44 protein-coding genes, 3 tRNA genes and 2 rRNA genes (1 of these 49 running past the window's edge) are annotated in these 57,671 nt (G+C 49.0%); 8 read left to right on the top strand and 41 right to left on the bottom strand.

The genetic code is table 11. The annotated features are described in order from the left end of the window. The 6 genes from dxs to B5F83_RS03065 all read right to left on the bottom strand — a co-directional run. Positions 1-73: the 5' end (the start) of a 1-deoxy-D-xylulose-5-phosphate synthase gene (dxs, locus tag B5F83_RS03090; RefSeq protein ID WP_087276713.1), read on the bottom strand. 1,808 nt of this gene lie to the left of the window's left edge; only the first 73 of its 1,881 coding nucleotides appear in the window; its start codon is at positions 71-73; the stop codon falls past the left edge of the window. A 3-nt stretch (positions 74-76) separates the two neighbouring features. Continuing rightward, positions 77-1,336 (bottom strand): adenylosuccinate synthase, encoded by a 1,260-nt coding sequence (locus tag B5F83_RS03085; RefSeq protein WP_087276716.1) that lies wholly within the window; start codon positions 1,334-1,336, stop codon positions 77-79. A gap of 122 nt (positions 1,337-1,458) precedes the next feature. After that, the gene (locus tag B5F83_RS03080) at positions 1,459-3,120 is read right to left on the bottom strand and encodes a BACON domain-containing carbohydrate-binding protein (RefSeq protein ID WP_087276720.1); all 1,662 of its coding nucleotides are present in this window, start codon (positions 3,118-3,120) and stop codon (positions 1,459-1,461) included. A gap of 188 nt (positions 3,121-3,308) precedes the next feature. Next, a complete protein-coding gene (locus tag B5F83_RS03075) occupies positions 3,309-4,391 on the bottom strand; it encodes a hypothetical protein (protein WP_143822444.1) in 1,083 nt (360 codons plus the stop codon). Positions 4,392-4,435: 44 nt separating this feature from the next. Next, the gene (locus B5F83_RS03070) at positions 4,436-5,962 is read right to left on the bottom strand and encodes a RagB/SusD family nutrient uptake outer membrane protein (RefSeq protein ID WP_087276726.1); all 1,527 of its coding nucleotides are present in this window, start codon (positions 5,960-5,962) and stop codon (positions 4,436-4,438) included. A 19-nt stretch (positions 5,963-5,981) separates the two neighbouring features. Beyond that, the gene (locus tag B5F83_RS03065; protein WP_087276729.1) at positions 5,982-8,969 is read right to left on the bottom strand and encodes a TonB-dependent receptor; all 2,988 of its coding nucleotides are present in this window, start codon (positions 8,967-8,969) and stop codon (positions 5,982-5,984) included. Positions 8,970-9,200: 231 nt separating this feature from the next. Here B5F83_RS03065 and murI point away from each other — a divergent pair, with 231 nt between their 5' ends. Then, complete coding sequence (gene murI / locus B5F83_RS03060; protein ID WP_087276733.1) at positions 9,201-9,983, top strand: glutamate racemase; 783 nt, start codon at positions 9,201-9,203, stop codon at positions 9,981-9,983. Positions 9,984-10,054: 71 nt separating this feature from the next. On the opposite strand, the gene gdhA is transcribed toward murI, so the two are convergent. The 7 genes from gdhA to B5F83_RS03025 form a co-directional block, all read right to left on the bottom strand. Continuing rightward, complete coding sequence (gene gdhA / locus B5F83_RS03055; protein ID WP_087276736.1) at positions 10,055-11,398, bottom strand: NADP-specific glutamate dehydrogenase; 1,344 nt, start codon at positions 11,396-11,398, stop codon at positions 10,055-10,057. A 52-nt stretch (positions 11,399-11,450) separates the two neighbouring features. Then, the gene (locus B5F83_RS03050; protein ID WP_087276739.1) at positions 11,451-12,470 is read right to left on the bottom strand and encodes a 2-oxoacid:ferredoxin oxidoreductase subunit beta; all 1,020 of its coding nucleotides are present in this window, start codon (positions 12,468-12,470) and stop codon (positions 11,451-11,453) included. A 24-nt stretch (positions 12,471-12,494) separates the two neighbouring features. Continuing rightward, complete coding sequence (locus B5F83_RS03045; protein WP_087276742.1) at positions 12,495-14,327, bottom strand: 2-oxoacid:acceptor oxidoreductase subunit alpha; 1,833 nt, start codon at positions 14,325-14,327, stop codon at positions 12,495-12,497. A 261-nt stretch (positions 14,328-14,588) separates the two neighbouring features. Beyond that, positions 14,589-15,134 (bottom strand): OmpH family outer membrane protein, encoded by a 546-nt coding sequence (locus B5F83_RS03040; RefSeq protein WP_087276745.1) that lies wholly within the window; start codon positions 15,132-15,134, stop codon positions 14,589-14,591. 72 nt (positions 15,135-15,206) lie between these two features. Beyond that, complete coding sequence (gene bamA / locus B5F83_RS03035; protein ID WP_158094133.1) at positions 15,207-17,732, bottom strand: outer membrane protein assembly factor BamA; 2,526 nt, start codon at positions 17,730-17,732, stop codon at positions 15,207-15,209. 37 nt (positions 17,733-17,769) lie between these two features. Continuing rightward, the gene (uppS, locus tag B5F83_RS03030) at positions 17,770-18,498 is read right to left on the bottom strand and encodes a polyprenyl diphosphate synthase (protein WP_239383812.1); all 729 of its coding nucleotides are present in this window, start codon (positions 18,496-18,498) and stop codon (positions 17,770-17,772) included. A 13-nt stretch (positions 18,499-18,511) separates the two neighbouring features. Then, positions 18,512-19,327, bottom strand: a complete 816-nt coding sequence (locus tag B5F83_RS03025; protein WP_087276756.1) for an NAD(+)/NADH kinase — start codon at positions 19,325-19,327, stop codon at positions 18,512-18,514. A gap of 90 nt (positions 19,328-19,417) precedes the next feature. Here B5F83_RS03025 and B5F83_RS03020 point away from each other — a divergent pair, with 90 nt between their 5' ends. The 4 genes from B5F83_RS03020 to B5F83_RS03005 all read left to right on the top strand — a co-directional run bounded on the left by B5F83_RS03020 (position 19,418) and on the right by B5F83_RS03005 (position 23,669). Continuing rightward, the gene (locus B5F83_RS03020) at positions 19,418-20,134 is read left to right on the top strand and encodes a pyridoxine 5'-phosphate synthase (RefSeq protein WP_087325234.1); all 717 of its coding nucleotides are present in this window, start codon (positions 19,418-19,420) and stop codon (positions 20,132-20,134) included. 79 nt (positions 20,135-20,213) lie between these two features. After that, a complete protein-coding gene (locus tag B5F83_RS03015) occupies positions 20,214-20,822 on the top strand; it encodes an OmpH family outer membrane protein (RefSeq protein WP_087280009.1) in 609 nt (202 codons plus the stop codon). Position 20,823: 1 nt separating this feature from the next. Further along, positions 20,824-21,945, top strand: coding sequence for a glycosyltransferase (locus B5F83_RS03010; protein WP_087280012.1), 1,122 nt, complete (start codon positions 20,824-20,826; stop codon positions 21,943-21,945). An 8-nt stretch (positions 21,946-21,953) separates the two neighbouring features. Further along, complete coding sequence (locus tag B5F83_RS03005; RefSeq protein WP_087280015.1) at positions 21,954-23,669, top strand: LysM peptidoglycan-binding domain-containing protein; 1,716 nt, start codon at positions 21,954-21,956, stop codon at positions 23,667-23,669. On the opposite strand, the gene recN is transcribed toward B5F83_RS03005, so the two are convergent. The 4 genes from recN to trxB are packed head-to-tail and all read right to left on the bottom strand — an operon-like array spanning position 23,666 to position 27,467. Further along, entirely contained in the window at positions 23,666-25,336 is a 1,671-nt protein-coding gene (gene recN, locus B5F83_RS03000) for a DNA repair protein RecN (RefSeq protein WP_087280018.1), read from the bottom strand. The genes B5F83_RS03005 and recN overlap by 4 nt on opposite strands. Continuing rightward, entirely contained in the window at positions 25,321-25,665 is a 345-nt protein-coding gene (locus B5F83_RS02995; protein WP_087280021.1) for a DNA-directed RNA polymerase subunit omega, read from the bottom strand. Before B5F83_RS02995 ends, recN begins: the two co-directional genes overlap by 16 nt. Before the next feature lie 27 nt (positions 25,666-25,692). Further along, a complete protein-coding gene (bamD, locus tag B5F83_RS02990; protein ID WP_087280023.1) occupies positions 25,693-26,529 on the bottom strand; it encodes an outer membrane protein assembly factor BamD in 837 nt (278 codons plus the stop codon). Positions 26,530-26,537: 8 nt separating this feature from the next. Next, positions 26,538-27,467: a thioredoxin-disulfide reductase gene (trxB, locus tag B5F83_RS02985; protein ID WP_087280026.1), complete on the bottom strand. Its 930-nt coding sequence runs from the start codon at positions 27,465-27,467 to the stop codon at positions 26,538-26,540. 103 nt (positions 27,468-27,570) lie between these two features. Between trxB and B5F83_RS02980 the strand changes: the two genes are divergently transcribed. Next, a complete protein-coding gene (locus tag B5F83_RS02980; protein WP_087325232.1) occupies positions 27,571-28,353 on the top strand; it encodes an SDR family NAD(P)-dependent oxidoreductase in 783 nt (260 codons plus the stop codon). Here B5F83_RS02980 and B5F83_RS02975 read toward each other — a convergent pair. The 9 genes from B5F83_RS02975 to B5F83_RS02935 are packed head-to-tail and all read right to left on the bottom strand — an operon-like array spanning position 28,343 to position 42,394. Continuing rightward, the gene (locus tag B5F83_RS02975) at positions 28,343-29,977 is read right to left on the bottom strand and encodes a S41 family peptidase (RefSeq protein WP_087280032.1); all 1,635 of its coding nucleotides are present in this window, start codon (positions 29,975-29,977) and stop codon (positions 28,343-28,345) included. The genes B5F83_RS02980 and B5F83_RS02975 overlap by 11 nt on opposite strands. 2 nt (positions 29,978-29,979) lie before the next feature. Next, entirely contained in the window at positions 29,980-30,420 is a 441-nt protein-coding gene (locus B5F83_RS02970; protein ID WP_087280035.1) for a dCMP deaminase family protein, read from the bottom strand. Positions 30,421-30,423: 3 nt separating this feature from the next. Then, positions 30,424-32,085 carry an AMP-binding protein gene (locus B5F83_RS02965; protein ID WP_087280038.1) on the bottom strand — a complete coding sequence of 554 codons (1,662 nt, stop codon included), beginning with the start codon at positions 32,083-32,085 and terminating at the stop codon, positions 30,424-30,426. Positions 32,086-32,095: 10 nt separating this feature from the next. Beyond that, a complete protein-coding gene (locus tag B5F83_RS02960) occupies positions 32,096-33,937 on the bottom strand; it encodes an ABC transporter ATP-binding protein (protein ID WP_087280041.1) in 1,842 nt (613 codons plus the stop codon). A gap of 6 nt (positions 33,938-33,943) precedes the next feature. Beyond that, on the bottom strand, positions 33,944-36,169 hold the full coding sequence (locus B5F83_RS02955) for a hypothetical protein (RefSeq protein WP_143822569.1): 2,226 nt from the start codon (positions 36,167-36,169) through the stop codon (positions 33,944-33,946). 36 nt (positions 36,170-36,205) lie between these two features. Continuing rightward, positions 36,206-37,501 carry a DUF1343 domain-containing protein gene (locus B5F83_RS02950; protein ID WP_087280094.1) on the bottom strand — a complete coding sequence of 432 codons (1,296 nt, stop codon included), beginning with the start codon at positions 37,499-37,501 and terminating at the stop codon, positions 36,206-36,208. Beyond that, positions 37,485-38,795, bottom strand: coding sequence for an MFS transporter (locus B5F83_RS02945; RefSeq protein ID WP_087280046.1), 1,311 nt, complete (start codon positions 38,793-38,795; stop codon positions 37,485-37,487). The genes B5F83_RS02950 and B5F83_RS02945 overlap by 17 nt, the downstream gene beginning before the upstream one ends. A gap of 12 nt (positions 38,796-38,807) precedes the next feature. Next, complete coding sequence (locus B5F83_RS02940; protein ID WP_087280049.1) at positions 38,808-40,997, bottom strand: DUF4922 domain-containing protein; 2,190 nt, start codon at positions 40,995-40,997, stop codon at positions 38,808-38,810. Then, positions 40,994-42,394, bottom strand: a complete 1,401-nt coding sequence (locus tag B5F83_RS02935) for a glycosyltransferase family 2 protein (RefSeq protein WP_087280052.1) — start codon at positions 42,392-42,394, stop codon at positions 40,994-40,996. Before B5F83_RS02935 ends, B5F83_RS02940 begins: the two co-directional genes overlap by 4 nt. A gap of 58 nt (positions 42,395-42,452) precedes the next feature. Here B5F83_RS02935 and B5F83_RS02930 point away from each other — a divergent pair. Beyond that, positions 42,453-42,525, top strand: a tRNA-Thr gene (locus B5F83_RS02930). Positions 42,526-42,586: 61 nt separating this feature from the next. Here B5F83_RS02930 and B5F83_RS02925 read toward each other — a convergent pair. The 10 genes from B5F83_RS02925 to B5F83_RS02880 all read right to left on the bottom strand — a co-directional run bounded on the left by B5F83_RS02925 (position 42,587) and on the right by B5F83_RS02880 (position 50,733). Beyond that, complete coding sequence (locus tag B5F83_RS02925) at positions 42,587-45,841, bottom strand: glycoside hydrolase family 2 TIM barrel-domain containing protein (protein ID WP_087280098.1); 3,255 nt, start codon at positions 45,839-45,841, stop codon at positions 42,587-42,589. Positions 45,842-45,989: 148 nt separating this feature from the next. Beyond that, a complete protein-coding gene (locus tag B5F83_RS02920) occupies positions 45,990-46,262 on the bottom strand; it encodes a type II toxin-antitoxin system YafQ family toxin (protein ID WP_087280054.1) in 273 nt (90 codons plus the stop codon). A gap of 6 nt (positions 46,263-46,268) precedes the next feature. Beyond that, positions 46,269-46,520, bottom strand: coding sequence for a toxin-antitoxin system HicB family antitoxin (locus B5F83_RS02915; protein WP_087280057.1), 252 nt, complete (start codon positions 46,518-46,520; stop codon positions 46,269-46,271). A gap of 289 nt (positions 46,521-46,809) precedes the next feature. Then, on the bottom strand, positions 46,810-47,577 hold the full coding sequence (locus B5F83_RS02910) for a hypothetical protein (RefSeq protein WP_087280060.1): 768 nt from the start codon (positions 47,575-47,577) through the stop codon (positions 46,810-46,812). Positions 47,578-47,579: 2 nt separating this feature from the next. Further along, positions 47,580-48,164 carry a hypothetical protein gene (locus B5F83_RS02905; protein ID WP_087280064.1) on the bottom strand — a complete coding sequence of 195 codons (585 nt, stop codon included), beginning with the start codon at positions 48,162-48,164 and terminating at the stop codon, positions 47,580-47,582. Further along, a complete protein-coding gene (locus B5F83_RS02900) occupies positions 48,152-48,613 on the bottom strand; it encodes a hypothetical protein (RefSeq protein ID WP_143822570.1) in 462 nt (153 codons plus the stop codon). Before B5F83_RS02900 ends, B5F83_RS02905 begins: the two co-directional genes overlap by 13 nt. Before the next feature lie 11 nt (positions 48,614-48,624). Further along, positions 48,625-49,239 (bottom strand): hypothetical protein, encoded by a 615-nt coding sequence (locus B5F83_RS02895; RefSeq protein ID WP_087280071.1) that lies wholly within the window; start codon positions 49,237-49,239, stop codon positions 48,625-48,627. Between the two features lie 374 nt (positions 49,240-49,613). Further along, positions 49,614-49,687, bottom strand: a tRNA-Ala gene (locus B5F83_RS02890). A gap of 164 nt (positions 49,688-49,851) precedes the next feature. Beyond that, positions 49,852-50,580, bottom strand: a complete 729-nt coding sequence (locus B5F83_RS02885) for a DUF4465 domain-containing protein (protein ID WP_087280073.1) — start codon at positions 50,578-50,580, stop codon at positions 49,852-49,854. 77 nt (positions 50,581-50,657) lie between these two features. Then, positions 50,658-50,733: transfer RNA gene (locus B5F83_RS02880), tRNA-His, on the bottom strand. A gap of 213 nt (positions 50,734-50,946) precedes the next feature. Here B5F83_RS02880 and B5F83_RS02875 point away from each other — a divergent pair. Further along, positions 50,947-52,728 (top strand): biotin/lipoyl-containing protein, encoded by a 1,782-nt coding sequence (locus B5F83_RS02875; RefSeq protein ID WP_087280076.1) that lies wholly within the window; start codon positions 50,947-50,949, stop codon positions 52,726-52,728. 117 nt (positions 52,729-52,845) lie between these two features. Here the strand turns inward: B5F83_RS02875 and B5F83_RS02870 are convergent, their stop codons facing one another. From B5F83_RS02870 to B5F83_RS02845, 5 genes are all read right to left on the bottom strand, one after another. Next, positions 52,846-53,880, bottom strand: a complete 1,035-nt coding sequence (locus B5F83_RS02870; protein WP_143822443.1) for a hypothetical protein — start codon at positions 53,878-53,880, stop codon at positions 52,846-52,848. A gap of 345 nt (positions 53,881-54,225) precedes the next feature. Beyond that, positions 54,226-54,771 carry a sigma-70 family RNA polymerase sigma factor gene (locus tag B5F83_RS02860; protein WP_087280085.1) on the bottom strand — a complete coding sequence of 182 codons (546 nt, stop codon included), beginning with the start codon at positions 54,769-54,771 and terminating at the stop codon, positions 54,226-54,228. A gap of 168 nt (positions 54,772-54,939) precedes the next feature. After that, positions 54,940-56,502 (bottom strand): Ig-like domain-containing protein, encoded by a 1,563-nt coding sequence (locus tag B5F83_RS02855; RefSeq protein WP_087280088.1) that lies wholly within the window; start codon positions 56,500-56,502, stop codon positions 54,940-54,942. A gap of 317 nt (positions 56,503-56,819) precedes the next feature. After that, positions 56,820-56,932: ribosomal RNA gene (gene rrf / locus B5F83_RS02850) — 5S ribosomal RNA — on the bottom strand. Between the two features lie 68 nt (positions 56,933-57,000). Next, positions 57,001-57,671: ribosomal RNA gene (locus B5F83_RS02845) — 23S ribosomal RNA — on the bottom strand; the annotation flags it as partial.

The following is a 57,671-nucleotide window of genomic DNA, read 5'->3' as shown; positions in this document are numbered from 1 at the left end:
ACAGGACAGGAAGCTCCTCGACCTTCAATTTTCTGAGATCCTCCGGAGAATTTATTTTTTCAAGCAAAGACATTTACTACCGGATGATTGTCTGGCTTCTGTCAGGCCCTACTGAAAGAATCTTCACAGGGACATTCGTCCGGGACTCTATGAACTCGACATATTTTCTGAACGAGACCGGAAGTTCTTCATAGGAACGGGCTTCCGTAAGGTCTCCCCAACCGTCGAACTCCTCATATACGGGTTCCACTTCTGCGTATGTATCATAAGGTACATGCGAAACTGTCTTCCCGTCGACCTTGTACGCCACAGCGACCTTCACTTTGTCGAAACCAGCAAGTACGTCCGATTTCATCATGGCCAAAGCCGTAACACCGTCTATCATGACGGCATACTTCAAGGCGACCAAATCCAGCCAGCCTGTACGGCGCGGACGTTTCGTCACCGCCCCGAATTCAAAACCCTTCTTCCTTATCTCTTCCCCGGTGGCATCGAACAGTTCCGTAGGGAAAGGTCCGCTGCCGACCCTGGTACAATATGCCTTGAAGATTCCGTATACTTCGCCTATACTATGAGGCGGCAATCCGAGGCCTATGCAGGCACCTGCACAAACGGTAGACGAAGAGGTCACGAACGGATACGAGCCGAAATCTATGTCGAGCATCGTCCCCTGGGCCCCCTCGCAAAGCATTGCCTTTCCGGAAGCAAGCACTTCATTTGCAAAATATTCGCTGTCTATGAACTTGAAGCCCCTCATATACTCCACGGCAGAAAGCCACTCTTTCAAATCCGCATCGGGGTCATATTCATAGTCATACTGGCGCAGGACGGAGAAATGCCGCTGCCTCAGCACTGAAAGCCTGTCCATGAAATCCGCAGCCTCAGTGTCCCCGACACGCATGCCGTTCCTACCTGTCTTGTCCATATATGCCGGGCCTATGCCCTTGAGCGTAGAACCTATTTTTGCCTTGCCCTTGGCAGCTTCCGAGGCCGCATCAAGTATCCTGTGGGTAGGAAGGATCAGATGTGCCTTCCTCGAAATATAAATCCTGTCCTTCACCGGAACGCCATCCGCAATCAAAGCCTCGCATTCCTGACGGAAAGTTATAGGATCGAGCACAACCCCGTTACCTATGATATTAAGCGCCCCTTCTCTGAAAATCCCCGAAGGAATCGACCTGAGCACATAGCTTTTACCACCGAAATGTATAGAATGTCCCGCATTCGGCCCTCCCTGGAAACGGGCCACGACAGGATAACGCGAAGCAAGCAAATCCACAATCTTTCCCTTGCCTTCGTCGCCCCACTGCAATCCTAAAATAACATCAGCTTTCATAGAAAAACATATTATGACCTACAAAAATACAAAATTTAAGACAAAAACCACCCCGCAGGCCATAAAATAAAAAAGAAGCCGCCCTGTCAGGCGGCTTCGATTAAATCGTACGTATCAACAAATTATCTTGCCTTTATCGACTTGATTTCGTTGGATGCATTGAGGTTAGCCTCTGTGTAGAACTTAGGAGCGCCTACAGAAGTCTTGTCGGAAGCACCGTATTTAGTTGTAGCAGCGACATTCATTGCAACACCTAATGATGGCGTATCAGAAATCTTTGTCATTTCAAAGTCGAACAACCACCAATCGGTTCCGGCTGACAGAGTTCCCAGCTGAGTTGTCATATCTTCACTCATCAGATAGAGAATTATACCAGGGCCCACAAAGTTTGCACCCTGTTCCTGAGTATTCAGACCTACTGGAGAAATGAAGATATCGGTTGCACCGTCTTTCCATGCCGCAGTCATAATAGCTATTTCAGCATCCAAGAAATAAGCACTGAACTGTCCGTCAGGAGTAGGGTCATCAGACAACATGATTGGAATAGCATATCCGTTTTCTTGCCTACCATCCTGGTAAGTAAGGAGGACACCCGGTTCAAGCCGACCGCCCATGAAAGCGATTTCGTCGGTCGATGAGTTGAATGCACCGTCCATAGCCATCGGAGATTTTGCTGATTCGTCTTCTGAGCTACCAAGGAATACGCCTTCATATCCTAAGATGTAGTAAGTGTAACCCTGCTCATTGGCAGCGATTGAAATCGTATCCTTGATGCCTGAAATAACAGTGTATTCTTCATTATAAGCCCTGTGTACCAATTCCCAGTCACCAATCCAGTTGTTATACCTTGCACCTGGGCTGTTCTCATTCAAAGAAATAGATGCATCAACCAAATCACCCCTGTTGTTTTCAGAGTCGAAAGGAATAGCGAAAGCTACATAGGTAAGACCGCCTGGAAGGGAGAATGTCAACGTATCAGGAGCTCCATTTTCACCATGGGACGTATTCTCACTTGTATAGGCATTGCCTTCCTGCAACAATGCGCTGATTATCTGCTCATCTGTGTAGTTGCCATCTTCCAATACGAGGAATCTGTAATCAGCCACATCACCGATTCTTGTCAAGAGAACATCCACGTTCTTTTCGTTACCCCATGAAGCTTCACCTTCTTCCATCGCGATTTTCAAGGCAAAGTTAACTCCTTCCTGTGTCAAATTAACCTGCTTAGGTTCGGAACCGGCAACAGAAACGCCAAGAACACAGTTACGTTCCTCACTTTCCATATTCGCCTCTACTTTGACTGTAACCTCACCGCTTTCAGACACGGTAGGAGTATTGATCCAGGTTACTTCACTAGGTATTTCAACATTTACCTTCGCATTTGCAACGACCGTACCGAGAGATACATTACCGCCTGCGTAAGAAGCAGTTACTTCTGTCTTCAAACCGGAAAAGTCAACAGACAAAGCCGACTGTGTCACTGTGACTGTACGAGTGGCACTCCTATAGCCAACAGTTATCGTCGCTGTACGGGATTCCTCACTGCCTGTAGGCAAAACCTTTACAGTAACCCTTGTACCTGAAATTTCAGTAGTACACCACTCCGGATTGCTGGATTCGGCAGTTATACCACCACCTACTGCACCATTTACCATGAAAGTACCTTCACCACCCTCGGCTGTGAACTCGAGAGTCGACGGATCCACAGTAATATCGACAGACTTTTGACAAGAGACAAAAGCCAAGCCGACAAGTGCCGCCAAAATCAAATAAAGTTTTTTCATTTAAAAAACCTCCTAATAAATTTAATTAATAACTGTACTATAATATTTATGAATCATTCGCTACTATTCATAAAACAAGGCAAAGTTAAGAATTAAAATCAAACAAACAACACTCTGCCAGTTTTTTTTTAATAAAAGGGGCGGAAAGATATACTTCCCACCCCTTTCACTATGATTATAAATTCTTTTTATTCCGCTCTCTGCAATTTTGCATTCTTCAGGAAGCAAGTCTCCTTATATGGCCTTGCTATATTCTCGGAATCTGCATAATAGTACAGGGTCAAGAAATTATCAGTGACTTCCGGACCGAAAACGATACGGGAATAAGACGAATCGTAGAATGCCGATACCGGACCGTCGACAAACTTGTTATCCGGAGAAACGACTTCCAGACAGCAGGTATAATTCCTTGTCATATCGTCAAGACCATTTGTCCATCCCAAATCAAGGTAAAGTTCGCGGTATGCGTCATCACTCTGAACGAAATCTATACGGAACTGTGTAACGAAGCCCTGATCAGGACGTGCCTGCGAAGTTGTATCCATTACAGGATCGTACTCCTCGTTAAAGAGTCCCCTTACGATAAGAGATGAGCCGGCCTCGCTTATCGATATGGTAACAGGATAAGAAGTCGTACCTGTCTGCACGTAAGAAGTATCACGAATTATAACAGGATCGTCATCCGGATTCTCTCCCGGGACTTCCCTCTCGTCAACCTTCATGGTGTACAATTCACCCGTCATCTCATATACGCCTACCAAGCGCTCGATGTCCGAGATAGCAGTTGAAACCACTGTGGTCTCCTTGGACAATTGTATCTCATCACTGTGGGAATAAGAAACAATCCTCAGCTTAACACGGATTTCCTCCCTGCTAACCAGTACGGAATCAGGATATGTGAACTCGATATACTTCGTTACTGTAGTAGAATAATTCGGATTTACGGCAACGGAATCTGCATAATCCGACGGTTCACCGAAAATCAAATCAGTCGTAGTTATGAGAAAGTCCTCATTTTCAACAGCTGGATATCCATCCCCGTCATAGTCGGTGACTACCTCTACCTTTACCTCAATCGGCCACAAATTGGAAGAACCGGTAAAAGTAATAGGAATAGAATTAACATCATGCGACGTACTCGGGAAAGAGAACCACGATGTATCGCTATCGAACCCTATACTGGCAGTCCCTTCGAATGTCTTGGTAGTCTCCTGGCATGAAAAGACCAAACCTACGGCTGCCAATAATAAAAACAATTTAATATATTTCATATTACAAGTTATTTTAAAATGTTATGAGTTAGATATGCTAACTATTAATAACCAGCATTTTGCTGTGAAGCTATCTGAGGATTGGTTATGATTTCCTCGTATGGAATAGGCCACGTGAAACGATAGTTATCGGCATCTACTGACAAGGCCTCCGTATCTGAACCGCCAGGCAGGAATATCACAGTATTGTTCTGTGCCTCACCCCTGCTGAAACCTTCATGATAACGCTTCAAATCAGGAAGACGGAAACCTTCTGCAAACAACTCACGGATTCGCTCATTCTTTATTTCGAGTTCAAGGGTCTCTCCACTATATTGAGTCTCCCTGTGCGAAGGTATACGCGCACTCTTCAGAGCGTTGAGCACGGATGCAGCCTCTGACTCATTCCCGTCTTTATCGTATGCCTCTGCAAGAATAAGGTACTGTTCAGCAATCCTGAAAGGTTTCGGAGAGTTACAGTAATTTGTTTCTCCTACCCAGAAATCAGGATTACCAGGGTACTTGTTACACAGGTAAACAGGGGCTGAAACACCGGTATAGGTAACCGGAACGTTTATAAACCATGAGAGGAAACGGATATCATCCGCACTATATAAGTCAATTACATTCTTAGTAGGGATATAATACGGCTTATACAGACGCTGGGCTACACTGTACGCAACATAATTGTAGGATGATGAGGACGGCAATTCGTTAAAGCTTGCAAAAACCTGCATTATGCACTCTTTGCCGCTATCATTCAGCCACAAATCATTAAATGAAGCAGTATCGGTAAGCAGAGCATAGCGGGAACCTTCACGGCTCATATCCACAAGAGGTTTGGCATACTCTATAGCAGCCTTGTAATCATCCATATACAAAGCGACACGTGCCCTGAAAGCTGCAACAACATCTTTAGTGAAATAAATTTCACCGTCGCCTGCTGCTTCAGTATCTATATAGAGTTCAGCACTGTCAAGGTCAGCATTAATCCTTTCAAAAGTCGCTTGCAGGCTTTCGCGTGCAGGGTATTTTGTCTCGTCACTTGTAGGATTGTACGTAAGTACTATCGGCAAACCGTATTCGTTTGCGGCAGTCGCCGGATCATAGTCTTTACATACATACTGAGCCAAGAAGAAATACGCATACGCACGTGAGAAGAAAGCCTCTCCCTTATACCTCATAAGGGTCGTGCTGTCCTCTGAACTAAGTGTACCGTCTTTCCTCTGCGCTGCCATATAGCTATTGATCTTTTCTATAAAGAAATTGTCATTTGCAGACACAGAATAAGCAGAAGACCAGAATGATAACGCAGTACCGAGGTTATTGGAGAAATTCCACCTGTGAAGGTCACCGCCGTTATTACCGTATTCAAGCGAAGCATTGAAGAAATCCGCCTGGATTTCACCGCTGTACACATAGCCACCGGATGTAAGACCCCTGAAATTGGCATATATGAAATTTCTCAGTTTCGATGCATCCAACATCGAAGAAAGAGCATTGTCCGGCGATATTGAACTGTATGGCTGCTTGTTCATGTCGCAGCTCACCAATACCGCTATTGCAATCAATGATATAAAAATTTTCTTCATTTTCCTATTCTTTAGATGATTAGAATGTAAATTCAACACCAGCTACGATTTGTCTTGAGTTAGGATAGTTCTGGGCACTGATATTGCTATCGACTTCAGGGTCCCAACCGGAGTACTTAGTAAAGGTGAGAAGGTTACGTCCCGTTAAATAAATCCTGAATCCCTGTATGAAACCGGATTTCTGGATAAGTTTTTCAGGGAAGGTATATGTAATCTGGACATTCTTCAAACGGATGAAAGAAGCGTCCTCAAGCAAAAGGGTATCGAAATACCTTGTAGCTTCGAAGCGAGGAAGGGTTCCGTTCGGATTCTTAGGAGTCCACATCTTGTAAACGTTTGTAGAGACGTTGTAGCTCGGGAGCATCTGAGACGGATTGTCGAAGAAAAAGCGGTCGTTGTTAACCATATATTTTCCTACGACATAAGCCCAATCCATGGAGAAACCGAGGTTCTTCCACTGCAAGTAGAACTGAATACCGCCGGCAACCGGAGCATACCTGTTCTTACCGGTATAATTCGAATAAGCCTCAGAGAAGACTTTTGTCTTGTTACCATCGAGATCATACCACATCTGATATCCGTCACGAGGGTCTATGCCTGCCGAAAGAGGCATCCAGAATTCACCGTACGCATGTCCGACCCTGTATGACTGCAAGTAATCAGGAAGGTCATAAGAATCACGTGTAGCGAAGAGCTTCGTAATTTCGTTATGGTTGTAGTTGAAGTTGGTCGACAAGTTGATATACCAGTCTTTGTTTCTGAATATGTCGAAACTCAAATCGATATCGACACCGGTATTCTGCATTTCTCCGATGTTACCCCAGCCTGCACTGTGACCGGTAGTATAGGAATAAGGGATTTCCATCAACATATTGGTCGTATACTTGTCATAGAATTCGACACTTACATTCCAGAAGTCGAAGAGACGTGCGGAAAGACCTATATTGAAAGAACGTACGATCTCCCATGTCAGGTTAGGATTGTTCACGTTTCCAATACCCCATGAAACCTCGCCATTGTATGACGAACCGCTACCGACAGTACCGATGGAAAGATAGTCGGAAGGAAGTCCTGAGTTACCTGTCGTTCCCCAGCTTGCTTTCAAACGGAAATCATCTATCCAGCCTGCACCGGCCATGAAGTTTTCACGTGAAATATTCCACATGGCACCTACGGAATAGAATATGCCCCATTTACCGGATTGTCCGAAGAGCGAGCTACCGTCACCGCGGACAGTCGCATCCAAATAATACTTGTCAGCATAATCATAAGATACACGTCCGAAGAATGAGTTATAAACAGCATCAGTCTTAGCCCATGAAGGAGCAGAGAACGGAGCCACACCGTCGGAAAGGTTGTTCTGCCTTACATCCGTGATACCGCTTACGCCTACAGCAAAGCCTTCAGATGATCTCATAATAGACTCCTGACCTACCAACAGATTGAAATGGTGATCCTGAGCTACGCTGAACTTATACTCTATAGTATTTGACAGTGTAAACTGATAATACCTTGTGAACTGCTCGTTCGCATTACCGCCTGTTTCAAACGGACCTTCAGGATATACTCTGTATGAATACCTGTAGTCGTATGCTTCGACAGCCTGTACAGCCCTCAGCACGAGACCTTTCAACGGAGTGAGTTCCAAATAGGTATTACCGTTCAGACGTGCATAGTTATTGGTACTTGGCTGAATAGAGTTCAGATAATAAGTACTCCACTGATTGTTTTCCGGATACTGGTCGAGTTCCTCGCCCCAATGCCAAGAACCGTCCGCTTCTTCGACAAGCTTGTACGGAGAAATCCATGGAACGGTAGACAACGCCGCACCCATAGGGTTTGTAAGCGAATATCCGCCACCTCCCTGGAAGGAAGTACCGTTAGTCCTTGCCATCTGATAGGTCAACTGCATATTGGCACCCAGTTTCAACCAATCATTAGCCTTGACGTTGATATTGGAACGGAGGGAATACCTGCTCATGTCGGAATACCTCAAGGTACCTTCCTGATCGAAAACGGAAGCAGATATGAAGTAGTCGGTCCTGTCTGTCGCACCGGATACATTCAAATCCACGCTCCAGGTAGGAGCTGCGTCATTGAAGAAATAGTCCTGCCAGTTGGTATTGATACCATACATATTCGCTCTTTCGAGATGACCCTGCATAGCAGGCTGCGCATACTGGTCAGGCATTACCTGCTGCAAATAACTGAACCACTGGTTTGTATTGAGCATCTTCAACTTCGACTGCGCTACCGAAGATATACCGTACTGCGCACGGAGCTGGACAGTAGCCTTTTCGGAACGGACTCCCTTCTTGGTCGTAATGTAAACGACACCGTTGGCCGCACGTGAACCGTAAATAGCTGTGGAAGAAGCGTCCTTCAAAACGACTGTACTTTCTATATCGTTGGCACTCAATGAAAGGAAGACCTCAGATGAAACCGGCGTACCATCAAGGATGAACAACGGAGTGTTCGAAGAGTTGATGGAGTTGACACCACGGATACGCATGGATACGGTAGACATAGGCTCACCGGTACTTGAAAGCACCTGCATACCTGCGACCATACCCTGGAGTGCATCGGCGGCATTCGCGGCAGGCCTGTCAGCCAACTTCGATCCGGAAACCGAAGATGCCGAACCTACGACACTGCTTATCTTCTTCGCAGTACCGTAACCTACGACAATCGCATCCTCCAGTATCTCAGCATCTGCTGCCAAGGATACATTGATGATAGCCTGTCCGTTAACAGGGATTTCAATAGTCTCATACCCCATGAAGCTGAACTGGAGTACGGCATCACTCGGAGCCGAAATGGAATAATTACCGTCGATGTCCGCGCTGACACCGTTAGTGGTGCCTTTAACGATAACCGAAGCAAAAGACACCGGTGCGCCGGTATCCTCGTCGGTCACGACACCCGTAATCGTAATGTTCTGCGCGAAAACTACTCCCGAGCACAACATCACCATAACGGCCGTGAAAAAAAGTCTGATTTTTTTCATACGTTGATCTTTAAATTAAACAATAATACTACGGTTTTATAATCAATTATTTATATTCCTGTTAAAAAGTTTGGCATCCTAATTGCATTCCATGTATTGTTACATTTGGACACACAATACCATTTAAACAATATCCGCAAATGTAATCATTTTTTTTACAACTTGAATAACAATTTTCGTAATTAGTGCGATTTTTAAACACTTTTTGCCGCATTTTCCCGCTTGCAAGACATGATAGCATTATTTGACTCCGGAGTCGGCGGACTTTCAGTTTTTAAGGAGCTCGTCAAAATAGCCCCTGACGAAGATTACATATATTATTCGGACAATGCCAACTGTCCATACGGGGAAAAACCTGTCGGGGAAATAAGGGAAAGGGCCCTCCGCATATCCGGACTGCTTATTGGGAAAGGTGCCGACATCGTCGTGGTAGCCTGCAACACTGCCACGGCGGCGGCAATCGATTTCCTGCGGAAAAAATTCACAATCCCGTTCATCGGGATGGAACCGGCAATCAAGCCCGCCGCCCTCGAATCGGAGAGCAAGATCATCGGAGTATTGGCCACCGCCGGCACCTTCAAAGGCGAGCTTTACAAAAACACTTCGGTAAAATATGCCAAAGGCGTAACAGTGATAGAGAGGGTGGGAAAAGGCCTGGTAGAACTCGTTGAAAACGGAAGGACAGGCTATGACGAGGCGGCCGCAGCCGTAAAGGAATGCGTAGGCCCCATGACTGAAATGGGAGCAGACCGCATAGTCCTGGGATGCACCCACTACCCGTTCCTCGAAGAAGTCATAAAAAAATGCGCACCTAACGCGAAAATCATCAACCCCGCCCCGGCCGTGGCAAAACACACGCTTGAAGTGCTGCAAGCGGGAAGAAGAGATAAAAACGCGGAAAGAAGAAAAACCGGCTCTCTGACCCTCATATCGTCCGGAGACAATTCCGTCCTGATCCGGATGGCCAAGGCCATATGGGACGGACCGGTACATGTCGAGTCCGACATTCAATAAAATCCGATATTCAATAAAAAAAGAGACCGCACCACGTGGGCGCAGTCTCCAAAATTTCTATCAGCTTCTGATTAGATGATTCCTTGCTCAAGCATAGCTGTAGCGACTTTCATGAAGCCGGCGATGTTGGCACCTTTGACATAGTCGATATGACCGTCAGGCTGGGTACCGTATTTAACGCATGCCTCATGTATGCTCTGCATGATGAAGTGGAGCTTATCGTCAACTTCCTGTGCAGACCAGCTGATGTGTGAAGCATTCTGGGTCATTTCAAGGCCTGAAGTGGCAACACCACCCGCATTCACTGCCTTGCCAGGAGCGAAGAGGATACCGTTCGACTGGAAGGTGTGGATTGCCTCAGGAGTACATCCCATGTTCGAAACTTCGCAGCAGCACCATGTACCGTTAGCGATAAGTTCTTTTGCATCATCACCGTTAAGCTCGTTCTGGAATGCGCAAGGGAGAGCGATGTCGCATTTAACGCTCCATGACTTCTTGCCAGGGGTGAATTTAGCCAAAGCCGGGAATTTCACAGCCATGTCTTCAACCTTGTTCCTGTTGGAAGCACGCATAACAAGCATATAGTCAATCATCTCATCGGTAATACCGTCAGGAATTTCGCAAACGCCGTCCGGACCGGAGATAGCGATAACCTTGGCACCGAGCTGTTTAGCCTTCGTAGCGGCACCCCATGCAACGTTACCGAAGCCTGAAAGTGCTACCCTCTTGCCTTCAATGTTCTTTCCGGCTTTGTGGAGAAGGTGCTGAGTGAAATAGAGGGCACCGAAACCGGTTGCTTCAGGACGAAGGATTGAACCGCCCCAAGTAGCGCCTTTACCAGTGAGGACACCGGTATTGTACTCACGTGCGAGCTTCTTGTACATTCCATAGAGGAAGCCGATTTCACGTCCGCCGACACCTACGTCACCGGCAGGAATATCCTGGTCAGGACCGATGCATTTCCAGAGTTCAAGCATGAAAGCCTGGCAGAAACGCATGATTTCAGCATCTGATTTTCCGACAGGATCGAAATCGGAACCACCTTTCGCACCACCCATAGGAAGAGTAGTCAAAGCGTTTTTGAAAGTCTGCTCGAAACCGAGGAATTTCAACATTGAAGGAGTAACCGCTTTGTGGAAACGAAGACCGCCTTTGTAAGGGCCGATGGCGCTATTGAACTGCACACGGTAACCGAGGTTAGTCTGCACTTCGCCTTTGTCGTCAATCCAAGTTACACGGAAAGTGAAGATACGGTCAGGCTCCACGAGACGCTCTACGATTTTTGCCTTTTCAAATTCAGGATGCTGGTTGTAAACATCCTCGATAGACTCGAGAACCTCTTGAACTGCCTGAAGGTACTCTTTTTCCTGGCCGTACTTCGCCTGAAGCTTAGCCATAATTTCTGATGTTTTCATCTCTTTAAATTATTTAAAGTGTTTTTAATAAACTAAAAAATCCCTTTTAAAACTACTCGACAACCCAGGTAGAACCACTATGCAGCAGGTCATCCACGCAATGGACCTTGGCCTTGGCTTCCACCTCAGCCAACTGGTCGCGTACCGCATCATCGTAGGTAATGTCCTTTACATCGCGGATTACACCGAGAGCCACAGGATACTCCGGATACTTCATATCCGCCAGCATCATCTGCAACCCGAGGTTGTCCGCATGGGAATCGTGGGTAAGTATGTCATCTTCGGTAATGCCGTTCTCACCGATAGTGACGACCTTGAGCCTGTGCCCTTCCATGACAAGACCCTTGTCGCGGTTCTTTCCGAAAATCATCTTCTCACCGTCCTGAAGAACGATAGTCCTGTCCGCCCTCCATTCCTTGTCGGAAATCTCCTTATGCGCACCGTCGTTGAAAATCACGCAATTGACCAGCATTTCAATGACTGACGTCCCGTCGTGGCGTGCAGCCCTCAACATTATGTCGGATGACAGTTTTATTTCAACGTCGAGGCTACGTGCAAAAAACGTACCTTTCGCGCCGAGCACGAGAGAGCCCGGGTTGAACGGATGCTCCACGGTACCGTAAGGAGAGGTCTTGGTAATTGCGCCCAACTTCGAAGTAGGCGAATACTGGCCTTTCGTAAGACCATATATCCTATTGTTAAACAATATGATATTGATATCGATGTTCCTTCTTATGGCATGGATGAAATGGTTTCCGCCGATTGCAAGGGCGTCTCCGTCACCGGTAGCCTGCCAAACAGTCAGTGTAGGGTTTGCGACCTTGATTCCTGTAGAAATGGCAGTCGCCCTGCCATGTATGCTGTGGAAACCGTAAGTGTTCATATAATAAGGAAGACGTGAGGAACATCCTATTCCGGATACGAACACATATCTTTCCTTTGAGTACCCGAGCGCCTCGCTTACTTCAGGAAGGGCCCTCTGGATAGAGGCAAGGACTGCATGATCCCCGCAACCAGGGCACCATCTCACTTCCTGATTGCTCTTAAAATCTTGTACAGTATATTTTTCCATAACTAAATATTTCCAAAACGGTTTTTACATGATTGCCCTTATGGCCGCCACTACATCGGCTACGATGAAAGGCTGCCCCTGCACCTTATTGTACTGGCTGTATTCGAACTGAGGGAACTTGTTCCTCAGATATGCGGCAAAATGTCCGCTGTTGAGCTCGCAGACTATTATTTTCCTGAATCCGCCAAGGACCTCTTCGGTATTGCGTGGAAGAGGGTTTATGTAGTCGAAATGCGCAAGGCTCACACTCTTGCCTTCCATCTGGAGCTCATGTACAGCCGAATAAAGATGGCCGAATGTTCCGCCCCAGCCTACGACGAGCACTTCTCCCGTCTTTTCTCCTATTATGGACTGCTCAGGTATGAAGTCCGCCACCTTGGCGACTTTCTCAGCCCTTTCGCGTACCATCATCTCATGCACGAGAGGATCCGAGGAAATCACGCCGTCATGGTTCTTTTCAAGTCCGCCGACCCTGTGTTCGAGTCCTTTCGTACCAGGAAGCGCCCATTTGCGCACAAACGTCTCCGGGTCACGCTCGAATGGTTTGAAAGCGCCTTCGCATGAATCGATGATAGGCGGCTTGATTTCAGGATAATCCTTCATGGAAGGTATGCGCCACGGCTCGGAACCGTTTCCGAGAAAACCTTCGGAAAGCAATATGACAGGCATCATGTGCTCAAGCGCAAGTTTTGCCGCGTTGAATGCAGCATCGAAACAGTTGGAAGGGGAATGCGCCGCAACTATGGCTATCGGACATTCGCCGTTCCTTCCGTACAAGGCCTGATTGAGGTCGGTCTGCTCTGTCTTCGTAGGTATGCCGGTTGAAGGGCCGCTGCGCTGCACGTCGACAATCACAAGAGGCAATTCGGTTATCATGGCAAGGCCGAGGGCCTCCGACTTGAGCGAAAGTCCCGGACCCGAGGTCGTAGTAACCGCAAGGTCGCCTGCATAGGCAGCACCGATAGCCGTACAGATGCCGGCAATCTCGTCCTCGGCCTGGAGTGTCTTCACCCCGAGATTCTTATGTATGGCAAGCTCTTCGAGGATGGCAGTTGCAGGAGTGATAGGATACGAGCCGCAGAAAAGATGCCTGCCGGATTTCTCGGATGCAGCAATCAGTCCCCATGCGGTAGCCTGGTTGCCTGTAATGTTCCTGTAAGTGCCTTTCTTGTATTCGGCCGGAGCTATTACGTATGTATTAGGTATGGCCTGTATGTTGGAAGCGTAATTGTAGCCGTCGAAAAGGACTTTCTTGTTCGGCTCTATCAACGCCGGTTTCTTTGCGAATTTGCGTTCAAGATACTTGTCTATGAATTCGAGAGGACGTCCGAAAAGGAAGCAGCACATTCCGAGGGTGAACATGTTCTTGCATTTCAGAATCGCCTTGTTGTCCATCCCGCTGTCCTTGAGGCTTTCCTTCGTGAGCGTGGTAATCGGCGAGAATACCAGATTCCTGTCCCCTATTCCGAGTTCTGCGACAGGATCATCGGTCTTGTAACCGGCACGGGAAAGGCCTTCCTCATTGAAAGTATCTGAATCGATGATGATAGTCGAAGTCGGTTTGCACCATTTTACATTTGCCTTCAAGGCTGCCGGATTCATAGCGACCAATACGTCGCAATAGTCTCCCGGAGTCGTTACCTCCGTATGCCCTATGTGAACTTGAAAACCCGAGACTCCGGATATGGTGCCGTGAGGAGCCCTGATTTCCGCTGGATAATCCGGGAAAGTAGACAACTGGTTTCCCAATAAAGCGGAGGTATCCGCAAACAATGTTCCTGTCAGCTGCATACCGTCACCGGAATCACCGGCGAATCTTATCACAACATCATTAACATCAATAACCTTGTGTTGCATAATAAATCAGATAAACTTATATACTTTTATTATTTACCATAAAATAATGCGCAAATGTAAACAATTTTTCTAATCTTACTGATTATTTTCAATAAAATTGGAGGGTTTTGCTTGCGCTTATTTCCCGAGGCGCCGTGCCGGGTACAATCCGCCCGGCCATGAAGTGACGGATGTCCCTTTCCATGCGTGCGGTCATAAATCCCGTATGGATAAAAAAAGCCGCTGGAAACCAACGGCTTTTCATCTGCGGTGCATATTCGGCTACATCTGCTGTCCCATATTGTTCGTGACAACCTTGTCCTCAGGTATTCCGAGTTCGGCCTTCAGTTCCTTGGTGATATCGGTACCCTGGGCCGGGTCGAAATACAGAAGGGTCGTGGTGTCGAATACCAAAGCCAGTCCCTGGGCCTTCGAAATCCTGCCTACAGCCTCTACCGCCTTCTGCACGATAGGTGCCATAAGGTTCTGCTGCATCTGGTTCAGTTCCATCTGTATGGAAGATGTGTAATCATTTATACGCTGTTGCATTTCAGCCAGTTCGCGCTCCTTGCTCTCCCTTACGGCCGGAGTCCATGAGCCTACTTTCTGCTGGTACTGTTCGAGTTTTATGTTGTATTCCTCGACCATTCCCTGATAAATCTCATCAGCATCCTTCTGCGCAACGCTCAGATTTGTCCTTGCCGAATCGGTCTCCGGCATGAGCATTATGATTTCATTGTAATTCACATAACCGAATTTGAGATTCTGAGCATCAGCCATGGCGACAGATGCCACAAGCGCTGCGATAACAAATAAAAATTTTTTCATATTGCATCTATTGTTTTGATATTTTTAACTTTATTTTACATAAACCATTCATCCGCTAACAGTTCACACACATCAGAACTGCTGTCCTATGATGAAGTGTATCTGGCTCTTCTTCTGTCCCGGAAGCGCATCGAAACCATAGCCCCAGTCCACACCGAGAAGGCCTATCATAGGCAGGAAGACCCTCACTCCGATACCGGCGGACCTCTTGATCTGGAACGGGTTGAAATCCCTGATGTCGGCCCACGAATTACCTCCTTCAAGGAAGGCAAGCACGTAAATCGTAGACTGCGGCTGCAACATCACAGGATGTCTTAGCTCTATGGTGAACTTGTCGTATACATTGCCGGCGTATGCATATCCGGAACTGTTGTACCTTGACGGAAGATAAGGCGTAAGGGAGTAGTTTTCGTATCCCCTCAGGGCTATCACCTCGGTTCCGTAGGTACTGTATCCCGACATTCCGTCACCGCCGAGGAGGAAGCCTTCGAAAGGAGAATAGCCGAGGTTCCTGTTGTAATATCCCAGATATCCGAACTGGGCCCTTGCCATGAGCACCAGGTCTCCGAAAAGTTTCGTATAAACTGTACCCTTGAATGTCCACTTGTGATATTCTATCCAGCGGTAACGCTCCTGGGCGGTCATTGCATTGTAATTGGTGTTTTTCGGCCTGAACAGCGAATAAGGCGGTGTCAGTTGGAGACCGAGCACGAATTCCGAGCCCGAACGCGGATAGATAATCTGGTCGGTAGAATTCCTCGACAGGTTTATCGTCCAGCTTACGTTATGCGACACGCCCGTATCGAAGATGAAATTGTAAGGCCAATCCTTTAGATTGTACGACTGCCAGCTGAGCTGGTTGTACAGGACGAAATAATTGTCCGGCCATTTCAGCCTCGTACCGATGCCGGCGGCAAATCCGTAAACCTCCATGAACTCGTCGTTGGTGAGGAAGAAATAGTTGGAATTGGTCTGACGGGTATAATACACCGACATGCTCAGGGAAGTAGGTTTTTTCCCGACGAGCCACGGCTCGGTAAAACTTGCGGACAGGGCCGTATAATAAGTACCGTTTGTCTGGAACCGGATGGCAAGCGACTGGGCATCGCCCAACGGCACCGGCCTCCATGCATGCTTTTCGAACATCCGCCTTGCCGAGAAATTGTTGAAGCTCAGACCGAGGGTAAGGACAAAGGTATTGCCGCCCCAACCTCCCGAAAGCTCGAACTGCGAACTCGGCTTTTCCTTAACATTGAATGCTATGTCCACCGTGCTGCTTAGCGCATCCGGAATCATCGAATAGCCGGACTCGCTGAGCGAAAACTCCGGGTCGAACTGGCCGAGGGAAGCGATTTCCCTCAGAGACCTCTCGAATTCGCTCCTGCTGAACAGGTATCCCGGGCGTGAAAAGACCTGGCGGCGGATTACACGCTCGTTGGTAATGGTATTGCCGTTTATTATGATATTGTTGATAGTCGCCGGTTTCCCTTCGGCTATACGTATTTCAACATCCACCGAATCACCTTCGATATTCACTTCCTTCGGGGAGACATTGAAAAACAGATAGCCCTGATCCATGTAGATTTTCGTAATGTCCGCCTCGTTCTGTTTTCCTCCGCCGTACAGACGGTGGTTCATCGTAACCACATCGTAGACATCGCCTTTCTTTATCATCAGGACATTCTGGAGCTGCTCGGCCGTATAGAGCGAGTTTCCTGTCCATGTGATGTTCCTGAAATAATATTTCTTGCCCTGGTCTATGACGAACTTTATGCCTATGCGCCCAGGTTTAGGCATCTTGTAAATGGAATCCTTGACAATCTTCGCGTCACGGTAACCGTACTCATTGAGGGTCGTTATCAGATTGGCCTTGTCGTTTTCGTACTCCTTTTCATTGAATTTCTTGGAATGGAAAAAGTTGTACCAGCTGCGGTCCTTGGTCTTCTTCATGGATTTCTCCAGCTTGTATTCCTTGATGCCGGAAACCCCTTCGAAAGTAATCTTGTCTATTTTCACCTTCGGTCCCTTCTCGATATCGAAAAGCACCTGCACTCCCTTCTGTATCAGAGAGTCCTTCTTCGCCTTCACCTCAACTTCGACGAGCCCGAAACCCTTTTCCTTGAAATATCTCGTGATTATATCCTTGGAAGTCTCTATCACATACTCCGAAAGCTCGTCTCCCCTGTGGAATTTCAGCCTTTCGTTCAAATCGTCCTTCTCACCCTTCCTTATGCCTGTGAAATCCCATCTGGAAATACGGGGCCTCTCGGCCACGTTGATTACGAACCATGCGCTGTCGGAAGCCGGATTCTTGGTATATATGTTAAGACTTACATCATCGAAATACCTCTGGTTCCAAAGCCTCTTGACTATGGAAGTCAATTCTGTTCCCGGGACTACGACCTTCATGCCGACAGAAAGCCCCGTCAGATCTATGATCTGCTTCGTGCCGAAATGGACATTGCCGTTCACATCAATCCCGCAAACGACGTATTCTTTAGGACTATTGTAGTCTACAGTAACCGGTACCATCTCCTGCGCATGGCACAATACGCTGAACAAAAGAGCCAGCGCAAGAGAAAGCGCATATTTAACCATACTAACAGTTTTGACTTTAACGCGCAAATATACGCAATTATTTGATTTTGCCATAACGCCTCTCGCGATCGGAATAGGATTCCAAAGCAGAGGCCCATTCCTTCTCTCTAAAATCAGGCCAGAAAACATCAGTAAAATAAAACTCCGTATATGCACATTGCCAAAGCATGAAATTGCTCAGCCTTTTTTCACCGGAAGTCCTTATCAGCAAGTCCGGATCCGGGATGCCGGAAGTCGCGAGAAAACCGGCGAACATCTCCCTGTCCGGAACGTCAGCAGGCCCTCCTCCGGGGCAAGAAGCCCTTTCGAGGGCGTATTTTTCAGCAGCCTGCATTATATCCCATTTGCCGCTGTAATTGAAAAAAATCACAAGCGTAAGCCTGTCGAAGGCCGCCGTCTCCCGCTCCAAATCGTCTATGCGCCCGAGAATTTCCGCGGATATTCCCTTCTTCTCCCCTACCACGCGGAAACGTATGTCATTTTCCAGGAACAGTTTTCTTTCATTGACCAGAGAGCTCAGCATCAGGTCCATCAGTGCATCCACCTCTTCCTTCGGGCGCCCCCAGTTTTCCTCGGAAAATGCAAAAAGGCTAAGATAACGGACTCCGTATTCCAGGGCGAGTTTGCAGCACTCCCTCACGCTCTCGGCCCCGTGCTGATGCCCGTAGATACGCTCCATTCCCCTTTCCTTCGCCCATCTTCCGTTCCCGTCCATGATTATGGACACATGGACCGGTATATTTTTTATCGTCTTCTTTCCTTCCATATCCATTTTATTTTTAAGAGTTGTTCCTTATGTCATATCCCCAGAACAATTTTCCTGTAAGGGCCTTTATGAACTCACCTCCCGGTATGCGCACTATATTGAAGGTGAACGGGGCCGCCGAAACCTCCAGATTCACGGAACTGCCCACTATCAGCTGCCTGTTGTCCAACGACAGGGAGACTTCCGGATCGCGCGGGTGCAACCTTATCCTTATGTCGGACGTATCGGGAAGGACTATCGGCCTCACATTCAGGTTGTGCGGGGCTATCGGCGAAACAATCAGGACCTTGGACCCGGGAAAGGCTATCGGCCCCCCGACACTGAGCGAATAGGCCGTAGAACCGGAACTCGTCGCCACGAGAATGCCGTCAGCCCAATATGTAGGCAGGGACACCCCGTCTACGGACACCTCGACACCCAGCATGGCAGCCCCTGTCCTGTGTATCGCCACTTCGTTAAGCGCATAGGGATACACGCCACCGACAGTGCCGGAAGCATCCGAAACCCGGACAAGGGTCCTTTTCTCTATCGCATAACGGCCCGCCGCAAGCGCCTGCACCACTTCTTCGGGAGCAGACGATGACAGAAAACCGAGCCTCCCGTAATTGACACCGAGGACCGGAACGGCCGAATCCCTGATAATCGGAAGCAGCGACAGCAGGGTACCGTCCCCTCCGAGGCTCAGTATGATGTCCGCATCCGGAAGACCGTCCCTGTCAGTAAAAAAACCGGCGTAACCTATGCCGGCCCGCAATATCGAAGAAGCCAGTCCTTCCACCGCCTTCAGCACCGTAGCCGAAGAATCCCTCGCAAACAAAGCCGCTTTCATCCGAAAAACACCTTAAATAAGTAATTAAAACTTCAAAAATAGTATTTTCGGACCAATAAGAAAAAGAAAAATATATAATTTTGTACCGTTATGGTAAAATTAAGTGTCAATATCAACAAAATCGCCACTCTTCGCAATTCGAGAGGGGGGAACATGCCGGACGTGGCCAAGGCGGCGGCCGACTGCGAAAGGTTCGGGGCCGAGGGGATAACCGTACATCCGAGGCCGGACGAAAGGCATATACGTTACGCCGACGTACCTGCGATAAAATCGGTGATATCGGTAGAACTGAACATAGAGGGGAACCCGATTGAAAAATTCATGAATCTGGTCCTGGCGACAAAACCGGCACAGGTCACGCTGGTCCCGGACGCTGAAAACGTCCTGACTTCCAATGCGGGATGGGATACGGTGAAAAACAGGGCATTCCTCAGCGAGATTTGCCTCGAACTGCACAGAAACGGCATCAGAAGCTCCATATTCGTGAACCCTGAACCGGAAATGGTAAGGGGTGCGGCCGCATGCGGCTGCGACCGTGTCGAACTTTATACCGAAGCCTATGCCTCGGGGTACGGAAAGGACAGGGAAAAGGCAATAGCCGAATATGTAATAGCTGCCGAAACGGCCAGGGAGTGCGGTCTCGGCCTCAATGCAGGACACGACCTCAACCTGTCCAACCTCGGCTTCTTCACCGGAAAAATACCTTACCTCGACGAGGTTTCCATAGGACATGCCATAATATGCGACGCGCTTTACATGGGATTGGAAAAGACCATCGCCGCATACCTCGGGGCATTGTGCCGATGACCGGACGGCAGACGAGCGGCCAGCTATGAAAAAAAACAATTATATTTGCAGAGCGTAATTAAAACACAAAAACATAAAAATGAAACAGATTTCCTTAATTCTCAGTATTTTATCAATTATCGCCGTAATCATTATGGCCGTCCTTATGCCTAAATCAGCTACCGGCAACCAGGAAAACCAACTTTCCGGTGACAGTACGGTCACACATGCGGTAAGCGGCAGCATGGTTTACATGCAAATCGACAGGGTCGTCACTGAATACGACAGATACAACGACATGAGGTCGGCTTTGGAAACAAAGGCCCAAGGAATCCAGAACGATATCACAAGAAGGGGTCAACAGTTCGAAAACGAAGTGACCACATTCCAGAACAAGGTCAACAAAGGGCTCATGACCCGTTCGGTAGCCGAAGCCCGCCAGCAGGAACTGATGGAGAAGGAGCAGGAACTCAACCTCTATGTCGGACAGAAACAGCAGGAACTTCAGGACGAGGAAATCGTCATGAACAATACCATAATGGAAGACATAAGGAATTATGTCGCAAGATACAACCAGCGCAAGGGCTATTCCATGATATTCACCACAGCCGAATCCACTAACACGATCATACTCGGGGATGCGGCCCTCGACATCACCGACGAAATCATCGCCGGCCTGAACGAGGAATATACCAACACTAAAAAATAAAGTGAAAATAGCGATACTCTCGTGCTTTTACCCGTACCGCGGCGGGATTTCCCAATTCAATGCGTGCATATTCAAGGAATTGGGAAAGGCTCATGACGTCAAGGCGTTCAACTTTAAAAGGCAATATCCGGGACTATTGTTTCCGGGCAAGACCCAATATGTGTCCGAAGACGACAATGCCGAAAGGATTGAATCAACCAGGGTGCTCGACACAATCAATCCGCTGACATATTCCGCCACGGCAAGGAAGATAAGGGAATGGGGGCCGGACCTCGTGATTATCCGCTACTGGATGTCATTCTTCGGCCCGTCGTTGGGCTATGTCGCAAGAAAACTGAAAAAGGACTGCAAGGTAATAGCCATCCTCGACAACGTCATCCCCCACGAGAGGCATTTTTTCGACACGCCGCTTACAAAATATTTTCTTAACGGCTGCACCGGATACGTAACATTGTGCGATGCAGTCGGGAGGGACCTCGTCTCGCTCAAACCCGAAGCCCGCTTCATGACGACCCCGCATCCTCTCTACAGCCATTTCGGCGAAAAACTGCCGCGCGAAGAGGCTGAGGACATGCTCGGGCTCAGGCACGGGATGAAAAACATCCTGTTTTTCGGGCTCATCCGCGAATACAAGGGCCTCGACATACTGATCGAGGCATTCGGACGACTTGAAGGGGATTACCAGCTCATAATCGCCGGGGAACCTTACGGGAGCTTTGAAAAATACGAAAAAATGATAGAAGCCTCCGGCAGGAAAGAAAACATCCATGTTTTCCCGGATTACATAAAGGACGATGAGGTGAACAGGTATTTTTCCGCCGCCGATGTCTGCATCCTCCCTTACAGAAGCGCGACCCAGAGCGGGATAAGTTCCATATCCTACCATTTCGACGTTCCGATGATTACCACGGATACGGGAGGCCTCAAAGAGTCGATAGGCGACAGGGGCACCGGAATAGTTGTCGAAAGGCCTGACCCGGCCCTGATATCCGAAGCGACTAAAAGATATTTTTCCGAACCGGAACTCGTGGAATCGATGAAAGAAAATATTCTGAAAGAAAAGCAGAGACTGTCCTGGGGAACATTCTGCGACAGGCTTATTGAATTTTACAAGACCCTTTAGACAAAGAGATGAAACGGCTGATACCTATATTTATTTTATCGTTGTTCCTGCTTTCGCTCGAACCCGCCGGGGCGCAGGTATATGAAGCCCCTCCGGTCACGGTGTCCACGGAAAAGGTAAGAATCGGGGGGGAAACATATTATTCGCACAAGGTAATAGAGAAGCAGACGTTGTATTCGATAAGCAAGGCATACGGCGTAAAGAAGGAAGACATACTGAAAGCCAACCCCGGCATAGGCCCGGACGGACAGCTGAAAGCCGGAAGCATCATCCTCATACCTGCCGGAAAGAAGCCTGCACAGGTACAGGATACCGTCCGGATTACCACTCCGCCGGCCGAAACCGTGAAAACCCCGGCCGACAGATTCGACGGGATAGATTACTACACGCACACGGTAAAATGGTATGAAAACCTGCAATCCATAGCGAAAAAATACAAGGTAAGCGAAGAACTGCTCATTGAGTTCAACGGGCTCGAAAGCATATACGTAAGGAAGAGGCAGAAACTGAAAATCCCGGAGGCCGGATTCATTCCCCAGGTTGAAGCCATAATCGCCGGAAGCATCGGCAGCGAAAGTCCGGAAACGCCCGTGCCGGGGCAGGAAGAGGAAATCCTTTCCACCTTGCCGGACGGCCCATACGTCGAAGATGCGACGGTGTCCATTTCCCTCATACTTCCTCTGGACTGCGCCATGGAAGGCAACGGGGGCAATGTGAACTACATGGATTTCTACAGCGGCGCCCTTATGGCAGCCAAAGAGCTGAATGAAAAAGGTTTCAATCTTAAAATAACGGTCATAGACACCCAGGAATACAACAGCGCCGAGGATATAGCCGACTCCGGCATCCTCGACGGTTGTGACTATGTCATAGGTCCGGTACATGCAAGGGAAATCGAAGGCATCCTGCCTTATTGCCTCGGCAAAGGCATCAGTGTCGTTTCACCTTTGGACCATAAGGCGGAATCGCTGGCGGCAGGATATTCCAACCTTGTCCAGGCCCCTGTTTCGACGGAAGCACAGTTCGAAAGCATTGCCGGATGGATCAGGGAAGAGGGAGGCGACGTGGTGCTCGTACTCTCGGAAGTAGGGGGAACGGCCGGGAAAGAACGCTCCGAAGCCGAAACCGCATTGTCCGAAGCCGGGATACGGTTCGAAAGTTTCTCCTACAACATCCTTCAGGGAAGAGGGGTGGAAACCAGCATAGCAAGGTACCTTGACATCGAAAAGGCCAACAACATCGTAATCGCTTCAGAGAACGAGGCTTTCGTAAACGATGCCGTCAGAAACATCAATACGCTGTGTACCATAGGGAAGTTCAACATCCGCACTTACGGGACGTCCAAGCTGAAAAGTTTCGAAACGATAGAGGCGGAGCATTTCCACAACATCAACCTGCACCTTGCCATGGGATACCATGTGGATTACGACATGCCGGAAACCATGAAATTCGTCAGCGGATACAGGGCCCTGTTCAATACCGAGCCTACTCCTTTCGCATTCCAGGGATATGATACCTTCATGTTTTTCGCGACAGCCGCATCCATGATAAAGTCCGGCGAATACCTTGGCCTGGACCAGATTCCAAGAACAAGGCTCATCCAGTCGGACATGAAGTTCGAGAGGGTGACCGACGGCAGCGGACTTACCGGAGGATACGTGAACAAGGCCGCAAGGAGGATAATCTTCCGCGGAAACTACGAGATAATCTTAGTAAAGGATTAATTGCCGGCTTCATTCAGAAGCGCCTCCGCATTTTTCATTGCGGCATCGGTTATTTTCGCGCCGCTGAGCAAACGGGCGATTTCAAGCGTGCGTTCTTCCCCCGAAAGAGGGATTACGGTAGTCACCGCCCTGTGCCGTCCGTCCGTATTTTTCCTTACACAGAAATGGTAGGTCCCCCTCGCCGCAACCTGCGGAAGGTGGGTAATGGCGACAATCTGCATGTTCCTGCCCATCTCCCCGAGGAGCATCCCGATTCTGTCGGCGGTACTGCCTGAGACCCCGGTATCTATTTCATCGAAAATAAGGGTTGCCATGGATTTGTGCGAAGCGAGCAAAGACTTTACGCAAAGCATTATCCTCGAAAGTTCGCCGCCGGAAGCTGCCTTCGTAACATCCGCGGCAGGAACGGACGGAGACGACGAAAACATGAAACGGACAGTGTCCTTTCCGCTATGCCTGATTTCCCCGGAGTACTCTACATTGATATTGAAAACGGAATATGGCATTTCCAGAGAACGTATCGACTTCTGTAAAGAGGAGGACAGTCCGGATGCCGCCTTCACCCTGCGGTCATGAAGCCGTTCCGCAAGTTCGTCGAGCCTTGAAGCCAGGACGGAGCGCTCCTTCTTCATCTCCTCCAGCCTTGCGGCCGCCGTTTCATCGCCGGAAAGCGATTCCGCAAACGAATCCCGCTTTTCTATCAGGGCTTCGACAGTCCTGCAACCGTGTTTTCCCATAAGGCCCCACAATAACGAAAGCCTTTCTTCCACCTGTTCCAAACGTTCCGGAGACACGACTATCGAATCAATGGCCTTTTCCAGCTCACTTTCGATGTCCTGCAACTCTATTCGGCAGGATTCCAGCCGCTCGCCGATGACGGAGAAGCGCGGAAATCCGGAGGAAACCCTGGATATGTCCTTTATGCTTTCCTTCAATTCCTGGACGAAGGAATATTCCCCGAATGTAAAACGGGACAGGGCCGAAGCCAGCGCATCCCTGATTTCCCCTGCATGGGAAAGTTCTTTCTGCTCGGCTTCCAGTTCTTCCATCTCGCCAGGGCTCAGCCGCGCATTTACAAGTTCATCCAACTGGAACTGCCTGTACTCACGGTCCCTTGCCGCATTATCCAATTCGGCCGAAAGGGAACTTATCGACGAATCCAGAGCGGCAAGCTTGGAGTACGAATCGGAAAATTCGGAAAGCAGCGCCTTGTTGTCCGCAAAAACGTCGAGGACGGACATCCTGAACCTTTCATCGGCCAGCATAAGCTGCTGGTGCTGGGAATGTATGTCCACAAGAAAAGACGAAATCGATGCGAGGAACTGCATGCTTACCGGTTCGTCGTTCAGGAAAGACCTCGACCTTCCGTTCGGGGAAATCACACGGCGGAGTATCAGTTCGCTTTCGAAATCCATTCCGGCAGCTTCAAAGGCATCGAGCAGTTCAAGCGACGGGGAGACTGAAAATTCGGCCTCGACCACACAGTTCCGGGACTTGTCCCCAAGCATCGAAACATCGGCCTTGGCCCCGAGCAATAAAGAGATTGCGCCGAGAAGTATGGATTTTCCGGCGCCTGTCTCCCCCGTCATAATCACCAGACCTTCCGGAAGCCGGAGATCCAATGATTCGATAAGGATATAATTGGATATGTTTATTCTTCCGAGCATTCTTCGTTGCGCTCGACAGCCTTTCTCACGACGAGGTCGTTTTCGATGAATTCCTGTGTAGCGACGAGGGTCGGCTTAGGAAGTTTTTCGTAATATTTGGAGATTTCTATCTGCTCCCTGTTTTCGAAAGTCTCTTCCAAAGATGAATCTGCATGGGATGCGAATTCGTCAAGTTTTTCTTTCAATTCCACCTTTATTTCCGCTGCAATCTGGTTCGCCCTTTTCGCTATGATCATGGTGGTCTCGTAAATGTTTCCGGTCGGAGCCGCCAGATCGGCGAGATTGCGCGTAATGGTATTCGTCGGAATCTGTTTGTTGTTATAATCCATTTCTATAATATTGTTAGTTGTTTCAAATCATTCGTTTGCGGCGCCATCGCCACCTTTGTCTTTGTGCCTTTCGAGGAAACGCCGTGCTTTCGCATAACACCCGTCAAGTTCCTTACGGTACTTTGAACCTGCATATTCGCTGATAAAATTATAATAGTCGTCCACGAAAGTCAGATACCTTTCCCGCTGTTTTTCAGGGACACTGTTAAGGGCATATTCGTATGAAGACATAGCCGTATAATAGAGGATATCCTCCCTGTAAATGGTTTCGGCATCATCCTTCAGTATGTTTCTGAAAGCGGCGCGGGAAGCCACGTAGTCTTCCATCACATAATAAATCCTTGCCGCTTCGAAGGCCTTTTTGTCCAAACGTGCATCCAAATCGTCAAGCATTTCCATACATTCGTCATAATGTTCGCTCGACGGGTTCTCTATCAGGAACCTTGTTATGGCATCCATCGCCTCGTACGTAGGGGTCTGGTCCAGCTCGTAACGGTAGGTGGCATTGTACAGGCAGATGATTCTCAGATATTTCGCGTATTCGGTAAAAGGGCTTAACGGATACAGGTCTATGAAATATTTGAGATTCGCCTCGGCAGTCACATAATCCTTGTACAGGTAATTGCTGTAACCCCAGTAGAATTTGATGGTATCGTCCCTGTCGGTTCCTCCGGAAACCTGTGAAAGGGACTCGAAGAGTTCACCGGCCTTGCGGTATTTTTCATTATTGAAATATTCGAAAGCCTTTTCATATTTCAAATCATGATCCGTACTGTTGAGCAACAAATCATACTGCGACTTGCATGAAACCGACAAGGCGAGCAGGGCCGCAGACAAAAAAACCGCAATGCTGAATCTTTTCATTCTCTATATCATTTTCTTAAGGATGCAAGGTATCTCTCCGCATCGAGGGCGGCCACACATCCCGAAGCCGCTGCCGTAATCGCCTGCCTGTAATCGGGATCCTTGACATCCCCGGCGGCGAAAACGCCTTCGACATTGGTGCGTGAGCTTCTTCCCTCGGTGACAATATAGCCGGTCTCATCTGTTTCGACCCACTCCTTGAAGAGGTCCGAATTAGGATGGTGGCCTATTGCCAGAAAGAAACCGTGGACAGGGATATCAAAAACCTCGCCATTCCTCCTTTCAATCCTTACTCCGGTAACACCGCTGTCGTCACCGAGTATTTCGCGGGTGTTGCAGTTCCACAGTACCTCGATATTGGGAGTCGAAAGCACCTTTTCCTGCATGGCCTTGGAAGCACGGAGCACATCGCGGCGCACTATCATGTATACCTTATTGCAAAGCCCGGCAAGATAAGTGGCTTCTTCGCATGCCGTATCTCCGCCGCCGACAACGGCTACATCCCTCTTCCTGTAGAAAAATCCGTCGCAGGTGGCGCAGGCCGAGACACCCATCCCGCGGAATTTGTTTTCCGACGGAAGGCCGAGGTATTTCGCCGTCGCACCTGTCGCTATGATGAGGGTTTCAGCCTCGACTGACGTCTCCCCGTCGATTTCCACACGGAAAGGACGTACCGACAGGTCGGCCTTCGTTACAATGCCGCGGCGTATGTCCGCACCGAGCCTGACGGCCTGACGGCGGATGTCATCCACGAGCACGGTACCGTCCACCCCATCGGGATAGCCGGGAAAATTCTCCACTTCGGTCGTCGTAGTCAATTGTCCTCCCGGCTGCATTCCCTCATACAGCACAGGTGAAAGGTTGGCCCTCGTCGCATAGATGGCCGCCGTATATCCGGCCGGTCCACCGCCTATTATCAAACATTTCGTATGTTCCATATCTAATACATTTAGCCTGCAAAATTAACTCTTTTTTATATATTTGCGACAATTTTGTTTTTATAAGTTTTATTTTTCGGAGAAATTGGAGAATATTGCAAAAATGGCTAATACGAAAGAATACGCTTTGGTTACGGGAGCCGCGGCAGGGATGGGCAGAGAATACGTAAGGCTGCTTGCCGGCAAGGGATACGGGATAATCGCCGTAGACATCAACGGCCAGGGACTCGAAAGGCTTAAGGAGGAAAGCCGCACGGACGATTTCATTGCGATAACGAAAGATCTGGCCTCACCGTCCGGGGCGGAAGAACTCATCTCCGAAGTCGAGGCCACAGGCGTGCGGGTGGCCATCCTCATCAACAACGCCGGAATATTTTCATACCGGGACATAACGGACCAGCCGGAAGGCTATATTGCAAAAATAACCACACTGCACAACATCACCATGGGAGTCCTGAGCAGGCATTTTGCAAAAAGGATGAAAGAACATGGCGAAGGGCGCATACTCAACATTTCTTCGCTATCGGCATGGATGCCTTACCCGGGCATAGCCCTTTACGCCGCGACAAAAAGATACACGAAGGATTTTTCAAGGGCCCTGGGCATAGAGCTCCGGGGGAGCGGTGTTTCAGTGACTGTGGCCTATTTCGGTGCGGTAGCCACCCCGCTTATCGGACTTAGCCCCAAATACATGAAACTTGCAAAATCCCTCCACGTAATGATCACCCCCGAAAAAGCCGCCGAGAAAGCCCTCAAGGCCATGTTCAGACGGAAAAACGGAGTCATGCCGGGGACGATAAACCATATAGGAAAGCCATTCCTGACAATAATGCCGAAATGGCTTCTATCCATCATAGACAGGAAACTCTCGGTATTCAAGAAATGACCGGGGAATCATCGGCGGGGACGACCGGACTGTCATCCGCAAGCGCCGCCTGATATATCTGGTCTATCTCAAGGAAAATCCGGTAGAACGCCTCATCGTCCAGGGCCGAATAACGCCCTGTAAGGGCCCTGACCTGGGTCATTATGTATCCTTTCATGGCCTCCCACTCGGATGCAGACCCCTTCACCCCCTGCGATTCGGCATATTCGAGGAAACGGGATTCGCTGCATATTTCATCAAGGAGGGCGTTCAGGCTGACGAAGTCATCGATTCCGGCAAGGCGGTCATGATACCTGTCGTTCATCCGCGTGCTGAACCTGACGGGAAGGCCCTTTTTCGTACATTCTATATAAAACGAATTGACTTCGGTCGTATCTATCCCCACGAAAACATCGGGAATTATGCCTCCCCCGCCATAGACGGTACGTCCTGCCGCCGTTTTGAAGACAAGGGAATCATTGACCTTGATGCTGTCCGCATCGACCATTTCGCCATGACGGTAACGCTCGATCAGATCGTATCTGTATTCATCGTCATCACCAGGCTTGTAAGGTTTCTGGATCGACCGGCCGGACGGGGTATAGAACTTGGCCACGGTAAGCCTTATGCCCGAACCGTCGGAAAAATAAATCGGTTCCTGGACAAGCCCCTTTCCGAAAGAACGCCTTCCGAAAATCTTGCCCCTGTCGTTATCCTGCATCGCTCCGGCGAATATTTCGCTCGAAGAGGCCGAAGATTCGTTTACGAGTATGTCCAGCTTCACATCCTTGTAACGCCCGCTCCCGTCGGCATAAAAGTCCTCCCTCGGCCGTTTCCGGCCTTCCATATAGACAATCAGGTCGCCTTTGTCCAGAAACTCATTCGAGAGCAGCAGCGCCTGGTCGAGGAAACCGCCCAAATTGTCCCTCAAATCGAATATAAGTCGTTTCATTCCGGCCTTTTTCAGCTTTGCGGCCGACTCCATGAACTCCGGATAGGTCGTCCTCGCGAATTTCGACAGCCTTATGTATCCTGTGGTATCGTCGACCATGAACGCGCAATCGATACTATTGACCGGAATCTTCGCACGGGTAATTTCAAAAGGTATCAGATCGGCCACTCCGCCCCTTTTGACTTCTATGAGGACCTTGGTGCCCGACGGCCCCTTCATCCTCGCCATCATCGAATCCTGCGGCATCCTGACTCCGGCGACCGTATCCCCGTCTATGCGGACAATCCTGTCACCGGACATGAGCCCGGCCCTTTCGGACGGCCCGCCCACAATCGTATTGATGACAATGGCCGTATCGGCCGGGACATTGAAAGTGATTCCAATCCCGTCGAACTGTCCCTGAAGGTCCTCGTCTGCTTCTTCGAGATCCTTGGGCGGAAGATAGACCGAATGCGGGTCGAGTTCCCGCAATGCGTCGGCAATCAACACCTCGGAAATCGAAGCGCAATCCACGGTATCGACATAATTTTCCTCTATCTGCTGAAGGACGAGTTCCAGTTTCTGCCATTTCCCATAAGCAGAATATGCAGACATCACCCTACTGTTCGAATGCAGGACCGCAATACTGATTATCAGCGCTATTATGACGGCCAGCAATACGAGAAACAATGTTTTGAAAGTCTTTCTGTCCATATTCACTCCTTCGAGGTGTCTCCCGGTTTTGGAAGTTCCAGCTTGCTTACTTCTATACCTGCCCGTGCCAGCAAATCTATTCCGTCGGTCACACGGTACTCATCCGAATATACGACCTTCGAAATCCCGGCCTGTATGATCAGCTTCGCACATTCCAGACAGGGCGCGGCCGTCACATAAAGTGTCGCCCCCTTGCTGCTGTTCCCTGATTTCGCTACCTTGGTAATCGCATTGGCCTCCGCATGCAGCACATAAGGCTTCGTCACGCCGTACTCGTCTTCGCATATATTCTCGAAGCCAGACGGCGTACCGTTATAACCGTCAGAAATTATCATGTTTTCCTTTACGATGAGCGCGCCTACCTGCCGCCTCTTGCAGTAAGAGTTTTTCGCCCATACCTGGGCCATTTCCAGATATCTCCTGTCAAATTTAGATTCAGACATGTCCTATTGCGGGTTTCTTTGATACAAATATCGTTTTATACTGCGTTTCGGGGTGCGTTCGAAATCTTCCGGAAGCACCTCTATCCTCTTTATCTGGCAATAATTCGGCTGTTCCATATTGACCAGCTTAATCTGGTCGTTCAATGTCCGCTCCAGGATTTCAAGACTCATGCCATCCTTCTCGGCCAGGTCGAAATCCGGATATATCAGCGCAGTAAGCGTGCCGCCGTCATCTATCACCAACGAATCCACTACATACGGCATATTGTTTATCGAGCTTTCTATCTCCTCGGGGTAAATGTTCTGCCCGCTCGGGCCGAGAATCATGCTTTTCGACCGTCCGCGCAGGAAAAGGAAGCCATCGCTGTCCATCACCCCCATGTCACCGGTCTTGAACCAGCCGTCATCGGTAAAGGCCGCCTTTGTGGCTTCTTCGTTTTTATAATAACCGAGAAAGACGTTCTTTCCCCTCACCTGCACCTCTCCGGCTACCGTCGAAGGGGAAGGGGAATCTATCCTTATCTCCATGTTGGGAGCGGTACGGCCGCATGAATAAAGCTTGTTTTCATTCCACGGGGCGTATGAAATAATCGGAGCGCACTCGGTCATTCCGTAACCCACGGTGAAAGGAAAATTGATTTTCTTGAAAAAATGTTCCACTTCCCTGTTGAATGCGGCCCCTCCGATTATGACTTCCCTGAAAACACCTCCGAAAGCGGCTACCAGCTCGTCATGTATACGCTTCTTGATCATATCATTGAGAACAGGAAGCGACATCATGAGCCTTATGCTGTTGCGGTTGATAATCGGCTGGAGCTTGTTGCGGTATATCTTTTCTATTATCAGAGGGACGGCAATCACCACGTCCGGCTTCACCGCCTCGAAAGCCTCAAGAATCACCCTCGGGCCAGGCACGCGGGTAAGAAAATAGACATGGGTGCCTATGGTCATTTCGAACAGGAATTCGAACATCATACCGTACATGTGGGCCGTAGGAAGCATGGAAACCACTTTCGACTGATTGTCCATGTGGCTCTCGGCATCGGCGGCGAAAAGGGCATTCGAAACCAAGGCCCTGTAAGGAATCATCACGCCTTTCGAAAAACCGGAAGTGCCCGACGTATAATTAATCATGGCCATCTCCTCCGGACTGTCCTCATGATAGCAGAGGTCGTCGGAAGTAAAACGCTTCGGATATTTCATTCCGAAAAGCTCGTTTACATGCTCGTGCACTTCTTCCATCGAAGGAGAGGAAGAATATATGAGCGTAAAGTCGTTCAGACGTATTATGGATTCGAGCGCCGGCATCTCCGACTCGCTCATGCCGCCCCAGATGGCTTCGTCCACGAAAAGTATCCTCGCATCCGAATGATTGACGAGATAATGCACGTTGGACGGCTTGAACTCGTGAAGAATCGGCACGGCCACGGCTCCGTACGTAAGGCACGAAAGGAAGGCCACGCCCCAGTTGGCCTGGTTTTTTGCACAAATGGCAATTTTGTCACCCTTTCTTATCCCGCACTTGTCATAGATGATGTGCAGTTTCGCTATATGCTTCGCGACGTCACGATAATGCAGGGTCACTCCCTTATAATCGGAAAGCGCAGGCCTGTCCCAATTGGCCCTGAAGCTTTCCTCCAACATTTTATTCAACGATTTTTCCATTCTTCTGTTTTTAAGAAAATGTCTGTAACTCACAAAGATGCGAATAAACGCTCTTCTTTGCTATCAACTCATTATGCGTGCCTTCTTCGACTATCTCACCGTCCTGGAGCACGACTATCTTGTCCGCGTATTGTATGGTAGAAAGCCTGTGGGCTATCACTACCGAAGTACGGTTCTTCATCAGATGCGTGAGGGCGTCCTGCACAAGCCTCTCGCTTTCAGTATCGAGTGCGGAAGTGGCCTCGTCGAGAATCATTATAGGAGGATTCTTCAGCACGGCCCTCGCTATGGCTATGCGCTGGCGCTGGCCTCCCGAAAGCTTGGCACCCCTGTCGCCTATGTTGGTCTCGTATCCCATAGGGAGCCTTTCTATGAACTCGTGCGCATTCGCTATCTTCGCCGCATTCAGCACATCCTCATAAGTGGCGTCCTCGACACCGAACTTGATATTATTGTATACGGTATCATTGAACAGAATCGATTCCTGGGTCACAATGCCCATCAGCTTATGCAAATCGTCCTGCCTGTAATCACGTATATCGTTCCCGTCCAGCATTATGCTGCCCTGTTGCACATCATAGAAGCGGGCTATCAGGTCGGCAAGAGTGGTCTTGCCGGCCCCGGAAGGCCCGACAAGGGCTATCATCTTGCCTTTGGGTATTTCAAGGGATACATTGTTTATGATAGTCCTGTCCCCGTAACTGAAGGTGACATTCCGGAACTCTATGCCGCTCTTGAAATCATCAAGAGGTTTTGGAGAAGCGGGATCCTTTACAGGATTGTCCACATCGAGAATCGCAAAAATCCTGTCGGCCGAAACGAGGCCTTTCAGAATCATCGAATAAGCCTTGGAAATCAGTTTTGCCGGCTCAAGGACACGCCAATAGAAGGCTATGTATACTATGAAACTCTGCCAGCTCATCCCGAGGGCCTCGTCCCCGCCCTCAATCTTGAGCCATCCGGCGAAAAACAGTACGAGCATCGCTACCGTAACGCCGAGGAACTCCGACATAGGGGAAGCAAGCTCCTGCCTGTTGAATATCGAACGGCACAGCCTCCTGTGGGATTCATTCAGTTTTTCGAAATTCCCCTCGACATATTTTCCTGCATTGAACGCCTTTATGATACGTCCGCCGGTAATGGTCTCGTCGAAGGCGCTGAGGATGTTGCCTATTATCTGCTGGGTCTGCACCGCCCCGCTCCTGAGGCGCTTCGTCAACTTGCTGATTACTATGGCTGAAAGCGGAAGGGCTATCAATGATATGATTGTGAGTTTCCAGGACATGTAGAACAGCATGACAAGGAAGCCTATCACAAGCAAAGGGTCCCTGAATATCACATGGAAACTGCTCGTAACGGTATTTTCGACCTCGTTTACATCGTTGCTGATGCTCGAAAGTATGTCCCCCTTCTTCCTCGTATTGAAATACCCCACATTGAGCGAATCGATTTTCCTGAAAAGATCGGTACGCAGGTCCTTCATCATCCGTGTCCTCATGTCCACGAGAATCCGCTGTGAAAGGAAACGCATCAGATTGGAAAACAGGGAAGCAACGATGAAAACGACACACACGAAAACCAGACCGGCCATCAGGCTGCCGCCCGCCAACGATATCACGTGGGACAGATAATAGCTGAATATGTCTTCGAAATAGCCTATCGACAGCTCGAACTCGGGCTTAGGCAGGCCGAGAGGCACTTCGTCGGCCTCGAACAGCACGGTAAGCACCGGAGCGAGCAAGGCATAATTGACTATTCCGAACAATACCGACAATATCGAAAAAAACAAATACGGAGGCCAGTATTTCGCCGCCGGCTTCGCGTATGAAAAAATTCTCCTGAAAGTATTCATAAACAATTATCTCCTGCTGAACTCCCCGCTTTTCAGGTCGAGCACCCACATTTTACCGTCATAAGTCTCTATCTCGACCGAATTTCCGGCATACGGTTCAATCCTGACATCGGGACGCATCTTTTTCGAACCGGAAAAATCCGCCACCGGTTTTCCCGTAAAATCGCAGATTACCGTTTGCAGGGAGGTCGTCACAACCCAATACAGCGAACTGTTTATTTCCATCAGACGAGGCAGCTTCTTGATGGTCTCATCGGTATCGAATCCGACCCAGTCGTCACGCAACCTGCCTTTCAGATCGTACAGCCCCAATGTATTGTCGGTGTGCAGCACCATCACGTTATATTTTCTGTTCTGATTGAAATCGTAGACCTGAGGGCCCAGTAATATCTCCTTCCCGAGATCAACAGGGAAAGGCCTCACCATCCTTCCGAGCCTGTCGATGACATACAGTTTCGAACCGGAAGCGAAAATCATCTGCAATTTTCCGTTCTCGAAATAATCCAGCTGATCTATATTCCCGCAAATCGGCGATGAGAACGGAGCGCTCCAGATGCCCTTCCCGTTTTCTTCGGTAAGGCAGATATACATGTTGTCCTGCTGGTACATCAGGTTGGTTCGTCCGGTACCGCAGTTCTTGACTTTCCACGGACCTTTCGGAATGACTACGACCGTATCCCTGTCGAATCTCGACACCGTAGGCACTTCATAATCGCTGAGCCTCACTTTCAGCGAAGGGACAGCCCCGTTTTTGCCGGACACGAGCGAATATGCGTACATGTCCACCGTATATCCTGCCGCCCCCTCGGCGATGCTCCGGGCAAGCGACGTCTTAAACGGCGAAGTAAGGCCGTCAGGGTCGGAAGCGAAGTTAAGGTAAACCGTAAGAAGCGATTTGGACGGAAAGGCGTCCGACAACCCTGCATCGGACAGATACCTTGCCAAATCGAGTTCCAGGGCACTTCCGTTGAGAAAATCCCGCATCGCACTTTCAGGACCTATCGCAAGCCATCCCGAAACGGAAACGCAATAGTCTTCCTCGGCCAGCGAAAAGACAGAGCCGAACAATGATGCCAGAAAACCGGGATAATCATATTTTTTCATCACGGCCGTATCCCCTGCCGCCGACGGATTCCCACACTTGACCATATTTACGAAAGTCTCCTTGCCTCCCGTATCGAAGCGTATCACGCCGACTTCGCCAATCGACAGGGACGAAGCCCATTCTTCCGGCGACATCCCCGCTTTCCGGGCAAGCTCCTGCCTCCTGTCCACCATCTTGTCAAGACGTCCCTGACCGTCCCTGTATCTGTCGATATTCGAAACCAGGGCAGTCAGATCCGACACAGGAAGCGAAAGTGCCATCGAGGAATAATATGGAGTGACTGAAAAAACAGTCGGGGATTTGGGGCGCAAATCGTTGAAAACATAGGAATATTCGTCGACCGTGACATTATGCATGTCGAAACCGCTTATATCCATGCCGTTTTCACCGACTTCTTCGAGGGAATAGCAGCTCCAATATGAAAAATTCTGGAAAAACGAGGCATAGCCGAGATACCCGCTGTTGAAGCATCCGGAAAAGAGTTTTCCGAGGTTCCGGTGATTGACATAGAGATTGGTCCCCCTGTCGGCCGACAGGGCCATGGACTCGAAATCCGGGTTGTCCAATATGGAAACCCCTTCGGACAGATGCCGCAGGGAAGACTCCGCCAGGACTTCCGAATCGGTGAACACCACCGTGCCTCCTTCAGCGCGGACAACGCAGTCCCCCGAAATGTCCGACACAGCCTCGGCTACCTGACGGACGATGGACGAATCGGCCGGAGTTATTGCCACCAACGGCGAAATCCTGTTGTGCCCGGAATAATGGAGCGATAAGGAAAGGTCGCCACGGAGCAGGCCGTCCAAGGCACGGGAACCCGAAACCTCCTTTAATTTTTCCGGCAATTCCCTCAAAACCTTCGGCACCGCACTTTTTCCTGAAAAGACATACGGCGGCATCGACTGTCTTGAAAACGCCTCTGCCCCCCGGGCATAATCATCGAACTCCAAAACCATCACCGCATCCGAAGGCACGGCCTCCAGGGACACGGGCAAATCCTTCCTGTCACGTGAATGTCCCGACCTGCCCCCCTCATCGGAAAACAGGAACGAAAAACATATAACCGTCGCCAGCAGCAGCACTGCCACTACCAGGCTGCAATATATAATCGTCTTCCTATTCATCACAAAAGCCCAAACAAAAAACAACAAACTGCAAATTTATCAAAAATATAGATGATACTTGGATTTTTTTGCCCTGAATGTTTCAATATCTTTTCTCCAATACTCCAGAATATCCTCTACCTTGTGCCTTTCGGCGAATTTTTTCCGGATTGCATCCGTACCGCAGACCTTGTCGAACAGCCCGAAGCCCGCACAGGCTTCAAGGGCCTTGTGCTCCGGATACAGCTCCGCTATGGCCTGCATCACCCAGAACTGGATTTCGGTCACATCGGCCTCCTCAAAATCCACATATTCGAACTGCACACCCTGTATCAGGCTCCCCTTGTACGCACCGGCCATCGGATTCAGCCAGATTGGCCTGAACGCCACTCCGGGAAGATTGTACTCCCGCAGTTTACCGCAAAGCTCGTCCGCATCTATCCACGGGGCGGCAAAAATCTGGAAAGGAAGGGTATGGCCGACACCTATCGACATATAGCTGCGCAACTCACCCATTATTCCGGATGCCGGATAAAACATGGGTGATTCGTTATGCGGGATGTTGGGCGAAGGCAATATCCACGGAAGCCCTGTATCGGAATAGACCATATCCCTCGTCCAGCCCTCCATCGGCACGACAGTAAGACGGCACCGCGACGGTTCCTTCCGGCCATTCTGGCCGCGGAGCATGCCTTCATTGTTAATCATCATGGCAAGCTCGCCCACCGTAAGCCCGTATATATAAGGTATGGGGTACTGGCTGACAAATGAAAAGAACCCCGGTTCGACGACACAGCCTTCCACCTTGTTTCCGCCCAAAGGATTCGGCCTGTCGAGAACCACGACCTCGATATCGCGTGCGGCACATTCCTCCATGACCAGCCCGAGAGTGCTGATGAAAGTATAGGACCTCGCTCCGACATCCTGTATGTCATAAACCATTATGTCTATTCCTTCAAGCATTTCCCCCGTAGGACTCCTCGTCGCCCCGTAAAGCGAATACACCGGAAGGCCTGTGGTGGGATCCGTAAAATCCTCCACCTTGCCTCCGGCATATATGTCGCCCCTGACACCGTGTTCCGGCCCGAAGAGAGCCACGAGCTCGACATCCGGTGCGTTGAAAAGTATGTCCACGGTCGAATTGAGACGGCTGTCCACACCGCTCGGATTGGTGACGAGGCCTATCCTCTTGCCTGCAAGTATGTCGAAACCGTTTTCCACGAGCACTTCGATTCCCGTCTTCACCTTGGCGCCCTGTGCGGCGGCAGGCAAGGCCGCAAGGCACAAAAACGCCGTGAAGACCGAAAAGAAAACGGCCGCCACGTAAAGGCGGCCCCTGTCAATCCCTGCTGTCATAATCCTTCTTGCCGAATTCGGCATCCACTTTGACAAGTCTGGTAACGGCTATCGTCGCAATGCAGCAGACCATCACCCACCAGAAAAAATTAAGATAACCTATATGTTCCTGTATCCACCCCGCCGCCATGCCCGGAAGCATCATTCCCAAAGCCATGAAGGCCGTACACAGCGAGTAATGGGCCGTCTGATATTCGCCTTCGGAAAAATAAATCATGTACAGCATGTAGGCCGTAAAACCGAAACCGTAGCCGAACTGCTCCAGAAAGACGAAAGTATTGACAAGATACAGGTTCTGCGACTGGAAATACGCCATGTACACGAAAACGGCGCAAGGCAGGGCAAGCGAAAGCGCCATCGGCATCATGGACTTTTTGAGCCCCTTGCGGGAAGCATAAATCCCGCCCACGATTCCCCCGACGGTGAGCCCTATGGTGCCGACGGTACCATATATCACGCCTACCTGCTGGGTCGTAAAGCCGAGCCCTCCGGCCGACTGCGGGTCAAGCATGAACGGAGACAGCATCTTTATCAGAAAGGCTTCCGGAAGCCTGTACAGAAGCATGAACAGGAGGGCTACCCACACCCCTTTCTTTGAAAAGAAAGTCCTGAAAGTATTTCCGAATTCCTTGAAAATGTATATGATGCTGCCGCTCCTCTCCTTTCCGGAACGGACGGGGCGCTGCTCGCAACGCGGCAGAATCAGAGTATGATATAAGGTGATAACGACGAAAATCAACGTAAAGATAAGCATCGTCACCAGCCAGGCTTTCGGGATATCCCCGCCCTTTGTCTCAAGAAAACCGGCAAGCACTACTATTGCCCCCTGGCCGAAAATGGAGGCAAGGCGGTAAAAAGTGCTGCGTATGCCTACGAAAAACGACTGCTGGTTGGTATCCAAGGCCAGCATGTAATATCCGTCAGCCGCAATATCATGTGTGGCGGAAGCAAAGGCTATGACCCAAAAGGCCGCAAGCATATAATGGAAAACCGGTCCCGCCGGAGTGTCTATCGCAAAGGAAACAGCCGCAAGGGCGAAGCACATAAGGATTTCCATGGCCACCACCCACCACCTTTTTGTCTTGATGATATCCACGAAGGGGCTCCAGAACGGCTTGATTACCCATGGCAGGTACAGCCATCCGGTATACAGGGCTATGTCCGCATTACTCATGCCCAGTCTCTTGAACATAGTCACGGATATGACGTTCACGGCAAAATACGGAAGCGCTTCCGCAAAATACAGTGACGGCACCCAGGACCACGGAGTAATCGACGGAGTGATTTTTCTCATAATCGAAAATCTTTACGGTTCAGCAAAGATAATAAAAGTCCCGGGATAATAGAAATCCAGTATTTCCTTATATCCCGCGCCCTCCGCCGCCATGACGGCGGCTCCTATCTGGCAGAGCCCCACGCCGTGCCCCCAGCCCTTCCCTTCCAGCACGAACCTTCCGTCACCGGATTCTATGTCGAAAGCCGAGCTGTACAGATGGGAGCGGGAAAGTATCCTGCGGATTTCCAGTTCCTTTCCGAAAACCATTTTCCTCTTGGTACCGGCAATCTCCAATTTTACGATACGGTCTGAAGGGCCGCGGAGCACGGGAACCATGGATGTGACTGTTCCGAAATCGATACCGGTACGTTCCCTGACCAAAGCCGACAGTTCTTCCGCCCCGTATCCGGCCTTCCACCGGTAAAACGATTCCGTTTCCATATCATAATCGTTCAGAACCGTCCGGAGAAGGCCCGGCACGGCCCTGCCGCAATACGGATCGTCTTTCGAAACAAGATAAGGATAGTCCGTGTCGTCCCAGCAAGTACTGAAAATCTCGGTCTTTCCTCCGCAGCATTTCGAAAAACGGGCATCGCACACTTTGCCTTCATAAGAGAGCACCTCGCCCCATGTCTCATCTATGGCCTCCTTTATCCTGTGTCCGACAGCGCGCGTAAGGCCCTGGTAACGCTGGCAATGGTCGTCGGCGCACACATCGAAGCGTTCATGCCCGTCACCGTCGTACCACCTTATGATTTCGCCGTCCGACACCTTCTCCCGCACGGATACGGCAGCCGCCCCGCGGTTCCTTATCTTCAGAAGGGCCCAGGAACGGGAAATCACGGCATGGGCCTTCAGGAATTCTTTCGGGGCGGAGGACTTCATTTCGGAAGAAATGACACTCAGCAGATAATCCTCAATCCCTATCACGTTCACGGCAGTCACCAGGCCGCCTTCCGCAATGAGTTTCAGAGCCCCGGCAAACACCTGGCATTCCTTGCGTTCCCAATGGAAGCCCTTTCCTATCGTCACATCTGAAAGTTCGAATGCCGGTTCGGCGAAAAATGTAGAGCGCGTAGGGCTGTCGAAATACAGCTCGTCGTAGACGGCACCGTCATACAGCAGCCTTCCGTCCCTTGCCGAAACGGTTTTCACACCGTCGCCGTCATACAGCAGCCTGAACCTTATCTGCGGGGCGGACATTATCCCCACCTCGATTTCCGGCTGCTCCCGGCAGATGCGGGAAATTAATTTTTCCTGAAAATCCCTGTCTATCGATATTTCATCCAATATATCCTCGATATCCCTGGAAGTCACTTTTTCGAAATCCTTTTCAAGGGCGGCGATGAACACTCCCCCCATATCCACGGAGCCGAGACTCATGAAAATATTTTCTTTCCCCTGAGCATAATAATGGTGGCTGCGGTGTTTTTTCCGCAAGAAAACAATCGAATAAAAAATGCCGTCCCGTGAAAACGAGAGCAGGTTAATCATCGGTTCGGCCAGTCCGGGGTCGTCCGGCACGCAATCGAGGAGCCGGTAAAACAGTTTTGCGGCATCTTTCGATGACGAGGACCTTATGACAAAAACTCCCGTGGTCATGAGGTTCATCAGGAAGAGCGAGGCCTTTCCGAAAGAAGTCAATGGCCTGAGCACTCCGTCCGTCCCGTCGGCCCCATCCGCACCGTCACCCGAAAAGGCGCGCATCGCGGCAGTTTCCATCGGAAGGCTTCCCCCCGGGACGGCCTGGAAATGATGGTGGTCAGGAGCGGAAGCCCCGCACTGCGGCCCGTTGTAGATGATTGTGTATGAAGGATACCTTTCCGCCAGAGAAAGCATGTCGGTATACCTGCGCCATATCGACTGCGGGGTATGGAATGTCAGCGGGACGGTAAAATGCCACTGGAATATCGGGTAAGGGTTCAGAAGTATGTCATAATCCTTACCTTTCCTGCCATGGAACGGGATATACGACTGGTCAACCCGGTGTTCACGGCACAGAAAGCATTCCCGTGAAGCGAGCGACTCGCTGTCTATCTTGGCCGATGAAGATGTTATCCTTGCCGGATTGTACTGGAGCACGGCATCGAGACCCCGTATTTTCAGCCGCTTCGTGCGCACCGACTTCAATGCACGGTAATTGTCTCGGGCCAGCTGCCACGAGGACAGTTGCGCCGCCGCAAAAACGGACAGCTCGGTATTTTCGGGATAAATTTTCATTTTCCACAGTCCTCCTCGGTTTTCCCGTTCATCCTTATCCTAGCCCTGAGTTCCCATGTCCTGAGCATATCCTTGTACCTGTTGTTGGCATTGGTCCGTATCCTGTCGAGACCGGCATCGGAATTGCCCTCCCATCTGCGGCACAGATACAGGACATCGTATATACGCCCGACGAGATATTCCCGGCAGAACCTCAACACGACAGCATAATCCTCACCGTAACTCGTATCCGGGAAACCGAATTCCCGCAACAGAGGGGCATAAAAGGCCCTCGGAGCGCCCAAGCCGTTCACCCTCAATATATTGTTACGTCCGTTCGCATCGGTCCACTCCCTATGGTCTATGACTCCGGGAGGTATTTCGTCAAGATTGAAGTCGCAAAGCCTGTAGGTCCCTACCACCATGGCGCAATGCATCTTCTGGAAAAGTGAAATTATCGAGGAAAGGGTGTTTTCCGAAGAATAGAGGTCGTCGCTGTCGAGCTGGACGGCAAAACGGCCGCAATGCCTGCTCCGCACGGCCTCGTTCCAACAGCCCCCTATCCCGTGCCCGCGCCGCGACGGGACAAGATGCACGAGCCGGCCCGAATTTTCGGGAAGCGAAGCAATCCTTTCGATTGCCTCCGAGGTGCCGTCATCGGAATAATTGTCCACGACTATTACATTGTATGCGAAATCCGTTTTCTGCGACAGGGCGCTCCGGATGGAATCCGCAATGGTCTTCACCCTGTTGTATACGGGGATTATCACCGAGGCTTCTACGGGAAAATTTTCCGACGGTTCGAAATCCACCTTTTCCGCCTTTCCGGGGACAAGGGCACCGAGCCTTCCCAGATATGCAGTACAGATTTTCTCCATTTCCACCTGCCTTTCCCGGTTGCGCGCATCGACATAGGCGAATTGCCCGGCAGAGGCTTGCCCGGAAGGCGCTTCTTCTACGGTATAAAGGTATTCGGCAATGCGGATGATGGAGGAAAACCCTCCGCCTTGCTCCGAAAGCCTCAGCCTCAACTCATAAAACGCACCGTACCTGTAATCCGTATCCATCATGGAAACCGCCTTTACAAATGCGGAACGGCGCACCATGACCAAAGGTCCGAAATCGAAATCGTCCCTCAGGGCCCCTTCCTGCAAATCAATCAAAGGACACGGAATGATTTTTTCCCGTCCGTCCGCATCCGGGGACAATCTTTCCTTATAGTCCGAGTACAGCATGGAAGCGCCGGTATCCTCGGCCACGGAAAGCATCCTCCGCATCGATTCTTCAGGAAAATCGGCCCGGACATCGCGCAGATACAGCATTATGAAATCCGAAACAGCCCCGGCGGCTATCGTTTTCAGCCCCTGGACAGTCCCGTCCAGGAAAAATTTTTCAACGGAAAGGCCGTTATTTTTCATAAAAACAATATATTTTTTTGGCAAATCGCCTTTAGTTGTTAAATTTGCAGTCCCAAACGCCGCAATAGCTCAGTTGGTAGAGCGCTTCACTCGTAATGAAGAGGTAGCGAGTTCGATCCTCGCTTGCGGCTCGGAGAGGACGGCATTCCATGGCCGTCCTTTTTATTTTCCCGACACCTCTTTTATTTTCCGCTAAAACGGCACAATCGTAAATCCCCAGCGGTAATCCCTGTCCGTGAATATCCGATGTTCGTCTTCAGGAAGGGCACCCCAACTGTCATAACCGCCGACTCCCCGCTGGCGCATGTCGAGGCAGACCTCCGTATAGTCGTTCATAACCAAATCATTGACATGTACCTGCTTTCTATATACGTTCCTTGCCTTGCCGGCATCGTGTTCCCTGTCTTCAGGGGTGAGGTTCCTCCACTGGTAAGGCCTGTCCGCGTATTCCTCACAATCGAAATCCTCGACCGAATACCTCGAAACATTGAATCCGAATAACGAATCCGCCACTATTTCCAGACCCCGTTTTCCGGAAGAGGCATATAGCTTCAACATCTTCGTATCGGTACGATGTCCGTTTTCCTGAGGCCGCACATACGGGTAGTACAGGTCTTCGGCTGTTGATTCATACAGGCCTACGAACGTACCTGCCTTGCGGTCTATATAGTTCTCCTCCGGTCCGCGCCCGTACCATTGCACCCTGTCCGTGCCTTTCCCGAGCCCGAACCGCAATCCGATACGCGGTATTTCCAGAGAATCCTTTGTCGGGGAAAGCCGCATCTCCACTCCGACCGCCCCGGACGGATATACATCGTAGGTAAGGGTACATAAGTTTCCGGCTTTCAACGCATATTCCACGGAAAGCCTGACATATTTTCCTTCATCCGAAACGGAAACCCTCTCCGCATGCAGTTCCTTTCCGCTCTCCTTCCAGATTTGCAACCGGGACGGCATCGCATTGCCGTAATCGTTGTCCGTAGGGCCGCGCCAGAAATTCGGCCTTATGCCCTGCCCGTCTTCAAGATATTCCATCCCGTCCACCGAATAGGAAACCACGGAGGCCGATGCCTTGTCGAAGACGAAACGCACCTTCGGGGAAGAGACCTCGACCGCATTCCCGTCTTCAGAAATCTCCAGGCGCGGACCTCCCGTCCTGTAGACAGGGGCGACGTATTCTCCGCCGAGGAATATCTGCCCACGGGCAACCTCGTATCCGCGCGGTATTCCCGGAGTATCATAAACGGAACATACACGGAGATTCACATAATATTCTCCCGGTTTCGACACATCCTTTTCGGTAAAAGTCCTCACCGAAACCGTATCCTGAGGGGCTATGACCGGGACATCCAGCCGCCTGGTCCTTATCTTTTTCCCGTCCCTCACAAGGTCGGCGAAAATCTCATAACGGCCGTCCACCGGAGTAAAATACGCCCTGTTCACTATCATTATTTTCCCGAAACCGCCGTCATCGGCAGGCCCGAAAGCCACATCCTGAAAGACATACCGGATTTCAGCCATTGCCGGATGTTCCCGACGGTCAGGGCCTATGATGCCGTTGCAGCAGAAATTCCCGTCGCTCGGCATGTACTCCCCGCCATAATCGCCTCCGTATGCCCAGAATGTCCGGCCGGAGGAATCCTTTTCGAGGAAACCCTGGTCAATCCAGTCCCAGATAAAGCCTCCCGAAAGGTTGCGATAACGGTAGATTGCATCCCAGATACCTTTTATGTTTCCGTTGGAATTGCCCATCGCGTGCGAATATTCGGACGGCATGACAGGCCTGTCCGAGCCGTTCTTTCCCATGTATTCCATCCATGAAGCCCCCGGATACTGCGGCACATACATGTCGCTGTTCCATTCCCACTGGGCCCTTTCGTAATTGACCGGCCTGTCCATCAGGCCCTTGTCGGCTTCTTTCAGCCACAGATAGGTCTGATAGAAATTGTATCCGTTCCCGGCCTCGTTGCCGAGAGACCAGAAAGTAACGCAAGGATGGTTCTTGTTCCTTTCGAACATGTTTACCGTCCTGTACAGATGCGGTCTGAGCCACTGGGGATTGTTCCCGAGAGTTCCTCCTTTGCTGAGGCTGTAATACATTCCATGCGATTCGATATTCGCCTCGTCATAAACGTAAAGCCCGTACTCGTCGGCCAATTCGTAGAATTTTCTGTCCTGAGGATAATGTGCGAGACGTACTGCATTGATATTGTTGCGCTTCATCAATTCGAAATCATGCCTCATAGTCTCCTCCGACACATAGTGGCCGGTAACCTGGTCGTGCTCATGTACATTCACGCCCTTGAACTTGACGGGCTGCCCGTTAACGAGGAAGACATCGCCCCTGAGCTCGAATTTCCGGAAGCCGACATTGAAAGGGACGGTTTCTCCTGGACAGTCCCCATTACGCACCGTAATATAGAGACGGTACAGCTCCGGCGTTTCCGAAGACCATTTGAGCACATCCTCTATCACGGCCTCGAAACTGAACGACCCTGTCTTCCCCGCTCCGATATTTTTCGACTCTTCGCCTGCCGCCACGGCCTTTCCGGACACCTTTTCCTCCAGCAAATAGCCGAGCGCCACCTGTCCGTCCTTCCCGGAACGGTTGCGCACCTCCGCATCCAACGAAAACAGACCGTTTTCATAGCTGTCATCGAGGGTAGACCTGACCCTGAAATCCCTCAATGCCGAAGGCTGTTGGGAAAACAGATATATGTCCCTTTCGATTCCGCTTATCCTCCAGAAATCCTGGCATTCAAGGAAAGAGCCGGTACTCCATCTGAGAATCACGAGCACGATGGTATTCTCGCCTTCCGTAAGATAATCGTTCACAATATATTCGGACGGATTTTTCGAATCCTCGCCATATCCCACTTCCCTGCCGTTTATGAAAACGTATGCCCCCGACTTGGCGCCCGAAACATGCAGGAATACATCGCGCCCCTCCCACTCGGACGGAACCTCGAAAGTCCTCCTGTAAACGCCAGCGGGGATGGCTTCAGGAAGCATCGGAGGCTGGGGCCTGTATGTCGCGAACTCGTACTGGTGGTTGGTGTACAGGGCCGTCCCGAAACCCTGCCTTTCCCAGTTGCCCGGCACCTTTATTTTATTCCACACGACACCGTCCGGCCGGCCGGCGGCCACGACAGCGGCAGGAAGTTCCCGGTAATCGTCCGTATAGACGAAATCCCACACCCCGTTAAGGGACATGTAATAAGGGCTGTCCTCGAATTTCAATGTCCTGGCCGACTCCAGGTCAGGATATGTCATGAACGAAGTCCTCGGATATTCCATATTCACCGCGACCGAATCAATTTCGGAAAAATAAGGTTCCAGCCGAAGCCTTTCCTGCGCCTGCACTACCCGAGCCTGTACAACCGGGAGCAGCAGAACCAGGCCGCCGGCAAAGGCCAGACGTGAGAACAAAAGGAAAATGTATTTCATATTCATTTTCATTCAGAAGCTGTTTAAAATTTTTCTCAGAAAATTTGAGACAGCTTCTCAGTATCGGTACATAAAAAATAACTCTGCAAAATTAGCAGAGTTTTTTTATAAGCTGCTTCAATATTGTTCAAAAAAAGGAGAACCTGACTTATTTGAACAATTCGGAATGAGTGCCCAACCTTACCAGTTTGATAATATTTTCCCTCTCGTCCAGCCAAATCAGCAGCAAATCATTTTTCACATGACATTCCATAAAACCAGTGTATTCCCCTACAAGAAGATGAGGTTTATATTCTCTTGACACTGTACCTGTTTCCTGCAACATCTTCAAAACGACAGAAAGACAGAATATCTCGTCTGCCCTGTTCCGATATTTCTTCAAATCTTTCTTGAACTGCCTTGTAATCTTCAACTCCCACATACCCGACTACTCCAACGATTTCACAAAATCCTCAAACGTATCCAAATTGAGTTTTTCAAGATTCCTCCCTTCTTTGGCTTCTTTCATTGATGCAAGTGTCTCATCATTGGGAGTCCTGTAGACAACATCCATAAGGACACTCTCTACATAGTTGTTGAGGCTTCTGTTCTCTTTCCTTGCCTCCATCTTAAGCCTTTCTATCAAGTCTTTCCTAAGTCTGAAAGCCGTCTGTTTTCTGTCCAGTGCCATTGTCTCCATATCTAAGTCATATTTAATATCACAAATATATAACATTAGTATAACAAAAACAAAAAAATTAGGATAAAAACTGATAGTAGAACCAAATCCGCATATATGCCCCTTTACAGAAAAATCGAAGGCAACCCTGCTGCAATTCTTAAAACCGACACCTATTTCAGGAATGGTCTGTATGCCTGAATACGGGAAACGAGGCCTTCATACCGGACTTTTAGACATAAGCAAATTTCATCGCAAAGTACGCTTTTCTTCCCTTTTACGGATTTTCTCTGTTTTCTTTTCTTCCCTCTCACGGATTCTCGCAGCTTTTTTTTTCTTCTTTCTCGCGAGCCTTTGCGGCAATCTCTTCTTCCTTTCTTAATTTTTCCTGTAATTTCCGCTCTTCCTCCTCTTTTTTAAGTTTTTCCATTTCCAATCTGTATTTTTCCTGTTGGAGTTCTAATTCCAATTGCCGCATCTCCTTTTCCTTTAAGATTTCAGCCTTTTCCTCTTCTGTCCTCTGTTTAATGCCAAACAGGGATTTGAAACCTTCTACCAAACCCTTTATGCCTTTTGTTTCGGAATTTTGTGAAGCTGGATTGTCGCCGAACAGCGAAGCAGCCAGCTCCTCGCACTTCTCATCTATTTCGTCCGCATTTATACCCGATTGCGTACTTGCCGTGCGTTCCAATTTTGCAGTTTCGACATTGAGAATCTTTGCGGTAATGAAAATGTTCGAAGCATCTATCATGGCTGTCTCGGCAACCAATATGTAACTTGCGCCGGTCATCGCTCCCAATTGCTTTATCTGGCTGTCACTGACCATTCCTGTCCGCTGGAAATCATGCTCGCCTACAATAGAGGCCAAATCCACCCTGTCGTACCCTTCGTAACCCGGCGTATTGGTTATGGCATACGAAAGGCTGCTCCGCACCATCAGTTTTATACCGTAACTGACCGCATCCTCCCTGTCCACGGTTTCGAGGATGGCGATTTTCTTTACTTCCTGCCCTCGCAAAGGCAGGACCGGCAATATCACAAACAGGAATGCCAGCAATAACAAATGATTGTTTCTCATGATTATTTGATAAATTTTACGATTATTTCACTTATACTCGAAGCGAGTCCCTTATATGCTTCCTTTGTCGCATCCTCATAACCGGCTGTATGGCTTCCGCTTCCGGAAACATTATCCGTCATGACCGTTTCCGAAGTAGCGCCATTCATTATGCTTATTTCTGCCGTCGCATGCGATGTATATACATGGAACCCTGAAAATTCCGCACAATTATAGTCATCCGATTCCGCATTTACAGTCACTATCCTGTCGGCTTCGGACACATTGTCGGTAAAGTTGCATCCTATTCGCGCCACCTCCCCTTTGACGGAACCGCACAGGCCGAAATCATTGCCGTCCTCGGAACGCACATTGTAAACTATACAGATTGACAGGCCATTGTCAAGTTCGGACAAAGTCTGTTTCATACTCTCGGCCAATACATTATATTTTTCCTGCAAAACATCCAGCCGGTTGCCGTCCATACCGAAAAACATCAGATAATAAAACAGGTCGCGGCTTTCAAGCAAGTTGTCCAATGCATTTTCCAAATCATCCCTCGCCTTGATTTTCAGCCCGTTCCCGATATCCCTGTCTATAGACGGCATGACTGCTGGCCCTCCCGGATGGCAAACTCCAGCGACTTGAGATAAAAATCCAAAGCAGCCGCCTTGTCTATGAACGCTATTGCCGCACCGTATCCGTCGGCCGGGTCATAATAGGTCCTGGTCTCTATCAGGCTTATATCCACATCGGTAATGAAAACCGTAGAAGAATAATACTCGACCGACGTCTTGCCGTTGTCGGCCTTTTTCTCGATTTGCGCCATATCACGGACTTTCATTTTTATTGAACGCGCCACATTCGCAACAGCGATATCCGCAAGATAACCGGTAAATTCCGCCGCTCCCTCATTCTTTTCATTGTAACTTTCCTGAATGTTGGATACGTAATTATCTGACTGATAGCCTTTCCATGCGGAAGGCACTCCCTGCGCACGGACACAAGGACACAGAACCAGCAGAGAAGAAAGCGACACAAGGAACAACCGCCGCATTTTCATAACCTTCAAATGCCTTTGGCCGCTTCCATTATCGATTTATTGATATCGATAAATTCATCCAGCTCATCCTTGTCAAGTTCATTTTCAGGTATCTTTCCGGCGGTATCCAGCAAATCGTTAAAACGGTCGCCCCTGATTCCGACTTTCGCAGTCACATTGTACATTCCGGTAGAAGGATTGTATTCAATGACAGTTTCACCGAACGGCTCGCAGGCATTCTGGACCGAAACGCTTATCTGCTCCCAATATGAAGAGAGGGCCTGCTGTACCTTGCCGTTATTGGCCAGGTTCCCCCGCTGTGCCTGATCCTGGACGATATTGTTCAGCACACGCGAAATGGTTGCATAGGCTTCCCTTTGGGCCAGCTCTATGGCAACTTGTTTGTTGTCCGCCGTACCTATGCCGGCATACCATTTAAAAGGCATTTTGATTAATTTCGTGCCGTCTTCATTAAGGACCTCGGCCTCATCGATACCATGAAGTCTTACCGTCTCTACCATAACTTTATCGCCTTCAAGACTTTTGCCTTTCTCGCGCGAAACATCGGCAGACCTCTTGCCTGCACCGCAAGACGTCAACAACAGCAATGCCGCCACAATGTAAAAAAGCTTTTCATACATCTGTATTTTTCCCGCCGGCCCATTACGGATTTGCTACAAACAAGAAAGTGTGGAGCCGATTCCGCCTGTCTTATAGAAGGTTGTGGCTAACCCAAAGGAAAACAGACGATACCCAATACCCCACACTCTATAGATACGAAAACCAAGGGACACGAATGCCCCTTAATACAGATATATCTAAAACAAGAGTGAGTGTTGTCCGGTCATGTCCCTTCCTTTTGTCAACTAGACCGTATTTTTACAAATTATTGACTATTAACAACTTACAAAGAAACCAGATGGCTGTGGGGTGAAAAATAAGGACCAGCGGAACCGCCATGCTCAGATACGGAAACAGGCAGCCACACTTTCGCGTAACTGCCTGAAATCATCCGTGGAGATAGTCGGAGTCGAACCGACGACCCTCTGCTTGCAAGGCAGATGCTCTAGCCAACTGAGCTATACCCCCATTGCCTTATTGCATTCAAAGCGGATGCAAAGATAAGCACAATTTATTTAGTTGCAAAATTTTTATCACAAGCAACATAGATAACACAGGCAAAACGGGACAAACCAAGGCAAACCGGGGCAAGCCGATAAACCGCCAGGTCCCGTAATCCTACGAAACTGTTTCTAATATTTCCTGTAACGGAATTTGAGATTGTCAAGACAGAAATATGCCGGAGTGTTCATTCCGTATTCGCCGCTGTCCGAAGAGGTAAGGACAAAATCCATATACAACACATCCGTCATGCTGCTCAGGTCTATTTCCGTCCAGCTGTTGCAGACGTAGGATTTTCCATCCCTGAAATCAGCAAGATAATATTCCACGGATTTTTCACTGCCATCGGCGCAGACAGCCTTTACCGTAAGGAGAAACCAGTCGCCCGGGCCGAATTTTTTACTGAAATCGGAACCGTTGAGCATGTCCAGCGCGACATAAGTCGAATTCGTAACGCACACGGACTCGAGATTCACCCTGATATCGTCCGAAAATATTATTTTCCTGCCTTCCAGCTGCGACTCGAACGTATTATAATAGTAAACGGCAAAATTCGACGACCCATCGCACCCGCCATTCCCATAAACGCTGAACTGATTGACTATCCCTGGGGTTTCGGTATCATTCAGACATGAAAATGCAAAACCTTCATAGCTTCCGTATTCAGACTGGAAATTATTGGCAAAAACGGCTATGCCTCCTTCGAAAGAGTATGGAACGGAGGATATGAAACCGGTAGTATCGAAAGAGATATCTTCAAAAGTGACTTCTGCCGCTACAAAATCCTTATTTTCCAAAAAACTGCAAGCCGACACCGCCGAACAGATGACGATGGAGAGCAAAAAAAACAAACGTCTCATTTTCCGTTTTAATTATAACTCAAATTAACAAACAAAAAAAACGGGGCCGGCCTTTACGGACAGTACCCCGTTTCCCAGGGTGCCGGGTGGGACTCGAACCCACGACATTCAGAACCACAATCTGACGCTCTAACCAACTGAACTACAGGCACCATTTTCCTTTCAATCCTGAAAGGGACTGCAAAGATACACATTTTTTCATTCGAACCAAAAAAAATCTGACAACCTCCAAAAAATTTTCCTACGACGGCAATTTTTCCGCTTCCGGATAACCGTATTGGAATAATATTGCCTATATTTGTGGGATTAAATTTTGCATGGAAAACCATGCGCGCTGAAGACAATTACAATACATAATTATAAAAAATGGCACGTGAAATAAAATTCTCCCTCGTTTATAGGGACATGTGGCAATCATCGGGAAAATATGTCCCTATGGTCCACCAGCTTAAAGAAGTCGCTCCAGCCATAATCGACATGGGATGTTTCGACAGGGTCGAGACGAACGGAGGAGCTTTCGAACAGGTAAACCTGCTTTTCGGACAGAACCCGAACAGGGCCGTCCGTGAATGGACTGCGCCTTTCAACAAGGTAGGCATCCAGACACACATGCTCGAAAGGGGTCTCAATGCGCTCAGGATGTTCCCGGTTCCGGCAGACGTCCGCGAATTGATGTACAAGGTAAAAGCAAAACAGGGAACCAACATTTCCAGATCGTTCTGCGGACTTAACGACCACAGGAACCTCAGACTTTCTGTAGAATACGCCAAGAAAGGCGGAATGATTTCCCAGGTAGCCCTGTCCATCACCCACTCCCCGATCCACACGGTCGAATACTACATGGACATCGTAGACAAAGTTGTCGAATACGGTTGCGATGAAATCTGCCTCAAGGACATGGCCGGAATAGGCCGCCCTACCGCATTGGCAAAACTCGTGGCCGCCATCAAGAAGAAATATCCTAACATGCCTGTCCAGTACCACGGCCATACGGGCCCTGGATTTTCTCCGGCTTCCATGCTCGAAGTTGCCCGTGCCGGTGCGGACTACCTTGATGTTGCGGTAGAACCGCTGTCATGGGGCAAGGTTCACCCGGACGTAATCACAATCCGTGAAATGATGAAAGCCGACGGCTTCCTCGTAAAAGACCTTAACATGGACGCATACATGGAAGTCAGAAGGCTGACACAGTCATTCATAGACGACTTCCTCGGCTATTGGATAGACAAAGGCAACTCCAAGATGAGTTCCCTCCTCGTAGGCTGCGGACTTCCAGGAGGCATGATGGGCTCAATGATGGCCGACCTGAAAGGATTCCACGGAGCTATAAACCTGTCACTGAAGAACCAGGGCAAGCCAGAACTCACTCTTGACAACCTTATGGTATTGCTCTTCAAGGAAGTCGAGTATGTATGGCCGAGACTGGGTTATCCGCCATTGGTAACTCCTTTCAGCCAGTATGTCAAGAATACGGCGCTCATGAACCTCATGAATACGCTCAAAGGACAGCCTCGCTGGACTACCATAGACAAGGATACATGGAACATGATTCTCGGCAAAACCGGAAAACTTCCTGGACCTCTTGCTCCTGAAATCGTTGAACTTGCCAAGAGCAAAGGCCTTGAATTCTACACCGGCAACCCTCAGGACGCCTTCCCTAACGAGCTCGACAAGTACAGGAAAGACATGCAGGAAAGGGGCTGGGACTTCGGCGAAGACGACGAAGAACTCTTCGAATATGCAATGCACGAGAGGCAGTATCTCGATTACAAGAGCGGCATAGCTGAAGAAAGGTTCAAGAAAGACCTCGAAGCTGCAAGGGCCAAAGCCGGCGCACCGATTGTCATCACAAGGCCTGTAGTCGAAATGCCTAAGTTCGATATAGAAAAAATTACCGAAAAATACCCTAACGCAAAACCTGTGCAGGCTCCTGTAAAGGGTCAGGTAATATGGCAGATAGATGTAGACGATGCATCTACGGCACCTAATATCGGCACAAAGGTTGAAGCCGACAAACCTTTGTGCTACGTCCAGGCATATTACGGAATGGAAGAAGTAGTTTCAGGTTTCGACGGCAAGATTGTGGCTATCTGCGCAAAACAGGGCGACAATGTGGCCAAAGGCGAGATAATAGCATTTGCCGAATAGCAAATGCTTGTAGCAATAAAGCGAAAGAGGGTACACTTGGATATTCAAGCGTATCCTCTTTCCTGTTTTCCGGCATGGGATATCCCCATACAGGCCAAAATGAAACATTGCCCCGAGTTAACTCCGTCTGCACCGCGGACCGGATTTTCTTAAAATCGAATAAACGGCCAAACCAATGACAATTGCACTTACGGCACAGGCCCATATATTCGTTTTAACGGAAACCGCCTCAATCTTCATCGGCCCGTCTATCATCCTGATAGGATAAACGTACCACAAGGCAGTTTTCCCATCGCACTGTTTCGCGTCCGTTGAAACTATCTTCCCTGGCATCTTTACAGAAAAATACCAATACGAGGAAAATTTTTCGAGAGCCTGCTCCTCTGTCGCATTATAAAGACTGTCAATCACCTGTTTATGCGTTTCATACAGTCCATTGAAATATGAACAGTCGAAATATTCATCCGCAATATCGCTGAAATATTCGGGATCTGCCGAGCCGGATATATCGGATAACACAACTTGCGAAAATATGTCCGCCTTATTCTTCACCAACGAATCTGCCATCTTTTTGTCTACATAAGGCATGAACAAATCGAGATCGAATTCAAGGCAAGAATACGCATACCACTTCAAAAAATCATTATTTATATCGTCAAGTTGATAAAAAATCTCATAGCCGCTCATGGCAGGATCCATTCCTTCGCCTCTCAACCAAATGTTCCTATCCTGCAAATCGATAAATTCTTCTATCGGAAGAACAGGCAATTCGCATTTAGGAAAATAAGCCGAATAAACGTATTCAGTAGTAAACCACTTGAAATGCTTATCGATTTTTTCCCGTATCCCGGGTATGAAAAAAAGACCCAGGGAATCCGGTTTGCCCGAGATGCACGTAGCCGCGGCCTTATATCTGTTGTCATTTCCTTTAATAAAAAAAGATGAATCCTGTCCGCCTGCTTCCGACACCTTCCACCCATTTGCCCTGAAATCATTAAGTATGGCAGTATCGGAGAGAAATACCTTTCTATGTACCCTATCCGTATGACTAATATCCGTAGTTACATAATAATAATCCTCAGCGCACGAAACATCCAAAAACAAAACAGCCACCATTGCTGCGATAAAACACAATAATCTATTTTTTTTCATTCTGTAAAAAAATTAATTTTTTCTTATAGGTATCCAAACGTACTTCAAACTGGACGGAGTTTTCGGGCAGATACTTCTCAGAATAGAAGACAGCCGGCACCCCAGAATGCGACACATACAATGGTTTTCCAGCCCGGACTCCCTGTCCGGAGTAAAAAAGCAGGGCTAAGGACACTGTAAGCACCGCACAGACAACTGAAACAGTAAAGCGGTAAAACGTCATACGCCACGATGAATCTTCCGTCATACTTTGCATGCGCATTTCTTTCAACAATGACTTTACCAAAGATTTCGGAAATACCGGACCCGTTTTCCTCATCTTCTTTATAAATTCCTCATAATCCATCATTTATACCTCCTCTGCAATGTGTTTTTAATATTTTTTCTGGCTAAATACAAATTGCTCTTTATTGAATCGTATGTCATACCTGTAATATATGAAATTTCTTTATAAGACAGGCCCTCAAGTTCCGAAAGACAGAACACGCCCCTCTGCGAAGGTGTCAGTTTTGACAAAACAATTTTCAGTAATTTTCTGAAATCATCCTTGACTGTGGGATCCTCAAAATCAAGGGAATCATCCGAAAACACGCCGTACTCCGATTCAAAGACCGCTTTCCGGTCAAGTTCACGCAGACGGTCCACGGAAAGATTATAGGCTATATGGTAAATCCATGTCGACAATTTGTATTTTTCATCATAATCCGCAGCTTTCATCCATACCTTGACAAAGACTTCCTGTGCAATATCATCGACCTCATCGCTGTCTTGCAAAATTCGGTAGACGAGGCGGTACACCATATTTCCATACCGTTTAAGCAAAACAGGCATAGGCCATTGATATCCATCAGACAACAAACGCATCAGATATGCATCGCTCAATATTTTCATTTCACTTAAAATAAGAATATTATAAGCATAATCGCGAAATCATTTGCAAACTTTAACTAATATACGCATAACGACACATAAAGTAAAAAAAACATACAATTATTTACGACAAAAGGATGCGCCCTACTTGTTTTCAGGCACATCCTTCGATTTTAAAATATATCACTTCTAAAATGCCAGAATATAAAAATACGCTCCTTCCGATGTCTTCATCCATTGCGAAATCATAGGAAACCTGGCATACATTGAATACGCCTGGCCAGGACTGTTTGCGTATGTTTCCGAACTTGACCAATAGTACATATCATCGTCCCCGATAAGATCCGCACCCGAAATTTCCGAAAGCGAAGCGTTGACAACGTCTCTGTTAGGAGCCTCATTAAATATATTATATATATTATCATCGTATTCTCCGTAAAACATCAGGGTAACTTCCTTTATAGACGGCAAATACCATCCGGTAGAAGAATCCGGGGCAGGAGTCTCTGCTTCAAATGAAGAAATTCCGGACACGACATCTACAATACAATCCGCATGTGACAGTTCTTCATTAAAAGCCTTTATTGCCTTGGTATACTGGTATCCAAGCATTTCATTAAGATTGTCTTCGGGAAGATTGCCATTCATTCCGCCTAACAGACTTTCATATCCCGAAAGATTTTCCTGCACCCAGACATCTACATGATCATTGTAATTTGAATATCCCGCTTGCCAAGGGCCTTTCTGGCACTGTAAAGAAACCACAAGGCCATGCGTACATTCAGGATAGTCATTCCTTAAAATACCATCGTCTTGTGCAGGGTCACCGACATAAAATACGACACCTACTACCTGCTTCTCATCATCGAGATTGGAGGACCATGTTCCGTCTGAATAATAAAAATCGCCAATCTGCGGAGCTGGCAATTGCACGGCAGTCACCGTAACATTGCACTCTGACATTACACTCTGACACGTTACAGTAATGATAGCTTTACCTGCGGACACAGCAGTCACAGTACCTTCATTATCGACAACTGCGACATTCCCGTCTGAAGTCGCCCATTCGAGGACAACATCGTCCAAGCCTTCAGGCATTACAGTAGCGGTCAAAGTATGAGTCTGCCCGACAGTAAGTTCTATATCGACTTCACTAAGGATTATATCTTCCACAGACTTTTCCACGACATTCACTTCACATTCATCATAAACATCACCTGCCTTCGCTGTAATTGTAACGTTCCCCACGGCCAAAGCGGAGACGAGGCCTTCATCATCGACTACTGCCACAGACTCATCTGAAGACAACCACTGGATTTCAGTCCACTCAGCCGCCTCTTCCGGCTCTATTGTTGCCGTAAACTTCAATTTTTCGCCCTTGACCATTGTGCGTTTATCCTTATCCAGTTTTACCGATTCTACATCGGGATTTGCCCCTGATCCACTGGCAACCATCACTGAACAAACATCAGACACATCACCGCAACTTACAGATATTTCTGCATTTCCGGAAGATACTGCCGTAACCAGACCGTCATCTACCGTCACTACAGCCGGATTCGAGGAAGACCATGAAAGGATTACATCATGGCTGTTTCCAGTAACCGACACCGACAATCTTACCGTGTCGCCAACCGCCATATTGAGCTCTGAATGGCTTAATTCGATAGACTGCAATTCCTCCGTCTTCTGGCACGCGGAAAACAGAAAAACTGACAATACAAAACAAAAGATAAAATTCAACTTTTTCATATCATTTCATATTAAGATTCTTTCATCCCCATACATCTGACAAGCAAGTTCAGCCCAACATGAAAAGCATTATAATTATATATTCCACGCTACTTGCCAAACAAAAATACGAATTAATAAGGAGGGAAAAGCTATACAGGACGGAAAAATATATATAATTTATATGCACATCAAAGATGAATTACCTTATTTTCAATAAAATAGATTCAGGCAAAAAAAAGAATCCGGACCAGAAGATACGGGCGGGACGGATACGAAAAAAAAGGAGGCCCCTCGCGCACGGGACGAGCCCGGTGTCGCTGGGACCTCCTCATCAAGGACGGCGGCGGCCTACTCTCCCGCCCTTACGGGCAGTACCATCGGCGATGGCGGGCTTAACTTCTCTGTTCGGGATGGGAAGAGGTGGGACCCCGCCTCCATTGCCGCCTTTATTCGTCACGGGGGAACGGGTCACCGTTGCCCCCGCGTATGCGGCAGGAAAGAGACACTTCGAGGCGCCGGAACGAAACCTACGGGCAATTAGTACGGGTCGGCTTTGCCGTCGCCGGCTTTGCACCTCCCGCCTATCGACGTGGTAGTCTCCCACGGCCCTTAAACGGAGATCTTATCTCGGAGGGGGCTTCGCGCTTAGATGCTTTCAGCGCTTATCACTTCCGGACTTGGCTACCCGGCGGTGCAGCTGGCGCCACAACCGGCACGCCAGAGGTCCGTCCGTCCCGGTCCTCTCGTACTAAGGACGGCGCTCCTCAAATCTCCCACGCCCGCAACAGATAGGGACCGAACTGTCTCACGACGTTCTGAACCCAGCTCGCGTGCCACTTTAATCGGCGAACAGCCGAACCCTTGGGACCTGCTCCAGCCCCAGGACGTGACGAGCCGACATCGAGGTGCCAAACCGCCCCGTCGATCTGAGCTCTTGGGGGCGATCAGCCTGTTATCCCCGGAGTACCTTTTATCCTTTGAGCGACGGCCCTTCCATGCGGAACCGCCGGATCACTTTGCCCTGCTTTCGCACCTGGTCGACTTGTCGGTCTCTCAGTCAAGCGCGCTTCTGCCAATGCACTCAACGCACGGTTGCCATTCGTGCTGAGCGCGCCTTGGGAAGCCTCCGTTACCCTTTTGGAGGCGACCACCCCAGTCAAACTACCCGCCAAGCGGTGTCCCCCATT

This window comes from Muribaculum sp. An289 (assembly GCF_002159555.1).
In the GTDB taxonomy this organism is placed as follows: Bacteria; Bacteroidota; Bacteroidia; order Bacteroidales; family UBA932; genus Merdivivens; species Merdivivens faecigallinarum.
The sequence above is the reverse complement of the archived record's forward strand: the minus strand, read 5'-3'. Positions and strand labels throughout refer to the sequence as shown.

Bases quoted from the DNA above. Each gene is read 5' to 3' on its own strand.
- B5F83_RS03085 (WP_087276716.1), bottom strand. From the start codon at position 1,336: ATGAAAGCTGATGTTATTTTAGGATTGCAGTGGGGCGACGAAGGCAAG.
- B5F83_RS03080 (WP_087276720.1), bottom strand. From the start codon at position 3,120: ATGAAAAAACTTTATTTGATTTTGGCGGCACTTGTCGGCTTGGCTTTT.
- B5F83_RS03075 (WP_143822444.1), bottom strand. From the start codon at position 4,391: ATGAAATATATTAAATTGTTTTTATTATTGGCAGCCGTAGGTTTGGTC.
- B5F83_RS03070 (WP_087276726.1), bottom strand. From the start codon at position 5,962: ATGAAGAAAATTTTTATATCATTGATTGCAATAGCGGTATTGGTGAGC.
- B5F83_RS03065 (WP_087276729.1), bottom strand. From the start codon at position 8,969: ATGAAAAAAATCAGACTTTTTTTCACGGCCGTTATGGTGATGTTGTGC.
- murI (WP_087276733.1), top strand. From the start codon at position 9,201: ATGATAGCATTATTTGACTCCGGAGTCGGCGGACTTTCAGTTTTTAAG.
- gdhA (WP_087276736.1), bottom strand. From the start codon at position 11,398: ATGAAAACATCAGAAATTATGGCTAAGCTTCAGGCGAAGTACGGCCAG.
- B5F83_RS03050 (WP_087276739.1), bottom strand. From the start codon at position 12,470: ATGGAAAAATATACTGTACAAGATTTTAAGAGCAATCAGGAAGTGAGA.
- B5F83_RS03045 (WP_087276742.1), bottom strand. From the start codon at position 14,327: ATGCAACACAAGGTTATTGATGTTAATGATGTTGTGATAAGATTCGCC.
- B5F83_RS03040 (WP_087276745.1), bottom strand. From the start codon at position 15,134: ATGAAAAAATTTTTATTTGTTATCGCAGCGCTTGTGGCATCTGTCGCC.
- bamA (WP_158094133.1), bottom strand. From the start codon at position 17,732: ATGGTTAAATATGCGCTTTCTCTTGCGCTGGCTCTTTTGTTCAGCGTA.
- uppS (WP_239383812.1), bottom strand. From the start codon at position 18,498: ATGGAAGGAAAGAAGACGATAAAAAATATACCGGTCCATGTGTCCATA.
- B5F83_RS03025 (WP_087276756.1), bottom strand. From the start codon at position 19,327: ATGAAAGCGGCTTTGTTTGCGAGGGATTCTTCGGCTACGGTGCTGAAG.
- B5F83_RS03020 (WP_087325234.1), top strand. From the start codon at position 19,418: ATGGTAAAATTAAGTGTCAATATCAACAAAATCGCCACTCTTCGCAAT.
- B5F83_RS03015 (WP_087280009.1), top strand. From the start codon at position 20,214: ATGAAACAGATTTCCTTAATTCTCAGTATTTTATCAATTATCGCCGTA.
- B5F83_RS03005 (WP_087280015.1), top strand. From the start codon at position 21,954: ATGAAACGGCTGATACCTATATTTATTTTATCGTTGTTCCTGCTTTCG.
- recN (WP_087280018.1), bottom strand. From the start codon at position 25,336: ATGCTCGGAAGAATAAACATATCCAATTATATCCTTATCGAATCATTG.
- B5F83_RS02995 (WP_087280021.1), bottom strand. From the start codon at position 25,665: ATGGATTATAACAACAAACAGATTCCGACGAATACCATTACGCGCAAT.
- bamD (WP_087280023.1), bottom strand. From the start codon at position 26,529: ATGAAAAGATTCAGCATTGCGGTTTTTTTGTCTGCGGCCCTGCTCGCC.
- trxB (WP_087280026.1), bottom strand. From the start codon at position 27,467: ATGGAACATACGAAATGTTTGATAATAGGCGGTGGACCGGCCGGATAT.
- B5F83_RS02980 (WP_087325232.1), top strand. From the start codon at position 27,571: ATGGCTAATACGAAAGAATACGCTTTGGTTACGGGAGCCGCGGCAGGG.
- B5F83_RS02975 (WP_087280032.1), bottom strand. From the start codon at position 29,977: ATGGACAGAAAGACTTTCAAAACATTGTTTCTCGTATTGCTGGCCGTC.
- B5F83_RS02970 (WP_087280035.1), bottom strand. From the start codon at position 30,420: ATGTCTGAATCTAAATTTGACAGGAGATATCTGGAAATGGCCCAGGTA.
- B5F83_RS02965 (WP_087280038.1), bottom strand. From the start codon at position 32,085: ATGGAAAAATCGTTGAATAAAATGTTGGAGGAAAGCTTCAGGGCCAAT.
- B5F83_RS02960 (WP_087280041.1), bottom strand. From the start codon at position 33,937: ATGAATACTTTCAGGAGAATTTTTTCATACGCGAAGCCGGCGGCGAAA.
- B5F83_RS02950 (WP_087280094.1), bottom strand. From the start codon at position 37,501: ATGACAGCAGGGATTGACAGGGGCCGCCTTTACGTGGCGGCCGTTTTC.
- B5F83_RS02945 (WP_087280046.1), bottom strand. From the start codon at position 38,795: ATGAGAAAAATCACTCCGTCGATTACTCCGTGGTCCTGGGTGCCGTCA.
- B5F83_RS02940 (WP_087280049.1), bottom strand. From the start codon at position 40,997: ATGAAAATTTATCCCGAAAATACCGAGCTGTCCGTTTTTGCGGCGGCG.
- B5F83_RS02935 (WP_087280052.1), bottom strand. From the start codon at position 42,394: ATGAAAAATAACGGCCTTTCCGTTGAAAAATTTTTCCTGGACGGGACT.
- B5F83_RS02925 (WP_087280098.1), bottom strand. From the start codon at position 45,841: ATGAAATACATTTTCCTTTTGTTCTCACGTCTGGCCTTTGCCGGCGGC.
- B5F83_RS02920 (WP_087280054.1), bottom strand. From the start codon at position 46,262: ATGTGGGAGTTGAAGATTACAAGGCAGTTCAAGAAAGATTTGAAGAAA.
- B5F83_RS02915 (WP_087280057.1), bottom strand. From the start codon at position 46,520: ATGGAGACAATGGCACTGGACAGAAAACAGACGGCTTTCAGACTTAGG.
- B5F83_RS02910 (WP_087280060.1), bottom strand. From the start codon at position 47,577: ATGAGAAACAATCATTTGTTATTGCTGGCATTCCTGTTTGTGATATTG.
- B5F83_RS02905 (WP_087280064.1), bottom strand. From the start codon at position 48,164: ATGCCGTCTATAGACAGGGATATCGGGAACGGGCTGAAAATCAAGGCG.
- B5F83_RS02900 (WP_143822570.1), bottom strand. From the start codon at position 48,613: ATGCGGCGGTTGTTCCTTGTGTCGCTTTCTTCTCTGCTGGTTCTGTGT.
- B5F83_RS02895 (WP_087280071.1), bottom strand. From the start codon at position 49,239: ATGTATGAAAAGCTTTTTTACATTGTGGCGGCATTGCTGTTGTTGACG.
- B5F83_RS02885 (WP_087280073.1), bottom strand. From the start codon at position 50,580: ATGAGACGTTTGTTTTTTTTGCTCTCCATCGTCATCTGTTCGGCGGTG.
- B5F83_RS02875 (WP_087280076.1), top strand. From the start codon at position 50,947: ATGGCACGTGAAATAAAATTCTCCCTCGTTTATAGGGACATGTGGCAA.
- B5F83_RS02870 (WP_143822443.1), bottom strand. From the start codon at position 53,880: ATGAAAAAAAATAGATTATTGTGTTTTATCGCAGCAATGGTGGCTGTT.
- B5F83_RS02860 (WP_087280085.1), bottom strand. From the start codon at position 54,771: ATGAAAATATTGAGCGATGCATATCTGATGCGTTTGTTGTCTGATGGA.
- B5F83_RS02855 (WP_087280088.1), bottom strand. From the start codon at position 56,502: ATGAAAAAGTTGAATTTTATCTTTTGTTTTGTATTGTCAGTTTTTCTG.